Origin of the sequence: Streptomyces sp. MS06, assembly GCF_047200655.1 — a bacterium.
Classification (GTDB): Bacteria; Actinomycetota; Actinomycetes; order Streptomycetales; family Streptomycetaceae; genus Streptomyces.
The window spans coordinates 1-56,547 of sequence record NZ_JBJZOJ010000036.1; the positions used below are offsets into that span (position 1 = coordinate 1).

At 72.1% G+C, this 56,547-nt stretch carries 49 protein-coding genes and 1 pseudogene (1 of these 50 only partly in view); 23 read left to right on the forward strand and 27 right to left on the reverse strand.

What is annotated here, in order from left to right; genetic code table 11:
- Positions 1–154: 154 nt before the first annotated feature.
- The 3 genes from ACL02U_RS20005 to ACL02U_RS20015 are packed head-to-tail and all read right to left on the reverse strand — an operon-like array spanning position 155 to position 1,351.
- Positions 155–475: a hypothetical protein gene (locus tag ACL02U_RS20005; RefSeq protein WP_412792225.1), complete on the reverse strand. Its 321-nt coding sequence runs from the start codon at positions 473–475 to the stop codon at positions 155–157.
- Positions 476–479: 4 nt separating this feature from the next.
- Positions 480–800 carry a hypothetical protein gene (locus tag ACL02U_RS20010; RefSeq protein ID WP_412792226.1) on the reverse strand — a complete coding sequence of 107 codons (321 nt, stop codon included), beginning with the start codon at positions 798–800 and terminating at the stop codon, positions 480–482.
- Positions 800–1,351, reverse strand: coding sequence for a bifunctional DNA primase/polymerase (locus ACL02U_RS20015; protein WP_412792227.1), 552 nt, complete (start codon positions 1,349–1,351; stop codon positions 800–802). Before ACL02U_RS20015 ends, ACL02U_RS20010 begins: the two co-directional genes overlap by 1 nt.
- 390 nt (positions 1,352–1,741) lie before the next feature.
- Here ACL02U_RS20015 and ACL02U_RS20020 point away from each other — a divergent pair, with 390 nt between their 5' ends.
- Positions 1,742–2,977, forward strand: a complete 1,236-nt coding sequence (locus ACL02U_RS20020) for a hypothetical protein (protein WP_412792228.1) — start codon at positions 1,742–1,744, stop codon at positions 2,975–2,977.
- Positions 2,978–3,486: 509 nt separating this feature from the next.
- On the opposite strand, the gene ACL02U_RS20025 is transcribed toward ACL02U_RS20020, so the two are convergent.
- Positions 3,487–4,416 carry a phosphotransferase family protein gene (locus ACL02U_RS20025; protein ID WP_412792229.1) on the reverse strand — a complete coding sequence of 310 codons (930 nt, stop codon included), beginning with the start codon at positions 4,414–4,416 and terminating at the stop codon, positions 3,487–3,489.
- A gap of 450 nt (positions 4,417–4,866) precedes the next feature.
- Here ACL02U_RS20025 and ACL02U_RS20030 point away from each other — a divergent pair, with 450 nt between their 5' ends.
- The 5 genes and pseudogenes from ACL02U_RS20030 to ACL02U_RS20050 all read left to right on the forward strand — a co-directional run bounded on the left by ACL02U_RS20030 (position 4,867) and on the right by ACL02U_RS20050 (position 8,473).
- Positions 4,867–6,114, forward strand: coding sequence for a hypothetical protein (locus ACL02U_RS20030; RefSeq protein WP_412792230.1), 1,248 nt, complete (start codon positions 4,867–4,869; stop codon positions 6,112–6,114).
- A gap of 542 nt (positions 6,115–6,656) precedes the next feature.
- Positions 6,657–7,001, forward strand: coding sequence for a hypothetical protein (locus tag ACL02U_RS20035; protein ID WP_412792231.1), 345 nt, complete (start codon positions 6,657–6,659; stop codon positions 6,999–7,001).
- 125 nt (positions 7,002–7,126) lie between these two features.
- Positions 7,127–7,533, forward strand: a pseudogene (locus ACL02U_RS20040) (DNA-binding protein).
- Between the two features lie 341 nt (positions 7,534–7,874).
- The gene (locus ACL02U_RS20045; RefSeq protein WP_412792232.1) at positions 7,875–8,039 is read left to right on the forward strand and encodes a hypothetical protein; all 165 of its coding nucleotides are present in this window, start codon (positions 7,875–7,877) and stop codon (positions 8,037–8,039) included.
- Between the two features lie 176 nt (positions 8,040–8,215).
- Positions 8,216–8,473, forward strand: a complete 258-nt coding sequence (locus tag ACL02U_RS20050; RefSeq protein WP_412792233.1) for a hypothetical protein — start codon at positions 8,216–8,218, stop codon at positions 8,471–8,473.
- A gap of 160 nt (positions 8,474–8,633) precedes the next feature.
- Here ACL02U_RS20050 and ACL02U_RS20055 read toward each other — a convergent pair whose 3' ends face one another.
- The 3 genes from ACL02U_RS20055 to ACL02U_RS20065 form a co-directional block, all read right to left on the reverse strand.
- Complete coding sequence (locus tag ACL02U_RS20055; RefSeq protein WP_412792234.1) at positions 8,634–8,783, reverse strand: hypothetical protein; 150 nt, start codon at positions 8,781–8,783, stop codon at positions 8,634–8,636.
- Between the two features lie 79 nt (positions 8,784–8,862).
- Positions 8,863–11,391, reverse strand: coding sequence for a helicase-associated domain-containing protein (locus ACL02U_RS20060; protein ID WP_412792235.1), 2,529 nt, complete (start codon positions 11,389–11,391; stop codon positions 8,863–8,865).
- Between the two features lie 70 nt (positions 11,392–11,461).
- The gene (locus ACL02U_RS20065; RefSeq protein WP_412792236.1) at positions 11,462–12,067 is read right to left on the reverse strand and encodes a TetR/AcrR family transcriptional regulator; all 606 of its coding nucleotides are present in this window, start codon (positions 12,065–12,067) and stop codon (positions 11,462–11,464) included.
- A 113-nt stretch (positions 12,068–12,180) separates the two neighbouring features.
- Here ACL02U_RS20065 and ACL02U_RS20070 point away from each other — a divergent pair, with 113 nt between their 5' ends.
- A complete protein-coding gene (locus ACL02U_RS20070; protein ID WP_412792237.1) occupies positions 12,181–13,098 on the forward strand; it encodes an alpha/beta fold hydrolase in 918 nt (305 codons plus the stop codon).
- A gap of 173 nt (positions 13,099–13,271) precedes the next feature.
- On the opposite strand, the gene ACL02U_RS20075 is transcribed toward ACL02U_RS20070, so the two are convergent.
- From ACL02U_RS20075 to ACL02U_RS20085, 3 genes are all read right to left on the reverse strand, one after another.
- On the reverse strand, positions 13,272–13,745 hold the full coding sequence (locus ACL02U_RS20075) for a DsrE/DsrF/DrsH-like family protein (RefSeq protein ID WP_412792238.1): 474 nt from the start codon (positions 13,743–13,745) through the stop codon (positions 13,272–13,274).
- 18 nt (positions 13,746–13,763) lie between these two features.
- The gene (locus tag ACL02U_RS20080; protein WP_412792239.1) at positions 13,764–14,081 is read right to left on the reverse strand and encodes a TusE/DsrC/DsvC family sulfur relay protein; all 318 of its coding nucleotides are present in this window, start codon (positions 14,079–14,081) and stop codon (positions 13,764–13,766) included.
- Between the two features lie 160 nt (positions 14,082–14,241).
- Complete coding sequence (locus ACL02U_RS20085; RefSeq protein WP_412792240.1) at positions 14,242–15,483, reverse strand: NAD(P)/FAD-dependent oxidoreductase; 1,242 nt, start codon at positions 15,481–15,483, stop codon at positions 14,242–14,244.
- Positions 15,484–15,766: 283 nt separating this feature from the next.
- On the opposite strand from ACL02U_RS20085, the gene ACL02U_RS20090 reads away from it, so the two are divergent.
- A complete protein-coding gene (locus ACL02U_RS20090) occupies positions 15,767–16,219 on the forward strand; it encodes an OsmC family protein (RefSeq protein WP_412792241.1) in 453 nt (150 codons plus the stop codon).
- Between the two features lie 218 nt (positions 16,220–16,437).
- On the opposite strand, the gene ACL02U_RS20095 is transcribed toward ACL02U_RS20090, so the two are convergent.
- The 7 genes from ACL02U_RS20095 to ACL02U_RS20125 all read right to left on the reverse strand — a co-directional run bounded on the left by ACL02U_RS20095 (position 16,438) and on the right by ACL02U_RS20125 (position 24,047).
- Positions 16,438–17,169, reverse strand: coding sequence for a CBS domain-containing protein (locus ACL02U_RS20095; RefSeq protein ID WP_412792242.1), 732 nt, complete (start codon positions 17,167–17,169; stop codon positions 16,438–16,440).
- Positions 17,170–17,327: 158 nt separating this feature from the next.
- Entirely contained in the window at positions 17,328–18,236 is a 909-nt protein-coding gene (locus ACL02U_RS20100; protein ID WP_412792243.1) for a universal stress protein, read from the reverse strand.
- Positions 18,237–18,542: 306 nt separating this feature from the next.
- Positions 18,543–19,163 carry a hypothetical protein gene (locus ACL02U_RS20105; RefSeq protein ID WP_412792285.1) on the reverse strand — a complete coding sequence of 207 codons (621 nt, stop codon included), beginning with the start codon at positions 19,161–19,163 and terminating at the stop codon, positions 18,543–18,545.
- A 182-nt stretch (positions 19,164–19,345) separates the two neighbouring features.
- Positions 19,346–20,269, reverse strand: a complete 924-nt coding sequence (locus ACL02U_RS20110; RefSeq protein ID WP_412792244.1) for a carbamate kinase — start codon at positions 20,267–20,269, stop codon at positions 19,346–19,348.
- 3 nt (positions 20,270–20,272) lie between these two features.
- The gene (gene argF / locus ACL02U_RS20115) at positions 20,273–21,274 is read right to left on the reverse strand and encodes an ornithine carbamoyltransferase (protein WP_412792245.1); all 1,002 of its coding nucleotides are present in this window, start codon (positions 21,272–21,274) and stop codon (positions 20,273–20,275) included.
- Between the two features lie 17 nt (positions 21,275–21,291).
- Entirely contained in the window at positions 21,292–22,506 is a 1,215-nt protein-coding gene (locus ACL02U_RS20120) for an arginine deiminase (RefSeq protein WP_412792246.1), read from the reverse strand.
- Between the two features lie 29 nt (positions 22,507–22,535).
- Positions 22,536–24,047, reverse strand: a complete 1,512-nt coding sequence (locus tag ACL02U_RS20125) for an APC family permease (protein ID WP_412792247.1) — start codon at positions 24,045–24,047, stop codon at positions 22,536–22,538.
- A gap of 441 nt (positions 24,048–24,488) precedes the next feature.
- Between ACL02U_RS20125 and adhE the strand changes: the two genes are divergently transcribed.
- Positions 24,489–27,179 carry a bifunctional acetaldehyde-CoA/alcohol dehydrogenase gene (gene adhE / locus ACL02U_RS20130; protein ID WP_412792248.1) on the forward strand — a complete coding sequence of 897 codons (2,691 nt, stop codon included), beginning with the start codon at positions 24,489–24,491 and terminating at the stop codon, positions 27,177–27,179.
- A gap of 575 nt (positions 27,180–27,754) precedes the next feature.
- Here adhE and pflA read toward each other — a convergent pair.
- Positions 27,755–28,504, reverse strand: a complete 750-nt coding sequence (gene pflA / locus ACL02U_RS20135; RefSeq protein WP_412792249.1) for a pyruvate formate-lyase-activating protein — start codon at positions 28,502–28,504, stop codon at positions 27,755–27,757.
- Positions 28,501–30,762, reverse strand: coding sequence for a formate C-acetyltransferase (gene pflB / locus ACL02U_RS20140; RefSeq protein ID WP_412792250.1), 2,262 nt, complete (start codon positions 30,760–30,762; stop codon positions 28,501–28,503). The genes pflA and pflB overlap by 4 nt, the downstream gene beginning before the upstream one ends.
- A 556-nt stretch (positions 30,763–31,318) precedes the next feature.
- Between pflB and ACL02U_RS20145 the strand changes: the two genes are divergently transcribed.
- The 3 genes from ACL02U_RS20145 (at position 31,319) to ACL02U_RS20155 (ending at position 33,187) form a co-directional block, all read left to right on the forward strand.
- On the forward strand, positions 31,319–31,708 hold the full coding sequence (locus ACL02U_RS20145; RefSeq protein ID WP_412792251.1) for an STAS domain-containing protein: 390 nt from the start codon (positions 31,319–31,321) through the stop codon (positions 31,706–31,708).
- A gap of 297 nt (positions 31,709–32,005) precedes the next feature.
- Positions 32,006–32,215 carry a hypothetical protein gene (locus ACL02U_RS20150; RefSeq protein WP_412792252.1) on the forward strand — a complete coding sequence of 70 codons (210 nt, stop codon included), beginning with the start codon at positions 32,006–32,008 and terminating at the stop codon, positions 32,213–32,215.
- Between the two features lie 90 nt (positions 32,216–32,305).
- A complete protein-coding gene (locus ACL02U_RS20155) occupies positions 32,306–33,187 on the forward strand; it encodes a universal stress protein (protein WP_412792253.1) in 882 nt (293 codons plus the stop codon).
- Positions 33,188–33,443: 256 nt separating this feature from the next.
- Here ACL02U_RS20155 and ACL02U_RS20160 read toward each other — a convergent pair whose 3' ends face one another.
- From ACL02U_RS20160 to ACL02U_RS20190, 7 genes are all read right to left on the reverse strand, one after another.
- Entirely contained in the window at positions 33,444–34,583 is a 1,140-nt protein-coding gene (locus tag ACL02U_RS20160) for a site-2 protease family protein (RefSeq protein ID WP_412792254.1), read from the reverse strand.
- Between the two features lie 304 nt (positions 34,584–34,887).
- Complete coding sequence (locus tag ACL02U_RS20165; protein ID WP_412792255.1) at positions 34,888–36,072, reverse strand: ABC transporter ATP-binding protein; 1,185 nt, start codon at positions 36,070–36,072, stop codon at positions 34,888–34,890.
- A gap of 170 nt (positions 36,073–36,242) precedes the next feature.
- Positions 36,243–37,076, reverse strand: a complete 834-nt coding sequence (locus tag ACL02U_RS20170; RefSeq protein ID WP_412792256.1) for a carbohydrate ABC transporter permease — start codon at positions 37,074–37,076, stop codon at positions 36,243–36,245.
- Complete coding sequence (locus tag ACL02U_RS20175; RefSeq protein WP_412792257.1) at positions 37,076–38,029, reverse strand: carbohydrate ABC transporter permease; 954 nt, start codon at positions 38,027–38,029, stop codon at positions 37,076–37,078. Before ACL02U_RS20175 ends, ACL02U_RS20170 begins: the two co-directional genes overlap by 1 nt.
- A 70-nt stretch (positions 38,030–38,099) precedes the next feature.
- Positions 38,100–39,359, reverse strand: a complete 1,260-nt coding sequence (locus ACL02U_RS20180; protein WP_412792258.1) for an ABC transporter substrate-binding protein — start codon at positions 39,357–39,359, stop codon at positions 38,100–38,102.
- Positions 39,360–39,891: 532 nt separating this feature from the next.
- Positions 39,892–40,311 (reverse strand): SPW repeat protein, encoded by a 420-nt coding sequence (locus ACL02U_RS20185; RefSeq protein ID WP_412792259.1) that lies wholly within the window; start codon positions 40,309–40,311, stop codon positions 39,892–39,894.
- A 291-nt stretch (positions 40,312–40,602) separates the two neighbouring features.
- Positions 40,603–41,343 carry a GntR family transcriptional regulator gene (locus tag ACL02U_RS20190; RefSeq protein WP_412792260.1) on the reverse strand — a complete coding sequence of 247 codons (741 nt, stop codon included), beginning with the start codon at positions 41,341–41,343 and terminating at the stop codon, positions 40,603–40,605.
- A gap of 214 nt (positions 41,344–41,557) precedes the next feature.
- Here ACL02U_RS20190 and ACL02U_RS20195 point away from each other — a divergent pair, with 214 nt between their 5' ends.
- The 9 genes from ACL02U_RS20195 (at position 41,558) to ACL02U_RS20235 (ending at position 52,892) form a co-directional block, all read left to right on the forward strand.
- On the forward strand, positions 41,558–42,715 hold the full coding sequence (locus tag ACL02U_RS20195; protein WP_412792261.1) for an ABC transporter substrate-binding protein: 1,158 nt from the start codon (positions 41,558–41,560) through the stop codon (positions 42,713–42,715).
- The gene (locus ACL02U_RS20200) at positions 42,712–43,608 is read left to right on the forward strand and encodes an ABC transporter permease (RefSeq protein ID WP_412792262.1); all 897 of its coding nucleotides are present in this window, start codon (positions 42,712–42,714) and stop codon (positions 43,606–43,608) included. The genes ACL02U_RS20195 and ACL02U_RS20200 overlap by 4 nt, the downstream gene beginning before the upstream one ends.
- Positions 43,596–44,417 (forward strand): ABC transporter permease, encoded by an 822-nt coding sequence (locus tag ACL02U_RS20205; RefSeq protein ID WP_412792263.1) that lies wholly within the window; start codon positions 43,596–43,598, stop codon positions 44,415–44,417. The genes ACL02U_RS20200 and ACL02U_RS20205 overlap by 13 nt, the downstream gene beginning before the upstream one ends.
- Positions 44,414–45,502, forward strand: a complete 1,089-nt coding sequence (locus ACL02U_RS20210) for an ABC transporter ATP-binding protein (protein WP_412792264.1) — start codon at positions 44,414–44,416, stop codon at positions 45,500–45,502. The genes ACL02U_RS20205 and ACL02U_RS20210 overlap by 4 nt, the downstream gene beginning before the upstream one ends.
- A 55-nt stretch (positions 45,503–45,557) precedes the next feature.
- The gene (locus ACL02U_RS20215; protein ID WP_412792265.1) at positions 45,558–47,018 is read left to right on the forward strand and encodes an HAD-IA family hydrolase; all 1,461 of its coding nucleotides are present in this window, start codon (positions 45,558–45,560) and stop codon (positions 47,016–47,018) included.
- A gap of 234 nt (positions 47,019–47,252) precedes the next feature.
- Complete coding sequence (locus ACL02U_RS20220; RefSeq protein WP_412792266.1) at positions 47,253–47,978, forward strand: ABC transporter ATP-binding protein; 726 nt, start codon at positions 47,253–47,255, stop codon at positions 47,976–47,978.
- A 34-nt stretch (positions 47,979–48,012) separates the two neighbouring features.
- A complete protein-coding gene (locus ACL02U_RS20225; protein ID WP_412792267.1) occupies positions 48,013–50,373 on the forward strand; it encodes an FtsX-like permease family protein in 2,361 nt (786 codons plus the stop codon).
- Positions 50,374–50,545: 172 nt separating this feature from the next.
- Positions 50,546–51,373, forward strand: coding sequence for an alpha/beta fold hydrolase (locus ACL02U_RS20230; protein WP_412792268.1), 828 nt, complete (start codon positions 50,546–50,548; stop codon positions 51,371–51,373).
- Positions 51,374–51,545: 172 nt separating this feature from the next.
- Positions 51,546–52,892 carry a transposase gene (locus tag ACL02U_RS20235; protein ID WP_412792269.1) on the forward strand — a complete coding sequence of 449 codons (1,347 nt, stop codon included), beginning with the start codon at positions 51,546–51,548 and terminating at the stop codon, positions 52,890–52,892.
- Here the strand turns inward: ACL02U_RS20235 and ACL02U_RS20240 are convergent.
- Positions 52,841–54,859 (reverse strand): helix-turn-helix domain-containing protein, encoded by a 2,019-nt coding sequence (locus ACL02U_RS20240; protein WP_412792270.1) that lies wholly within the window; start codon positions 54,857–54,859, stop codon positions 52,841–52,843. The genes ACL02U_RS20235 and ACL02U_RS20240 overlap by 52 nt on opposite strands.
- A 258-nt stretch (positions 54,860–55,117) precedes the next feature.
- On the opposite strand from ACL02U_RS20240, the gene ACL02U_RS20245 reads away from it, so the two are divergent.
- Together ACL02U_RS20245 and pabB are read left to right on the forward strand one after the other, a co-directional pair.
- Positions 55,118–55,873 (forward strand): methyltransferase domain-containing protein, encoded by a 756-nt coding sequence (locus ACL02U_RS20245; protein WP_412792271.1) that lies wholly within the window; start codon positions 55,118–55,120, stop codon positions 55,871–55,873.
- 32 nt (positions 55,874–55,905) lie between these two features.
- Positions 55,906–56,547: the 5' end (the start) of an aminodeoxychorismate synthase component I gene (pabB, locus tag ACL02U_RS20250; protein WP_412792272.1), read on the forward strand. Its footprint extends 1,476 nt past the window's final position; the window shows 642 of its 2,118 coding nt (coding positions 1–642); it begins with the start codon at positions 55,906–55,908; the stop codon falls past the right edge of the window.

Consider the following 56,547-nt stretch of genomic DNA (forward strand, 5'->3'; position numbering starts at 1 on the left):
GCGCCGGTCCCGGCCGATCGGCAGACCAGCCAAATGCACCAGGACAGCAAGCAGCCCCGTACGACAGCGCTGGGGGAACGCTGTCGTACGGGGTCAGGCCAGTCGATCGCAGGAGCGCGCTCGGACCGCGGCCAACTGGCGTTCGAGAAACGGTTCAGACAGCGGGTGCTGCCCGCCGAGCGGTCGCAGGTGACTCAGCCGTAACGCCTTGCTGCTCCGCTCGCAGTCCTGCCGTGATCAGCTTCGCCAGCAGTTCGGCCGCCTCAGGTCGAACGGTCCCGAGGTGCACCACCCCGTCACCCACGACGTTCACATCGGCCACAAGGCTGGGGAAGTCGCAGTCCAGGCCGAGTAGCACAAGCTGATTGGCCAAGGTGCCGGCACTTCGCCGTGCGCGGTTCCAGCCGCGGACGTAGGGCACGCCGGGTGCCAAGTCCTCCGCCCGTTTGGCCACCACTCCTCGCCGGTCGGTCATGGCGTCAGATCCTTCCCTCGTGTTCTTCGACGGTGGTCCGTGCGTGCTCGACGCCCTCACTGTCTCGGCGAAGTCCGCTCGCCAGAGCCAGTCGAAGGAGTTCCGCCAGGCGCTCGGCCGTGTCGGGCGACACCCGGCCCAGCTCGACAAGGCCGTGCCCGAAGGCGTTCAAGTCCGCGCGCAGGTAGGGGAAGTCCTTCTCCAGGCCCGCGCGCACGAGGGCGTCTCTCAGTGCCGTGGTCGCGTTTCGGGCCGCGTACCAGCCCTCGCTGTCGAGAGGCGACCACGCGGCAGCGTCGCGTCCGTCGGTCGGCTCATTCGGCATCAGTGGTCTGTCTCCTCGGGAAGGGCAGCGACCGCCGCGTACGGGGTCGGGTACCTCTCGTCGAAGCGGGCGATCCTGGCCAGGAGTTCTGCGGAGGCGACCAGCGCGGTCGCGAGTGCGACCGGGCGGAGCGGGTTGGCCTCCGGTCGGCGCACCGGGGCGCGAAGCCACTGGTAGCGGTCGTCGGACAGCGGGATGGGGCCCGGTACGACGACCGCGCAGCCCTCTCCGAGGTACCGGTACGGCGGTGGGGATGACGTCTCGCGTCCCAGATAGAACAGGAACGTCTCACGCGTCTCCGAGCCGAGGAAGAATCCGACTCGTTGCGCCTTGCGGTCAGCGATTGCCGGCCCGAACGGCATTCCGCTGCGCTGGAGGCGGTCGAACATTTCCATCCCGAGGCGCTGTTCCACGCTCAGCACGTCGAAAAATCGGCCGGTCGGCAGCAGGCTGGGCCTCCGCGGGTCGTCCGCCCAGACTTGTCGGCACTCAGCCGGGTTGTCCGCCGCCGCGGACAGCCATTCGATGCCCCGCCTCGTCATCCTCTGCACGTCGTCTCACCCTCAGTCGGAGTACCGAGCGGCCACGATGCCGCTGTGAACCCAGACTCACGGCCCGGTACCTGGCCAGGGCAGATGACGAGGGGTGACGGGGGATGACGCGTCCACGCGCGCCACGTCATCCCCCGTCACCCACTATGCGTGGACGATCTCCGATTACTGCCTGCAAGAAGCAATCACCAGCGCGTACATTCGATCGGACAGGCCGAGTTGCCACGCCGGCGCATGCGCACGGGAGTGAAGGGTCACGTCTTCATGAAGCCGACCAGTGTCCGCTTACGCGAGGCTCGTACCAGCCGGGGCTGGAGCCAGCCGCGGTTGGTAAGGGAGTTACGCCAAGCGGCCGCCCAGCGTGGACATCAGCTCCCGTCGGACACCAGCGTGAAGCGCCGCATTGCCAGTTGGGAGAATGACCACAGCACCCCCGACGACTTCTACGGCCCGCTGCTCTGCGATGCCTTCGCCGTAAGTGCGGCAGAACTCGGACTCAGTCACGGGGAGGCGAAGGACGCTCCCGTGCTCGACGCCGCATACCCCGCCAGTCCCGATGACGCCATTCAGACGGTCAGCCAGCTGTGGCGCGCGGATCTGAATCAGTACGACCCGCTACTCAGGGCAGAGCCGTCCGAGCCTGCGTGGAACGAAGCGTCCCTTCGTTGGCTGGTCGCGCCGGAGCCAGGCATCCCCCGCCCGCGCACCGAGGGCATGCGAGTCGGTCTCGGTGACGTGGCTGCGATCAAGACCACGGCAGACATGTTCGCCCAGCTCGACGACCAATTCGGCGGAGACCACGCACGTCACTCCGTCATCCAGTACCTCAACAACGACGTGACCCCGATGCTCCGCGGCCAGTACACCGAGCAGGTGGGCCGGGTTCTCTTCTCCACCGTCGCGGAAGCCACACTCCTTGCCGGCTGGATGTCGTACGACGCCTGTCACCACGGCCTCGCCCAGCGATACTTCCTCCAGGCCCTCCGCCTCGCTCAGGACGCCAACGACCGACGGTTAGCGGGCAGCATCCTGTCAGCGATGAGTCACCAAGCAACCTTCCTCGGCCGATACACCCAGGCCGCCACTCTTGCCCGCGCAGCGCTCATGGGCATTTCCCCCGTAGCCACGCCAACGTTGCGGGCCCAGTTCCACGCGATGGATGCCCGCGCCCTTGCCCGCACCGGGGATGTTGCAGCCTGCGAGGCCGCCCTGAGCGCGGCGACCAAGGCGCTTGAGGGTCGGAACAGCGAGGACGAGCCCGAGTGGATCAGCTACTTCGATGAGGCAGAGCTTGCCGCAGAAGCCGCCCACTGCTTCCGAGACGTCAACAGGGCCCGCCAGGCGGTAGCTCATGCCGAGAACGCCATGAGCGGCAGCCACGTACGAAGCGACTTCTTCGCGACCATGGTCCTCGCTGATGCTCACTTGCGCGCGTGCGACGTCGAGGAAGCATGCCGCGTAGCCCTCGACGCCATGGATCTCGGCGAGCAGCTCAAGTCTGCGCGATGCGTCAGCTACCTCGCCGAGTTCCGCCAGAACCTGACAGCGGCCGGCCCCAATGCGGCAGCGCGTGACCTTGCAGAAGAGGCGCGAGAACACCGGTTGTGGGTTGCCGCGGGAGCGTAGTTCTTCCAGCAGGCCCCTGGGAGCCCATTGGTGCAGTGCTGAGGGTTGCACTACCCGCCGCGCCTACGGCTTCTCTGACGGTCTATGCCGTCACCATTCCAGTGGCTACAGTGGATTTTCCTGTTACGTCCGTAGTCCTCGTAGTCGAGGGCTCTCGGGGGCGTCGGAAGGCTCCGGTCTTCCGGCCCGTCATCACGACACCCTCGGAGGGCATATGGAAGTAGCGGGTTGGGCGGCAGTGGCTGTCGGCTCGATCGCGGGAGGTGTGACCGTTCTCGGCTACCTCGCCGATCAAGTCCCAGGACTGGCGAACAAAATGATCAAAGCTGTGCGCTCGGTTCGTGCCGTTAAGGACGAGGTGAGGCGCAAGCGCTGATCAGGGGCGGTTCCCTGGTGCGTCCCCCGTCGCCAGGGACCCCTTCCCCTGCTCATAGACACCCAGCGCCTCCTTAGCCTGTGACAGCGAGGGAGCATGCGCGGCTCGGATCACCCTCTGTCACGAGGAACCGCTAGAAGGCACCCCATGTGTCGCGGCCCTCGCCCGTTCGCAGAGACCGCATGCGGCGCGTGAACTCCGCCGCGAAACGCTCACTCGTGCCCACCTGGTGGCCGATCCACGCGACCATCATCAGCTCCCTCAGATCGGCCAACGTCTCGTATCCGGGCCAGTTCATGAGGTCGAAGCCGTACCGATGGACGAACTCGGCGTACTGCGCCTTGGTGTGCCAGCCGTATCGGTCGTAGTAGATCGCGGTCAGGATCAGGTCCCATTCACGCGGGGCGAGAGTGAGGCCGTCGAGGTCGATCAGGACCGCATGACCGTCCCGGTGGCGGAGGACGTTCCCGATGTTTGCGTCCCCGTGGGTCAGGCCGAAAGGAAGGACGAAGTCCAGTCGGTCGTACTCCTTCGCGAGCTTGGCCGCCCGCTCCTCGAGGAAGGACCGGTCTTCCTCGGAGACATCGTTCAGACCGTCCAGCGAGGCTGACAACTTGGCCAGGGGATCGAAGTACGGGAGACGCAGCGACTCGGGTTCTTCGAGCCAGTGGAATCGGCGGAGCAGGTCGGCCAGTTCGCCGATCGTCGCGTACTCCTCGCGCTCCTGGACGCTCTCCCAGAAGGTCACCACCAGTCCGCGCACGGCGATGGGCTGAGCGACGCCGGCCAGGACACGCGTCGCCGGGAAGTCGACCGTCTCCAGCCAACGGGCAACGCCCACAGCGCGTTCCATCTCGGCGAGAACGGCCGGGTCACGTGCGATGCGGACGATGACCGGTAAGGACGCCAGCCGGTAGACCGCGTTGGATCCCAGGCGCAGCAGCTCTGCCCCGGTCGCGTCCAGGCCAGCCGCCTCGCACGCTTCACGGAGGACGACTTCCATTCCCTCCGCCGTGAACTCCGTACCGCCGCCGTGCACTTCCCCGCCGCTGCCCGAGATCATGTCTCCGACCATACGGCGCAGCCCCACCGCCGGACAGGGCGCCCACGTAATAGGGGCGTAATGATCTTCGTCCGAGACGCCTCCCTGCACCGCTCCCCCGCAGGTCAGAGGCCTCGGCGTCCCTCGCTCTCACCTGGGCTCCGGAGCCGTGTGCGCAGGTTCGAATCCTGCCGGGGGCACTCGCCAGTCAGCCAGCAAGAATCAAGCTCTGACCAGCGCGAATGCCGATATGAGGGAGCGGGAGTCAGTCTCACTGACTTCCGCTCTTTCTCGTTATCTCTCAGCGTTCACGACATACCTCCGACACACTGCCTGAGCAGTCTTGGGAAGTCCCAGTGCACTGATCTGTGAAGCTCAGACCACTCAGCCACCCCGGTCCAGGAACTCTGGGCTTGAACCTCCTGTGTCTGCTCGGTGCGCAGCGTCAGCAGAGCCGCTTAGCGTGACCGCATGCCACTCGATGAAGCACTGGCGGCCCGTATGGCCGAGCCGGATTTCTGGCCCGTGTTCCTCTTCGACGACAACGCACCCGACGTCTACGACGAGGACGCCGAGGACCAGGAATCGCATGTCACCCGGTTTCAACTGGGTGGCGGTTTCGCGCTAGTCCTCGACCTGACGCTTGCGCTGGAGTACGTCGATCTCGCCCTGGCTGCCCCTGGTCTTCCGGAGCCGGTGACGGTGGGCTGGGACGACCAGGCCCACTTCCACCCGCATGTGATGCCCTGGCCGGAGCTGGACCTTCTGTGCCGCGCGGTCGCCCTGCACGACCCGAAACTGCGGCATCCCGGGCCGATGCTGGCGCTGCTGTGCCGCTTCGCGTTCCTGGCGGAAGGGGACGACCTGGACGCCGTCACGCCGCTGGTGGACACGGCCTTCGGGCTGATGCGGCCCGGGGACGGGAAAGGCGGGGTGCGGGCGGAGACACGCGACTGGTTCGACCTGCGGGATCTGCGCGGCACAGGTGTCGTATGGAGCAGCCGGGCCGACGGCCACCGGGCGGTCGACCAGCACCGCGACGACGGTCTGCCGCTGTACTCCCTCCGTGTGCCGGACTCGGAGGACTTCCCGTTCGTCGAGTGGTCGGCGCTGCTCGCCCAGGCCCGGGAGCGCATCGGTGTGACGGTCCGGGACCGCGCACTCAGGGATCCGGCAGTACGGCAGGCCCTCGACCGCTGCTCCGCGCCCGACGGATACGAACACCTGGCCGCGCTGGCCGACGCACTGTCCGACGTCGGGTACGCCCATCCCGTCCTGATGCGCGCGGTCACGCACCCCAGTCACCGAGCAGAGGCCTGCTGGGCCGTGGAAACCCTGAGCGGCCTGCCGCAAGGCGAGCTTGTGGCCCGCTGGTTCGGCCCGAGCCCGCTGGCCGGCAGCGAATCCTGGCGGCTGTCGCTCACCCTTCCCGGGGCGGAACGTCCGTGGCGCTTCGGCCAGCAGGTCGCCGAAGAGCTCGACACCGCTCTTCAGGAAGCCGGTCTCGGCCGGGCAGAGGTCGGCGTGAGCACATCACGCCAAGAGGGTGGCGCCTACGTCCACGTGGAAGACCGCCTCGACCTACTGATCCGCGACGACCTCTCCCGCGGCGTGACGATCACCGCCCGCATCCTGCACAGCCATCGTGCCGCGGAAACTGCCACCCTCCGGCATGCCGGAGAGAAGGACGAGGTCATACCCCTCCGGCTGCCGACCTGACGGCCTCCCGGTCGGCAAAAGAAGGCTGGATCCTGCCGGGGGCACTCGCCAGTGATCAGCGGAGATCGAGCGCTGACCAGTGCGGATGCCGACAGAAGCGGGCGGGAGTCAGTCTCACTGACTCCCGCCCTCTCTCACTGTCTCTCAGCGTTCGCGACACAACTCCGACACGCCAGGCGTATGGAGCGGCGGCTGGCCGCGACCGGGGGCACTGTTGGCCGGAGGCCCTGGACGTGTGGGCGCTTTGGCGGCGACTGGCTCAGCCACCGCGCTTCGCCATCCAATGATCTTTGATGACGGGCCCTATTGATCAGAAACTCATGGGGTTCTCGTCCAGGACTGATCACCGTGCCCCCCACATGTAGTGAGACGGCGTCCCGCTCCGAGGGGGCCCTTGTCTCGGTGCAGGTAGCTTGTCTCATTCCTGTGGACACTGTCCTGGGTGTGGATGATCGCGGAGAGTCGCAGAGCGGCGGGGGCAGGGCAGAAGGGGCGGCGATCTCGCTCCCCGCCTGTCAGTGTCGATCGCCATCATGGGCGACATGGCCAACGCGAACCTGACCACCGGCAGTATCTGGCGACTCCACCACGGCGAGCAGGAGATCGCCCGACTGGTTGTGACCGGCAACGACATGCCCTGGACGCATGCCGAAGTCGAGACGCTTCCTGGTTTCGAAGAGTTCCGCCCCCTCTTCAGTGAGCAGGAGCGGGCCGTCGACGAGGAGGACTGGGAGCGGGCCGACGCCTGCTACACCCGGATCCGCAGTGCGCTCACCCTGACGTTTCCCGACGGCCGCCCGGTCGCCGAGTTCATGCTGCACATCCATTCCGACGGCACCGCCGGCTGGCGCTGGCACGCCGAGCCCTTCGACGTGGTGAGACCGTGAGGACCTGACGTGAGCGTCCACACCCGTCACGGACGAGGAGGTCCAGGCCCTGCGCGAGCACCGGCACCAGACCCGCGACACCCAGGGACGGGCGGAGCGAGCGCCGCGCAAACCGCTCCCTCGCCGTGCCCGGCGACACCCTCGTGCTGGACAGCGCAGGACTGACCAGGCCCGTCCTCCGCGACCGCGCGGTCACCGCTTGGCCCGCCCTGGCCCGCCCTGGCCCGCACCGACGATCTGCGGGTGATCGCCTCCGCGGCCACTCTGGGTGGAGGTCGTCCAGCCGCGGATCAACCGCCCGGCCCTGGAGTGGCCCCTCTCCCGCCTCGTGGTCGAGCCGGTCACGGAACCTGTCGCCCGCCACGCCGCGGCCCTCCTGGCCGACGCCGGCCTGCACGGCCACAAGTACGCCATCGACGCCGTACTCAGCGCCACCACACTCCTCGCCCCGGGCCCTGTCACGATCCTGACCTCCGATCCGAAGGACGTCACCATGCTGTGCGGCGGGCGCGCCACCGTCATCAGGATCTGATGGGCCCGCCGGTTTCCGGTTGCGACCGGAGTATCAGCTCGCATCGGCAGCCGCCCTGTGGTGTGCCTTACATGTAGTGGGCGTAGCGGGTGGCAACGGCTGGTCGGGCGGGCAGGAGCGCAGGACGGACTTGACCTGGGTGGCGGTGCGCAGGGTGGCAGGGAGCCGTCCGTCCAGGCGGGTCTGGTTCCATTTCATCTTGGTCAGGTCGAAGTCTTCGGCCGGTCCACCGACCTGGTGGATATGGATACGCCACTCAGTGGACGTGGCGCGTCTCCGTCGCAAGTTGTGCAATTCCTTCTCTTATCTTGAGGCCCGGCCGAGGTAAGGGAGGACGCGATGTGGCGGCCAGTCAAGCGAGGGCTGGCGATCCCAGCGGGGCCTTCCTCGACTCGGTCGTTCCCTCGAGCTACTGCGACGGCGGCATCGGCGGCACCGGGGTCCTGCGCCTGGACACGCCCTGCTGGGCCGGCTACCGGCCACTCGGTGAGATCAGGGCCGCCTGACCACGACCTCGACCGGGTGGTTGCTCCACCGGGCAGCCGGCGCAACCACCCGGTTGCGCGATCAGCCCAGCCGTACGGCCGACCGTGCCGATGACGCGCTGAAACGCACCGGGCCCGCCGGGTCCGTGCACCAGTCCCATCCCATCTCGATTCGAGTGATCCGAGGAGGTCACAACATGAAGAAGGCGACAACGAACGCGCTTCGCGCGCTGATCGTCGGCGGAGTCATGCTCGCGGCGACGGGTTCTTCCTTGGCCTATGCCCACGGCCGAGGGGACGACGGCGGTCCGACCAGCATCAGTCACATCAACAACGGCAACACGTACAGTTATCAGGGCGTCGGTACCATCACCCTGGACAATCTCCTGGGAGGCGGCACCGATTCCCTGCTGCTCACGCCGATCCGCGCCGCGTCCGGCCGTCTGAACTTCTGACCCCCCGGCCTCGCACAACGGCCCGCTGGTTCTTCCAGCGGGCCGTTTCGGCCGTTCCGGGTGCTGACACAGCCGAAACAGGCGCCCCGTCCGGGTGCGGGCCTTCGAAGGGTACGGTGTGAGCTGGGCTTGGGCCGGGTTCCTCGCCCCTGTGTCGGGTTCACGCCGCCGATGCCTCCCGGAACGCGGCAGCGGCGGTGCGCACGTCCTGCGGGGTGTGGGCGGCGGTCGGCTGGAACCGGATGCGATCGGTGCCGCGGGGCACGACGGGGAACGAGAGGGGTACGACGTACACGCCGTCGTCGCGCATCCGGCGTGCGCGCGTTCTGGGATCAGCGATGAGTACGAGTGTTCGCGCCGGCCGCCGCCTCGTCCTGTCGTGCCGCGCCTCACCGATCAGGCCCCCCGGCGAGTTGCTCGGCCAGCTGCTGTGCGGAGGAGGGAATTCCGCGTACCGGCTCGCCGTACTGGGGGTGGGCCAGGTCCAGGGTGGGGACCCGACCGGGCGCCCGCTCGGTGGGGAGGCGCCGGAGGACGGTGCTGCCGGTCTCGGCCTCGAGTGCCGGGGCGTAGCCCGCGGTGCGCAGCGCGTCCAGGGTCTGGTCGGGTGGGGCGGTGGAGATGAGGACCGTGGGTGCGATGCGCCGCAGCCCGAGCTTCGCCAGGCCGCGCGCCTGGGCGACTTCGGCGATCAACGCGGTGTCGTCGGAGCGTACGCAGCACGCCGAGCGGACCACCCGCAGGCGCCCGTGGGTGCGGGCGGTGTCCTTGACGGTGTAGGCGAGGGGTTGCGGAAGCCCGGTGCCGGGCTCGCAGGCGGCGGTGAGGCGGTCGAGGATCTCGTCCGCGGTCCAGCCCGCGTCCAGGGCGCGGCGCAGCGAGGCGGGGGTGATGCGCCAGACCACGGCGTGGCCCTCGGATTCGATGTCGGCGACGGCGGAGAGCAGTTCGGCCAGTTCGGGGGACGGGGCTCCGGTGACCGTCGCGGTCGCGTCCGCCTGGAAGCGGGCCGTGGTGCGGGGAGCGGGAAGCATCGTGTGCAGCGCCGTACGCAGCTCGGCCACCGCTCGGGCGAGGACGGGGCGGGTGCGAAGGTCGGGGCCGAGCCCCTGGGTGCCGTGGCCCGCAGGATCTGCGCCGGCCCCGGGGACCGCGGGGTAGTGCCGGGCCGCGCCCGCCTCCAGGAGCGCGTCGACCGCGCGGCCCGCTGCCGTGAGTGCGCCGTGCGCGACCAGGCCGAGCAGTTCGGCCTCGGTCAGCGTGGCCTCCAGGCGTCCCCTCAGGTCCTCCAGGTCACCCAGGTCCTCCAGGTCCTCCAGGTCCACCTGCAGGATGTCGGCCTCCTCGGCCTCCTCGGCCTCCTCGGCCTCCGCGATCAGAGGGGCGCGCAGCACCGGCTGGAACCAGGCGGCGGCCTCCAGGAGTTCCTCGCGTGCCTCGTCCGTGTCGGCCAGGCCCTGGCCCTCGGGCAGCGTGGCCAGCGCCCGCAGGACGCCCTGCCGCACGGGCACCGCGTACGGGTCCTGGGGGCTGGTCAGCGCGACCGGCGTCTCGTCCTCGTCCGGCCAGAAGGTGAACACCTCCGGCACCACCGTCCAGGCGGCCACCAGCGGCAGCAGCTTGGCCGCGGGCGAGGCCGCCGCCCACGCGTCGTAGGCCTCGCAGGGCAGCAGCCGCGACTGCGGCTTGGGCGCGCTGCCGCGCGGACGGCCGCGCCCGCGCGCGGGCGGTTCGGTCTCGTCCGCCTTCGGTGCGGCGAGCCCGGCGGTCACCGCCAGGTCCAGCCACAGCCGGGCGTCCTGCTCGCTCGCTCCGGCCGCCCGGGCCAGGCGGCGCGTCTCACGCACCGCGATCCCGCCCGCCCTGCGCACCGCGAGCGGATGCGCGGCCAGTTCCCGCAGCACCAGCTCCGCCCGCCACGCGGCGGCGCCCGCCGCCACGCCTCCCTGCCCCTCCCAGCCGGGCGGCAGCCCCGCTGTCGCGGTCAGCGCCTCCGGGGTGAGGAGCACGGTGGGAGCCGGCTGGTCCGCGCGGAGGGCGCGGCCCGCCTCGAAGGCCAGCTCCACCAGGTCGGGGCCGACGGGCACCACCAGGCCGTGCGCCGCGAGCCAGTCCGTGCCCTCGTCCCCGCTGCCGCCCTGCCGGAAGACGAACTTGCCGTCCGGGCCCGCGTAGTCGCCGAACCGGGGGACGAAGCAGTGCGTACGCAGCAGCGGCGGCCCCGGCACCAGGTGCTCCAGCAGTTCGCGCGCCCGCTCCGGGGCCCCGGCCACCAGGTCCCGCACCCGCTCCGCGTCGGCGAGGAAGGCGACGATCCGCTCCTGTGCCGCACCCCGCGTGAGCTTCTCGCCGAACCCCAGCCGTGCGGCGATCCGCTTGACCTCCGGGGCGTTGTAGGCGGCGGTGAGGAGTTGTTCGGCGGGACTGCCGTAGCCGTCGAGCCGCGCCGCCGCCGCGTGCAGCAGCGGTGGCAGCGCCAAGTGCCCGCGCGGTTCCGGGAGCAGCAGCCCGCGCGCCCGCAGCCGCTCGAACGCCGCCAGCGCCTGCTCCCTGGACGTCCCGCCCGACGCCAGCCATGCGACGGCGTCCGGCTCCGGCACCAGCCGCTCGAAGGGCTCCACCGCCGGGGGTACCTCCGGCGCCCAGCCGTACCGGGGCCGCTCGGGAGCGGGAAGCGCGCCGTGGCGCTCCAGGGCCAGCGCCGCCACAGCGGCGAGCAGTTCCGCCTCCCCGGCCGTCGAGGTGCGCAGTGCGCACTCCACCGACGCGTCGGACAGCAGATGCTCCGCGAGCTGCCCGTAGGTGGTGATCCGCGTGTACCCCGCGGCCCGCGGCAGCCCACGCTCCTCCAGCAACTCCACCAGCCGCTCGCTCGGCAGCCCGGCCAGCCAACTCTCCACAGCAGTGCGCGCATTCACCCGGCCGACCCTAGAGCAGCGGCCCCCTGCCGGAGGAATCAAGGCGGCCGGGCCGGGGGCGGACACCCCGTCAACCGACGCGGAAGATCCGGTCCAGGTGACGATTCAGGATCCCGGCCGCGGACTCCGGGCTGCGCTGGCCGACGAGGACGCCGGTGCCGAGGCCGGCCGACATGGCCAGCAGGCTCGCCGCCTCGTCTCTCGCGTCGATTCCGGGCCCGGTGAGGTCGGCCTCCTGCGCCTGCCGGAGGAGGCCGGTGAGGGTGTCCTCGGCGGCGTCGGAGGCGGCGAAGAAGGGCTGGGCGCCGAGCGCCTGGTCGGTCACGGCCAGGACGGCGTACGAGGTGTAGAGGAAGTGGAACGTGCGGCTCTCGTCATCGGTCGGCAGTGCCGCCGTCAGGATCGCCTCGATCGCGGCGCGCGGGCCGGGACTGCTCCCGGCGGCTCGGACCCGGTCGGCGACCCGCTCCCCGAACCTCTCCGTCAGCCGGTGCAGACCGAAGAGCAGCAGCTTCTCCTTGGTCTCGAAGTAGTACTGGACCAGCCGCAGGGACACGCCGGCCTCCGCCGCCACATCGCGCATCCCCGCGGCGTGCAGTCCGCGCCGCCCCGCGACCCTGACGAGTGCCTCGGCGATCTCCGTTCGTCGTTGTGCGTGGTCCACGCGTTTCGGCATCGGTGCGCTCCTCGTCGGTCCGGCCTGCTGCTCACCTTTTCATGATACGGCTGTATCAATTTGATGGTACGGTCGTACCACGATCGAGTTGTTGCCTCTGGAGGTGGCCTTCCGTGCCCGAGACCACGACCCGCGAACGCGTCCGCCCCGACGTGGGACGGTACGTGAGCGACGCTCTTCGTGAGCGGTACTTCTCCGCGTGCGACGCCGTCTACGCCATGGGCGCGCCGGCTGTCGCGCAGGAGGAGGTGGAGACCGGCTTCGGGACGACGCACGTCTACCGGTACGGCCCCGACGACCCGGCCGGCGCCGCCCGCATCCCGGTGGTCCTGGTGCACGGCGCGGGGAGCTGCTCCGCGATGTGGTACCCGAACACCGCGGCACTGAGCGCGGAACGCCCCGTCTACGCGATCGACACACCCGGCGACCCCGGGCGCAGTGTGCAGCGCGAACCCATTCACCGACCCGAGCGTGCCGCCCAGTGGCTGGACGAGACACTCGCCGGCCTCGGCCTCGACCGCGTCCACCTGGTGGGGTCCTCCTACGGAGGATGGCTCGCCCTGAACCAGGCGCACCGCAGGCCCGCACGCCTCGCCTCGGTCACCCTGCTCGACCCGGGCGGCCTGGAGAAGGTCGGACTGCGCTTCTTCGCCTGGATCTTCGTCAGCCTCTTCGCGACCTCCGCACCCGAGAGGTTCCGCCCTCGCCTGGCGGCCTGGCTGGAGCAGCCGGTCCTCGCCGTGCCGCAACTGCGCGCCATGATCAGAGCGGGCGTCCGCGCCTACCGGATTCGACGCCCGGCTCCGCTGCCCCTGTCCGATGAGGAACTGTCCACCGTCCGCACCCCGCTCTATCTGGTGCTCGGCAGGCGAAGCCTCCTCGTGCATCCGGCGCGGCAGGTGGAGCGCGTGCCGCGGCTGGTACGGGGCGCCCGGGCCGAGATCGTCTCCAACACCGGTCACGGACCGCAGATCGACCACGCGGACGAGGTCAACCGCCGGATGTCGGCCTTCATGGACTCCATCGGCTGACGGGTGCGCGCCCGGACGGGTCCCGGCCGCGCCCCGTCCGGCTACCGTTCCCGCCGAAGAGGTTCGGGGGGTCCCACCGGACACGGGCCGGTACGCGCCCGAGTGCACGCGCCCGGGGCCCGGTATCGGCGCCTGCGGGCCGATCGGACCGCAGGCGGTTCTCTCAGGTGCTCTCAGGTGTAGATGATCTGGCCGCCGGCTGCGAGCTCGTAGAACTCGCCGACGGTGATGACGCCCTGGACCTGCTCGACCAGGTCGTCCTTGTCGAGTTCGAAGAGGTCCACCGACGCCTTGCAGGCGTAGATGCCCGCGCCGGTGTCGGAGATCATCTCGATGAACTCGGGGATCGGCGGGATGTCGAGCTTGTCCATCTTGCGTTCCATGTACTGGGTGACCAGGTCCGGGACGCCCGGCAGGCCGCCCAGCAGGGTCGGCAGGTGCAGGCCGGGGTTGCCGACCGTGGCGAGCTTGATGTGGTCCCAGCGCTTCCTGGTGATGGCGTCGAGACCGAAGAAGGTGAAGAACAGGTCGGCCTCGATGCCCTCGGCGCGGGCGCCGTTGGCCATGATCAGGGCCGGGTAGATCCCTTCCAGGGATCCCTTGGAGACGATGATCGAGACCTTCTGGATGGTGGCGGTGTCGGCCATGGCAGCTTGTGCTCCTTCTCAGATGCAGCCGCGGGGCTTGGGGATACCGGCGATCTTCGCGGCCGTCTTCGCCGGGCCCTTGGGGAACAGCTGGTAGAGCTCCTTGACGCTCACGCCGGAGGACTTGCCGAGGACGCGCACGGTGGGGCCGGTGCCCTTGGCCGCGTACTGGTCGCGCATGAAGCGGATGACGGTCCAGTGCCGGTCGGTCAGCGTGTCGATGCCGGCTTCCTTGGCGATCTGCCGGGCCATCGGCTCGGTCCAGCGGGTGGGTTCGGTGAAGAAGCCCTCGTCGTCGACGGGGACGGCGGTGTTGTCGTAGGTGGCGCTGGGCATGACGGGGTCCTCCCCTGGACGGGCGCGCGGCCTCGGACGGATACGTGGCCGGCGGATGCGTGGCCTCGTACGGGCGCATGGCTCGTACGGGCGCATGGCTCGTACGGGCGCGTGTACATAGCTCGTACGGGTGCGTGGTGAGCGGGTGGATACGCCTTGGTCAGGCGGGTACGCGGTCCTTGCCGTGCTCGGGCATCGCCGAGCCGATGCCGGGCAGTTCCCGGCCGGGCAGCAGGCTGTGCCAGTACAGCCACTCGAAGGCGAGCTTGCCGAGATGGGCGGCGTGCGACTCCTTCAGCAGCGGCAGTCCGACCGGACCCGGGAAGTGGCCCGGCAGCGGTTCGGTGTCGTAGTTGAAGTCGATCAGCAGCGCCTTGTGGAAGCCGGTCTCCACGAAGCAGTTGGCGTGCCCGTCGAAGGAGGCGTCCAGCGGCTCACCGGCCAGGAAGCGGCCGATGTTGTGCACCAGCACCTCTCCCTCGAAGTGGGCCACCGATCCGGCCTTGGAGGCCGGCAGTCCCGCCGCGTCCCCGATCGCGAACACCTCGGGCCGATCCGGGAGTTGCAGCGTGTGCGGGTCGACGGGGACGAAGCCGAGTTCGTCGCCCAGCCCGTCGGAGCGCTCCACGTACTCGGCGCCGCCGTGCAGGGGCACCACGACCGCCAGGTCGAACGGCAGCGCCCGCTCGTCGTAGGACACCAGCCGCCCGCCTTCGCCGTCGACCTCTCCGAGCGTGAACTCGGTGACCAGGTCGACCCCCTTCTCCTTGAGCAGCCCGCCCAGCGCCTTGGCGGCGACCGGCTTGGTGAACGCGCCGTCGAGCGGGGTGGCGTACGTCAGCTCGACCCGGTCCCGGATGCCTCGCCGCCGGAGGTACCAGTCGGCGAGGAAGGCGAACTCCAACGGAGCGACAGGGCACTTGAGGGGCAGGTCGGCGACGTCGATCACCAGTCGGCCTCCCTCGAAGCGTTCCAGCGCCTCGTGCAGGCCCACGGCTCCGGGAAGGTCGTAGAAGGTGAAGACCTTCTCGCCCCAGCCGGGACCCGTCAGCCCCTCGGTCTCCTCCGGCAGCAGCCGGGCCCCGGTGGCGACCACGAGGACGTCGTAGCCCAGGCGGCTGGCGCCGTCGAGGTGCACGGTCCGCGCGTCCAGGTCCACCCGATCGATCCTTGCGCGCTTGTAGTCGACCTCCGGGTTCAACTGCCGGGGCCGCGGGCGCACGAGGTGGCCGGGCTGGGCCAGCCCGAACGGCACGAACAGCAGGCCCGGTTGGTAGAGGTGGTCGTCGTTCTGGTCGACGACCGTGATCCGCACATCACGCCCGTGGTACTTGCGGCACAGGCGATTGGCCGTCATGGTGCCGGCGGTTCCGGCGCCGAGAATCACAATGTGTTTGCCCATGACCCCACTGTCGTACGGGAGATGAGGGGCCGGCATGGGCCACTCGCCCCCACTCGACTACCCACCCGGGTATACCTTCCCCGCCCTACCGGCCCTCCCCACCACCCCGTCGGCCACGGCAGACGCCTGGAGAATGCCGGAAGGTACCGCAAGGCATGTCGCCGCAGCGGGCGCGCGAGGTCCGGAAGGCCCCTTCCTCACCCCTTCGGCCTCTTCATCGGGCCGCGCCCCGTGCGGTCGACTGGGATCCAGAGCAGCCGACTCCAGCGAGAAGGACCAGACCATGACCGGCAGCACACCGCAGACCCTCGCCACGCACCGACCGCAGGTCGTGGACGTGCACACCCTCGAGGTCGCCCACGTCGACCAGGACGCCTACACGGTGGACGTCCGCAGCCACCACTTCCAGGTCGACCAGCCGCTGGAGGCGGGCGGCGCGGACAGCGCGCCCACCCCGACAGAACTCTTCGCGGCCTCGCTGGCCACCTGCGTCGCGTTCTATGCGGGCCGCTACCTGGACCGTCACGGCCTGCCCCGCACCGGGCTGCGCGTCCGTACGGAGTTCACCATGGCCACCGACCGCCCGGCGCGTGTGGCCTCCCTGCGCCTGGTGATCGTTCCACCGCCGGAGCTGCCCGAGCAGCGCCGCGCGGCCCTGCTGGCCGTGGCCTCGCACTGCACGATCCACAACACCCTGCGTCAGCCGCCGGAGATCGGCGTCGAGTTGGAGTCCTGAGTACGGCCTCGGCACCGACGGCGCCGGCCGTGCCGGACGTGCCGGCCGTGCCGGAGCCCGTCCGCGGTGACCCGATGGTCCGGGTTCCGGCTCCGGCGGATTCCGGCTGGGCGCAGGGTTTCGGCTCCGGCCGGCTCCGGCCGGCCCGCGTTCCGGCCCCGGCCGGTCCGGCCGGGCCGGGTTCCGGCGCCGCCGGTCACCTCACGTTCCACGCACTCTCACAGGTTGCGCAGCCAGTCCTCGGTGATTCCGCGGGGTCCTTGCCGCTCGGGCTGCTGGTGGGAGTCGTCGAGCCGGTAGGTGAGCCGATCCACGACGGCCACCACGCCGTCGATGCGCCCGGTCCTCGACACGGCGACCTCCGTGTCGCTCTTGCGCTCCAGCCGACCGGTGAGGGTCACGACGCCCTCCGTCACCGAGACGTCCACGCTCCGCGGCGTCAGCCACAGCGTGCGTTCCAGCACTTCCCGGCACACCTCGTCGCGGATCTCCGAGTCGGGCCGCAGGAACACCCGGAGCAGGTCGCGGCGGGTGACGATGCCGGCGAGCCGGTCATGCTCGTCGACGACGGGAAGCCGCTCCACGCCGTGCTCGGCCATGGTCCGAGCGGCCTCGGCGACGGTGTCGTCGGCGTGCACCGTGACGGGCGGCTCGGTCATGAGCTGACCGGCGGTGCGGGCACGGGCCTTCGCGGCGTCACGCCTGGCGGACTTCGTCAGCGTCACGGCGGGAAGGCGGTGCCGCCTCCGGTAGGGATCGGGGGCCTGCGCCTGACGGGACAGCAGATCGCTCTCGGACAGGACGCCGATCACCCTCTCGTCCTCGTCGACGACCGGCAGTCCGCTGATCCGGTGTTCGGCGAGCAGTCGTGCCACCTCCTTGAAGGGGGTGCCGTCCCCGGCCCGGACGACGTCCGTGGTCATCACCGAGCCGACCTTCTCGTGCCTCATGGCGGTTCTCTCCTTCAGTGAGTACAGCGCGTACAGCGTGTTCAGCCCGGATACGGGTCCTGGGGCCTGCGGGGCAGCGGTCGTATTCGTGCGTCGCGCGCGTCGCGCGCGTCGCGTGCGGTGCCGCCGGTGCCGCCGGTGCCGCCGGTGCCGGGCGCTCAGTCGTGGGCGACGACGGCGACCGGCGCGGTGGAGTGGTGGAGGACGGCGTGGGTGACCGGACCGATGTGGACCCCGACGGTGGAGCGGCGGACGCGCCGGCCGACGACCACCAGGGAGGCGTCGTGGGACGCCTCGGCCAGGCGGACCGACGGGCTGCCGGGACTGGACCGGGTGACGACCTCGACGTCGGGGTACTTCTGGCACCAGGGCTGCAGTGCTTCGCTCAGGGCGGCGGCGTCGCTCTGCGCCACCATCCGGGTGACCTTCGGGTCGGGGGCCGTGCCGTAGAGGTAGTGGTACGGCTCGTGCCAGCCGTGCAGCGCCCGCAGTTGCACACCTCGGTGCGCGGCTGCCTCGAACGCGAAGTCGATCGGCGCCGCGTGCGGGTGGCGGGTGTCCAGCCCGAGCACGACGGGCCCGGACGGGGTGGCGGCCGTTTCGGGGGTTCCCGTACGGTCCGTCGTGCGCTCCTCGGGGGTCTGCTCGGCCGCCCGTACCAGCACCACGGGCCGTTGGGTGGAGGCGACGACCTCGAGGCCGACCGAGCCGACCAGGAAGCCGCCGATCCCGCCGAGCCCGCGCGAGCCCAGCACCAGCAGTTCGGCGTCCCGGGCGGCACGGACGAGGGCCTCGGCCGGCCGGCCGACGAGTTGTTCGGCGGTCACCTCCAGGGCGGGGTGGCGCAGCCGCAGGTCCCCGGCGTCCTCCCGGAGGATCTGCTCGGTCCGGTGCTGGTAGGTCTCGGTGCCGACGAGCGGGGCCACGGCCGCGTATTCCGGCACCGGTTCCCAGACCTGGATGAGCCGGACGGGCAGTCCGCGGGACTCCGCCTCGCGGGCCGCCCACTCGGCGGCGGTTCGGCTCTCGGCGGATCCGTCGAGGCCGACGGTGACAGCGCGGGGCATGATCTCCACTTCCTGAATCGGTGCTCCCGATTCGAGCGTCGTGTCCGGGGGCTTCGCGGCGGGTGCCGCCGGTCGTCCTCCGGGCGGGGCGATGGGCACGGGTCACCGGCGGCCGGGGCGGGGGCGATGAACTCCGGTCACCCGTAGTCGAGGCGGGGCGGGGCGGGGGCGATGAACACCCGTCACCCGTACCCGTACCCGGGGCCGGGGCGATGGCGGGGCGGGGCGGGGCGGATCGGGGCGATGAACTCCCGTCACCGGTGGCCGTGGCGGCTCGGATGCCGCCGCGGCGCGGTGTGGGAGGGGTCAGCGCAGCCAGGCGTGGTCGCGGACGACGGGCAGTCCCGCCCACCACCGGCCCAGGCCCCAGGTGGTGCCGGCGGCGGCGACGGCGACGGCGATCAGCACCAGTGCGTACACCAGGTGGTAGTCGGCGAACGGGTTCGTCGACATGCTCGGTGAGCCGTCGGCCAGGTGCTTGGCCGGCGGCCACTCGGCCGTCCACATCAGCGCCATCAGGGCCGTGCCGGCGAGCGCGGCCGGCCGCAGTGCCACACCGGTCACGGCGGCGACGCCGATGCCCAGCAGGCCGAGCATGAACAGCCAGTCGGCCCAGGTGGCGCCGGCCCATGCGTGGAACGTGGACTGCAGGGGCCCGGCGGCGACGTGGCTGAGGAAGCCCTTGGTCGGGGAGCCGCCGTCGATCCAGCCCTTGCCGGACGCCGTGGCGTATCCGAGGCCGAAGGTCTTGTCCAGGAAGGCCCACAGGAAGACGAACCCGGTGAGGACGCGCAGGGTCGCGAGGACGCGGGCCTGCGCGGGGTGGATGACGGTGTCTGCCGCCGCGGCGACCGCGGAACCGGTCCGGTTGCGGCGGAACGACAGGTGGAAGCCGGGAGTGCGGTGGGGGTGCTCGTGCACGGCCATGACGGTGGTCCCTTCTGGCATGTTCAGATCGCGTTCTGCTGATGCCCCACACTCTCGTGGCGTGCCCTGCGCGGCGCCGGATGCCGAAGGGCTCCGGCGGTGGGGCCCAACGTCCCCTCCTCGCCCTCCTCGAGGCCGGCTCGCGGTGGGCCGGTCGGCGCCGGAGGCCGGGGCGGTGCCGTTCAGCCGCCGGTGAGATCCGGGCGGACCAGGGTGCCGGACCGGCCGTGAACGATCTCGTGGGCGGCGTCCAGCGCGCCGATCCCGGCGAGGCCCCCGGTGCGTTCCACGAAGCGGGCGGCGGCCTCGGCCTTGGGCCCCATCGAGCCGTCCGGGTAGCCGCCGCGACGCAGTTCGGCGGGTGTGGCGTCGAGGACGGGCCGCTGGTCGGACGTGCCGTAACCCTCGTACACGCAGGGCACGTCGGTCAGGACGAGGAGGAAGTCCGCCTTCAGGTCCTCGGCGAGCAGGGCGGCGGTCAGGTCCTTGTCGACGACGGCCTCGACGCCGGTCAGGGCGCCGGAGTCGCGGTCTGCGGTGACGGGGACGCCTCCTCCGCCGGCGCAGACCACCAGGGTACCGAGGCCGAGCAGGTCGTGGATGGTGTCGGTCTCCAGGATCCGCTCGGGCGAGGGGGAGGCCACGACACGGCGCCAGCCGGTGGTGTCCCGGCCGGTGCGCCAGCCGCGTTCACGGGCCAGCTTGTCGGCCGTGGCGCGGGGGTAGACCTGGCCGACGAACTTCGTGGGCCGCGCGAACGCGGGATCGTCGGCCCGCACGAGGGTGTGGGTGACGAGTGCGGCGACCCGGCGCCCCGGCAGGGTGTCGTGCAGGGTGCGGACCAGCAGGGAGCCGATCATGCCCTGGGTCTGCGCCCCGAGCAGGTCGAGCGGGTACGGGGCGCTGAGGGCGCGGTCGGCCTCGCTCTCCATGGCGAGCAGCCCGATCTGCGGGCCGTTGCCGTGCGTGACGACCAGTTCGTGCTCCTGGGCGAGGGCGGCCAGGGCGGTGGCGACGTGGTCGATGTTGGCTTGCTGGACGGCCGCGTCGGGGCGTTCGCCGCGGTGCAGCAGGGCGTTGCCGCCGAGGGCGACGACGATGCGCATGGTTCAGTCCTCCAGGGTGGCGACGAGGACGGCCTTGATGGTGTGCAGGCGGTTCTCGGCCTGGTCGAACACGAGGGAGGCGGGCGAGGAGAAGACCTCGTCGGTGACTTCGAGCCCGTTCAGGTCGTAGCCGGCGAGCAGGTCACGGCCGAGTGCGGTGCCCGCGTCGTGCAGGGACGGCAGGCAGTGCATGAACCTGACGTCGGGGTTTCCGGTGGCCGCGAGCGTCTTGGCGTTGACCTGGTAGGGCAGGAGCAGGTCGATGCGCTCGCCCCAGGTGTCGGCCGGCTCCCCCATGGAGACCCAGACGTCGGTGTGCAGGAAGTCGGCGCCGTGCACGGCGGTCTCGACATCCTCGGTGACGGTGATGCGGGCTCCGGTGCGGGCGGCGAGCAGGCGGCAGGTGGCGACCAGTTGGTCGTCCGGCCACAGTGTGCGAGGGGCCGCGATGCGCACGTCCATCCCGAGCAGAGCACCCATCGACAGCAGGGAGTTGCCCATGTTGTTGCGGGCGTCACCGAGGTAGCAGAAGCTGATGTCGGTGAGCGGCTTGGCGCTGTGCTCGCGCATGGTGAACACGTCGCACAGGCTCTGGGTGGGGTGGGCGGTGCCGGTCAGCCCGTTGTAGACGGGGACACCGGAGTGGGCCGCCAGTTCCGTGACGGTCGACTGGGCGGAGCCCCGGTACTCGATGCCGTCGAACATGCGGCCGAGGACGCGGGCGGTGTCGGCGACGGACTCCTTGTGGCCGACATGGGTGTCTCCGGGGCCGAGGTAGGTGGTGGTGGCGCCCTGGTCGGCGGCGGCGACCTCGAAGGCGCAGCGGGTGCGGGTGGAGGCCTTCTCGAAGAGCAGCACGATGTGCCTGCCGGTGAGCCGGGGTTCCTCGGTGCCGGCGCGGCGGGCCGCCTTGAGGGCGGCGGCGAGGTCGAGGAGGTGGTGGATCTCCGGGGTGGTGAAGTCGAGTTCGCTCAGGTAGGAGCGGCCTCGCAGGTCGACGGTCATGGTGGGCCCCTCGGGTGTCAGGCGGCAGGGTCGCGTTCGATGGGGCAGCTCATGCAGCGGGGGCCGCCCCGGCCCCGGCCGAGTTCGGCACCGGCGATGGTGACGACCTCGATGCCCTGCTTGCGCAGATGGGTGTTGGTGGTGACGTTGCGCTCGTAGCCGACGACGACACCGGGGGCCACGGCGAGGAAGTTGCTCCCGTCGTCCCACTGTTCGCGCTCGGCGCCCCGGAGGTCCTGCGGCGCGGAGAGCATCCGGACCTTGTCCAGGTCCAGGGCCTCGGCGAGCGCGGTGGCCAGGTCGGAGTTCGGGGCGACGTCGAAGCCCGCCTCGCAGGTGTCGCTGGGGGTGAGGGTCCAGGAACGCAGGGAGTCGGCGAGGCCCGGGTAGATCGCGAAGGCGTCGCGGTCGAGCATGGTCAGCACCGTGTCGAGGTGCATGTAGGCGCGGGCGGTCGGCAGCCGGACCGCGATCAGGCGGCCGACCGTGCCGCCCGCGAACAGCCGGACGGCCAGGTTCTCCACGGCCTGGGCCGTGGTGCGTTCGCCCATGCCGACCATGACGGCGCCGTTGCCGAGGACGTGCACGTCTCCGCCCTCCAGGGTGCCCACGGCGCCGTCGAGCAGCGGCTTCGGCGCGGATTCCGCGAACATCGGGTGGAAGCGGTAGACGGCCTCCGCGTGGAGGCTCTCGCGGCGCCGGGCCGGCTTGGCCATGGGGTTCACGGAGAGCCGGTCGTACATCCAGCACGAGTTGTCGCGCGGGAAGAGGTGGTTGGGCAGCGGTGTGAGCGCGAAGTCGTCGGCGTCGAGCGAACTCCACACCAGGCTGTGCGGGTCGGTCAGCGGCAGGTCGCTCTTGAGCAGGCCGCCGATGAGGTAGCCCGCGAGGGTCTCGCCGTCCAGTTCGGCGCACAGTTCCCGGACGGAGTCGGTGAGGGCGGGGCCCACGACGGCCGGGGTGACGACCCGGTCGAGGAGCCACTCGCGGGCCTCGGGGAGGTCGAGGGTCCGGGCGAGCAGGTCGGTGAAGTAGTGGACGCGGGCGCCGTGGTCGCGCAGTACCTGGGCGAAGGCGTCGTGCTCCTCGCGGGCGCGCTTGGCCCACAGGATGTCGTCGAAGAGCAGGCCGCCCACGTTGCGGGGGGTGAGGCGGGAGAGTTCGAGGCCGGGGCGGTGCAGGATCACCTGGCGGAGGGGGCCGACCTCGGAGTCGACGTGGAAGGTGTTCATCGAGGGAGTTCCTTCGAACGTGTGCGTGGTCAGTCGTGATGGCGCAGTTCGCCCGGACCGCGCAGTGGGCCGATGCGGCCGGTGCGCGGGCCCCGGGCGGGCCGCCGGGCCTTCGGGGGCGACTCGGGCGCCCTCTCCCGCCGGGTCGGCGAGGGCGACTCGGGTGTCGGCTGCCGCTGGGCCGGGACGTCGGTTGCCGGGACGTCGGGCGCCTGGTCCCGCTTCAGCCAGACGTACACCGGAACACCCAGCAGCACGACGAACAGGCCGTAGTAGACGGTCTGGTAGCCGCTGCCCTGGATCGACCAGTACGAGAAGGCGAGGGCGAGCGCGGCGATCGCGACGTCACGTGCGAATCGCCGGGGGTTCGGCTTCTCCTCGCGCCGCACGAGCAGCCAGTACAGCTGGGCGGCCGCGGAGAACAGGTAGGGGATCACCGCGGTCAGCACGCTCAGCAGCACGATCTTGGTGAAGACGTCGTCGAAGCGCGTGTAGCTGACCACGGTGATGAGCGAGGCCAGCACCGTGGAGGCGATGATGCCGAAGGCCGGCACGTCGCTCCTGCCGCGCAGTCGTGCGAAGGCGCGCGGGAAGAGGCCGTCGTGAGCGGCGGCGTACGGCATCTCGGCGCACAGCATGGTCCAGCCGTTGAGGGCGCCGATCCCGGAGACGATCGCGGCGACGGCGACGACGTCACCGGCCCAGGTGCCGCCGAAGATGTTGTTCGCGGCGTCCGTGAAGGGCGCCGTCGAGCCGGCCAGCTCGCCGTGGGCGACGGTGCCGAAGACCGCGAGCGTACCCAGGATGTAGATCACCGCGCAGACGAGGGTGCCGTACACCGTGGCCCGCGGAACGTTGCGTCCCGGCTCCCGGACCCGGCCGGCGACCACCGAGGCGGCCTCCAGGCCGAGGTAGCTGAACAGGGCGATGGCACCCGCAGCGGATACGGCGCCGAGGACCGACTGCCCGCTGGCGTTGAAGGGGCCGAAGTTGTGGGAGTCGATGAAGAGCAGCCCGACGGTGGCCATGAAGACGAGGGGGACGAACTTCAGCACGGTCGTGATGACCTGGAAGGCGCCCGTGTTGCGCACGCCGGTGAGGTTGATCGCGGCGGGTATCCACAGTCCGACCAGCGCCAGGAGCACTGAAAGCCACTTGTCGTGACCGGTGTTGACGAACACCTCCACGTAGCCGACCCAGGCCACGACGATGGCGGCGTTGCCGGCCCAGGCGGTGATCCAGTACGACCAGGCGTTGAGGAAGCCGGCGAACTCGCCGAACGCCTCACGGGCGTAGACGTACGGGCCGCCGCTGGCCGGAACCCGCTTGGACAGGGCACCGAAGGTCAGCGCCAGCGCGAGCGCGCCGAGGGTGACCACGACGAACGCGACGAGGGAGACCGGCCCGTAGGGGGCGAGGGCGGAGGGGAGGGCGAAGACTCCGGTGCCGATGATGCTGCCGATCACGAGCGCGGAGGCGGCTGGCAGGCCGAGCGCCGCCGTCGGCGCCTTCCCCTCTCCCTCTCGTCTGGATCCGGACATGGCGTACTCCTTGCGCGGTTCGTCAGGGTGAATCGTTCTGCTGACGATCTTTCTGCGTCCCGCCGACCAAGATCAGTGTCCGCAAGGCCCCGCTCCCGGCCCGGTGGTCCCGACCGCCGGGGCCCGACCAGCCCCGCACACCGGCACGGTGCGGGCCGGACTCCGTCGGCGGGCGGCACGGCAGGGGCGGGACTCCGGCGGCGGCCGGCACGGTGCGGGCGGGACTCAGGCGGCGGCCGGCCGGGGGCGCCACCGGCCGACCGGCCGTCCGTCCCCGCGAGGCCATGCCGGTCAGGCCCCCGGCAGGGACCATCGGCACCTGGGAGGTGAGGGCGGACCGCGGAAAGGGTCGAGGGTGAGTGGCAACGGGCTGAACGGTGCCGCTCACCCCCGCCCGCGGCTGACCACGCCCGGCGGCTCCGTCAAAGGGAGGAACACCCCATGCCCCGTCACGACGCCGGAACCGAGGCTGCCACCAGCACCGGCGCCCCCTCCGACATCGCCGTCGCCGTGGACCGACTGGTCACGAACGGACTCAAGGCACTCGCCGACTACGACACCCTCACCCAGGAACAGGTCGACCACATCGTCAAGAAGGCCTCGGTCGCCGCCCTCGACCACCACACGGCGCTGGCGCGGCTGGCGGTGGAGGAGACGGGGCGCGGGGTCTTCGAGGACAAGGCGGCCAAGAACATGTTCGCGTGCGAGCACGTCACGCACAGCATGGGCCGGATGAAGACCGTCGGCGTCGTCGCCCGGGACGACATCGCGGACATGGTCGAGATCGCCGAACCGGTCGGTGTGGTCTGTGCGATCACGCCCGTCACCAACCCGACCTCCACCACCGTCTTCAAGGCCCTGATGGCGCTGAAGACGCGCAATCCCGTCGTGTTCGCCTTCCACCCCTCCGCCCAGCGGTGCAGCGCGGAGGCGGCCCGGATCGTCCGCGACGCGGCCGTCGCCGCCGGCGCCCCGGAGCACTGCGTGCAGTGGATCGAGACACCGTCCGTCGAGGCGACCGGCCTCCTGATGCACCACCCGGGTGTCTCGCTGATCCTCGCCACCGGCGGCAACGCCATGGTCAGGGCCGCCTATTCGGCGGGCAAGCCCGCCCTGGGGGTCGGCGCGGGCAACGTGCCGGCATACGTGCACAGGAGTGCCGGGCTGCGCCGGGCCGTCAACGACCTGGTGCTCTCGAAGTCCTTCGACAACGGCATGATCTGCGCCTCCGAGCAGGCGGTCGTCCTGGACGACGAGATCTACGACGCGGCCCTGGACGAGTTCCGTACCCTGCACGCCCACCGGGCGACCGCCGAGGAGAAGGCCAGGCTGGAGGCGTTCCTGTTCCCGGGTGACGCGACGAACGCGGGCTGCGAGCCCAAGGTGAACGCCGCGGCCGTCGGCCGCAGTCCCGCGTGGATCGCCGAGCAGGCGGGCTTCACCGTGCCCGAGGACACCTCGCTGATCCTGGTCGAGGTCGAACGGGTCGGTCCGGACGAGCCCCTGACCCGGGAGAAGCTCTGCCCGGTGCTCGCCGTGCTGCGCGCCCGCTCCGAGGAGCAGGCCTTCGACCTGGCCGCCGACATGGTCGCCTTCCACGGCCAGGGGCACAGCGCCGTCATCCACACCGAGGATGCGGCCCTGGCGGAGGCGTACGGCAGGCGCATGAAGACCGTCCGGATCATCGTCAACTCCCCCTCCTCGCAGGGGGCGATCGGCGGAATCTACAACAGCCTGCTGCCGTCCCTCACCCTCGGCTGCGGCTCCTGGGGAAGCACCTCGGTGTCCAACAACGTCTCCGCGGCCCAACTGCTGAACATCAAGCGGGTCTCCGGTCGCCGCAACAACCTGCAGTGGTTCAAGGTGCCGCCGAAGATCTACTTCGAGCCGCAGTCCATCCGCTACCTGACCTCCATGCCGGAGGTCCACCGCATCACGATCGTCACCGACGCCACCATGACCCGCCTCGGCTTCGTCGACCGCGTCAGCCGCGTCCTGCAGCGCCGCAGCGAGCCGGTGACCCTGCAGATCATCGACAACGTCCAGCCCGAGCCGAGCATCGACTCCGTCCAGCGGGGAGCCCGGCTCATGCGGGACTTCCGCCCCGACACCATCATCGCGCTCGGCGGCGGCTCGCCGATGGACGCGGCCAAGGTGATGTGGCTGCTGTACGAGCACCCGGACGTCGACTTCGCCGACATGCGGCAGAAGTTCTCCGACATCCGCAAGCGCGCCTTCCGCTTCCCGCCGCTCGGTGCCCGCGCACGCCTGGTGTGCATTCCCACCACGTCCGGCACCGGAGCCGAGGTCACCCCCTTCGCCGTCATCTCCGACCCGGAGACCGGCAAGAAGTACCCGCTCGCGGACTACGCGCTCACCCCCAGCGTGGCGATCGTCGACCCGCTGCTCACCGCCGACCTGCCTCCGGCGCTGGCCGCCGACAGCGGCTTCGACGCCCTCACCCACGCCATCGAGGCGTATGTGTCGGTGTACGCCAACGACTTCACCGACGGCCCGGCCCTGCACGCGATCCGGCTGATCTTCGCCAACATCGAGGCCGCGGTCAACGAGCGCGCCGCCCGACCCGACGCGCGGGAGAAGATGCACAACGCGGCCACCATCGCCGGCATGGCCTTCGGCAGCGCCTTCCTCGGGATCGTGCACGCCATGTCCCACACGCTCGGCGCCACCTTCCACATCGCGCACGGCCGTACCAACGCGGTCCTGCTGCCGCACGTCATCCGCTACAACGGCAGTGTGCCGACGAAGTTGACGGGGTGGCCGAAGTACGAGAACTACCGGGCCCCGGAGCGCTTCCAGGAGATAGCGCGTGCGCTCGGTCTGCCGGCCGGCACCCCGGAGGAGGGCGTGGAGTCCCTCGCAGTTGCGGTGGAGGAACTGCGCGACCGCGTCGGTATCGAGCGGTCCTTCCGGGAACTCGGCGTCGACGAGCGGTGCTTCCTCGACGCGCTGCCCCAGCAGGCGCTGAACGCCTACGAGGACCAGTGCGCGCCAGCCAATCCGCGGATGCCGATGCTCGACGACATGCAGGAGATCATGCGTGCCGCCTACTACTCGGGTGGCGCGGAGGGCCGACCGGACGCCGGACGGCGCCGGACGACCTCGGAGTGAGGGACCCGGCCCGGTTCCCCCGGACCGGGCCCACCGCGTCCGTCCGCGGCGTGCGCTTCGGCGCCCCGCCGCGGGCGGGCGCCCGGGCGTCTCCGCGGCGCCGCACCTCCGCGCCTCCGCACCTCCGCACCTCCGCACCTCCGACGGTCGCCCGCGCCTCCCGGCACATCGGGCGGGGACGCAAGGCGGTCATGAGGGAGTGACGGAACCGTGCGAAGCGGCGACGGGACCGTGCGAAGTGCTGTGCCACGGCCCGGGTGGGCCGGGGCGCGTCGCCGGAGGCGCCGGAGGTGATGGCCCGGTGCGTCCCGGACGCGGCTGCGCCGGGGGCGTTTCAGCTCCCCGCTCCGGCCGTGGACGACGCACCGCCCCACCAGGCGGCGTGAGGCCGCGTCGAAGGCGGGCTCAAGGCAACGCGCTTCGGGCAAGGTACGGCTCGACGCCCGGAGGGGTCCGGGCGTCGGGTCATGCACGGGGTGGCCGGCGCCCCGGTCCGGTCCGTTCTCCGCCCGGGGCCGGGTGGTCTCCACCCGGCCCCGGCACCGGGGCTGGACTACGACGGGCAGCCGGACGGTTCACAGCGCCCGCAGGCCGTGCTCCCGGAACTGCTCCCGCACCCGTTCCACCAGCTCCCGGTCGGGCACCGGGGTGTCGCGCAGCGGGAAGTCGATGCCCAGGGCGTCGTACTTGTGGGCGCCGAGCTTGTGGAAGGGCAGGACGTCCACGCGGTCGACGTTGTCGAGCCCGGCCAGGAAGGCGCCGAGTCCGTCCACTGCGGACGGGTCGTCGGTCTGGCCGGGGACCAGGACGTAGCGGATGTGCACGGGCACGCCGAGCCGGTCCAGGCGGGTGGCGAAGGTGAGTGTGGGGGCCAGCCTGCCACCGGTGAGCCGGCGATAGGTGGGGACGTCGAATGACTTGACGTCCAGCAGCACCAGGTCGGTGTCGTCGAGGAGTTCGTCGGAGGCGCGCTCGCCCAGGAAGCCGGAGGTGTCCAGCGCCGTGTGCAGCCCGGCCTCCTTGCAGCGGCGCAGGACGGCGCCGGTGAACGCGGGCTGGAGCAGTGGTTCCCCTCCGGTGATCGTCACCCCTCCGCGCGCCGTGGTCACGAACCCCCGGTACTTGTCGATCTCCGCCATGACCTCGTCCACCGAGGCCTCCCGGCCGTCGCGCATGTGCCAGGTGTCGGGGTTGGCGCAGTAGAGGCAGCGCAGCGGGCAGCCGCTGACGAAGAGGACGAACCGGGTCCCGGGACCGTCCACGCCGGTGGACAGGTCCCAGGAGTGGATCCGGCCGGTCGCCGCCCGCGCCGCGGGTCCCTTCACAGCGATCCGTGGAAGGTGCGGCTGATCACGTCGAGCTGCTGCTCGCGGGTCAGGCGGACGAAGTTGACGGCGTACCCGGAGACCCGGATGGTCAACTCCGGGTAGTTCTCCGGGTGCTCCATGGCGTCCTCGAGGGTGGCCCGGTTCAGCACGTTGACGTTCATGTGGAAGCCTCCCGCGGCCACGTAGCCGTCGAGGATGCCCACGAGGTTGTCGGCGCGTTCCGCGGGATCGTGGCCGAGGCCCTCGGGCGTGATGGTCGTGGTCAGCGAGATCCCGTCCCGGGCCTCCTCGTACGGCAGCTTCGCCACCGACAGCGCCGACGCGACGACCCCGTGGCGGTCCCGGCCGTTCATCGGGTTGGCGCCGGGCGCGAAGGGCTGTCCGGCGCGCCTGCCGTCGGGGGTGTTGCCGGTGTGCTTGCCGTACACCACGTTGGAGGTGATGGTCAGCACGGACTGGGTGTGCTCCGCTCCCCGGTAGGCGGGGTGCTTGCGGACCTTCGCCATGAAGGACCCGACCAGGTCGACGGCGAGGGCGTCGGCGCGGTCGTCGTTGTTGCCGTACGTGGGGAACTCGCCCTCGGTCTCGTAGTCCACGGCGAGTCCCGTCTCGTCGCGGATGACCTTCACCCGGCCGTACTTGACGGCGGACAGGCTGTCCGCGGCGACCGACAGGCCGGCGATGCCGCAGGCCATGAAGCGGTGCACGGGGTGGTCGTGCAGCGCCATCTCGAGGCGCTCGTAGGAGTACTTGTCGTGCATGTAGTGGATGACGTTGAGCGCGTCGACGTACGTCCCGGCCAGCCAGTCGAGCATCCGGTCGTACGCCGCCGACAGTTCGCCGTAGTCCAGGTGGTCGCCGGTGAGCGCGGGCAGCTCGGGTGCGATCTGCTCGCCGGTCATCTCGTCCCGGCCGCCGTTGATCGCGTACAGCAGGGCCTTGGCGAGGTTGACCCGGGCGCCGAAGAACTGCATCTGCCTGCCCACCGCCATCGCCGACACGCAGCAGGCTATGGCGGTGTCGTCTCCGCTGCGCGGACGCATCAGGTCGTCGGACTCGTACTGGATCGAACTGGTGTCGATGGAGACCTGGGCGCAGAACCGCTTGAACCCCTCCGGCAGCCGCGGCGACCACAGCACCGTCAGATTCGGCTCCGGTGCGGGCCCCAGGTTGTAGAGGGTCTGCAGGAAGCGGAAGGAGGTCCGGGTGACCAGTGGGCGGCCGTCGGCGCCGACGCCTCCGATGCACTCCGTCACCCAGGTCGGGTCGCCCGAGAACAGGGCGTCGTACTCGGGGGTGCGCAGGAACCGGACGATCCGCAGCTTGATCACGAAGTCGTCGACCAGTTCCTGCGCCCGGGTCTCGTCGATGCGGCCCTCGTCCAGGTCGCGCTGGAGGTAGACGTCCAGGAAGGTCGAGGTGCGGCCCAGCGACATCGCGGCGCCGTTCTGCTCCTTCACCGCGGCCAGGAAGCCGAGGTAGAGCCACTGCACGGCCTCCCGTGCGGTGGCGGCCGGCCGGGAGACGTCGCAGCCGTAGGACGCCGCCATCCGGGTCAGCTCGCCCAGCGCGCGTATCTGCTCCGCCAGTTCCTCGCGGTCGCGGATCACGTCCGGTGTGGAGGGCTGCCCGTCGAGGAGCGCCCGCTCGGCGCGCTTGGCCTCGATGAGCCGGTCGGTGCCGTAGAGCGCCACCCGCCGGTAGTCGCCGATGATGCGGCCCCGGCCGTAGGCGTCCGGCAGTCCGGTGATGATGCCGGCCCTGCGGGCGGCACGCATCTCGGGGGTGTACGCGTCGAAGACGCCGTCGTTGTGGGTCTTGCGGTAGGTGCCGAAGACCTTGGTGACGAAGGGGTCGGGCTCCCGGCCGTACGCCTTCAGCCCGTTCTCCACCATCCGCAGGCCGCCGTTCGGCATGATCGCCCGCTTCAGCGGGGCATCGGTCTGCAGCCCGACGATCAGCTCGCGTTCCCGGTCGATGTAGCCGGGCGCGTGCGAGGTGATCGTCGAGGGGGTGGCGGCGTCCACGTCGAGGATGCCCTTGCGGCGTTCCTCGGGGAACAGGTCGCTGACCTTGCGCCATACGGCGAGCGTGCGGTCAGTCGGGCCGGCCAGGAACTCGGGACCGCCCTCGTAGGGCGTGCGGTTGGCCTGAATGAAGTCACGTACGTCGACACTCTCGCGCCACCGCGGTCCGGAGAAGCCCCGCCAGGCCTCGGTGGGTGCGGCCACGTCCGGGTGGGGTGCCAGCGTCATCTCTGCCTCCGCATCGTTCGCGACACCGCTCGGGGTCGGTCCCCTGGCGGCTCCGTCGACGATGCTCCTCGGCCGCCGCCGCGGGAGGCAGGGCCGGCGGGAGCCCGCCGCCGCGCCATCCGGCCCCACCTCCCTCCGCCTCCGTAGGGACGTTCGGCGCCGGCGGGGAGAGGCGGTGCACGGGTGACAGGTCGGCAGCGGCACGCCGTACGGGGCCCGGCGGCCGACGAGTTCACGCCCGGTGACCGTTTCGGCGTCGGCTCGGACGAGGGCGCCGTCGGACGACGGCACCCGGGGCTGCAGCGCCGGGCTTGCGGCACCGGGCTTGCGGGTCCATCCGCTGAAGGCGTCTCAGTTCCGCCTGGTCGGCGACGGTCCGCGCCCGGTCGGCGACGACGGCGCTTCAGCCGGCCCGCCTTGCCTGCTCGTGGGCGACGGGCACCACCGCGGACAGGGCCGGCCGCCAGTGGACGGGGCGGCCCTGCGGAAGACAGGCCCCGGCACCGGGGTCGAACGGCCCTTCCGGAAGGACCCCGGGCCCGGCTCTCCTATGATCATGGTCGAAACCCTGATCGGACCCGAAGGGACCCACCGTGCACGCGCCGTCGGTGGCACGAGCGTCGTCGAGCTGAGCGGCGAGATCGACATACTCACGGCGCCTCGGGTGATGTCGTGCCTGGACGACCTGACCGCCCGGGCCCGCCCGGACCTGGTGGTGGACCTGCGCGGCGTGTCCTTCATCGACTGCGCCGGACTGGGGCTGCTGTGCCGGGCTCGGAGCCGGGTGCTGGAACGCCACGGCCGGCTGCGCCTCGTGTCCGGCGGCGTTCGGCTTCTGCGCCTCCTGAACGCGGCGGGACTCGGCGGCGTCTTCGAGATGTGCGGCCCGCTACCCGAAGCCGTCTCCGCAGAACCCGGGAGAGCACACTGCCCCGCAGTCGGCTGACGCGGCCCCGGAGCGGTCCGAGGCCGTGGGTGCGGCCCCTCCCGGGCGTGCCGGCGCGGTCGTGCCCCGGAAGCCGGCGACAGACCGTGCGGCGGGTCGAAAGCGGGTCGAGGACGGCGCGAAGACGGGGCGGAGGCCGGAACCACCGCGGCGGTCGGCGCGGTCGGCCCGGTGGTCGATTCGCGGGGTGCGATGCGGGCGCGCAGCATGGAGGGTGACGCGACTGCCGTCGTTCGCGGACCCGGAGAGTCGCGTGGACCCCGCGGTCCCGTCACCGCCTCGGAAGGAGGCACGATCATGACGCAGCCCCGTCCCGACGAATCCCCTGCCGTGCCCGGACCGGAGGCCCGGTTGCGCCGGCTGGAGGAACAGGTGGCGACCCTCGCCGAGGCCGTCCGGGCCCTCGCCCGCGGGCTGGAGAGCGTCCCGTCGCAGGACGTTCCCCCCGAGGAAGCGGCACGTGGTGCACGCCTCGCCCACGAACTCCTGCTCTCGCAGGGCCTGTAGGCACTCCCCGGCGCCGGACGGGGCCGACTCGGCCGCGGCGACCCGGACCGGGTCCGACGTACCGGTCGAGGAGGGCACAGGGAGTCGGCGATGAACCACGCACAGGGACCTGAACCGATCGTGGTCGGCATCGACCCCGATCCCGCCAGGCGCACCGCGCTCGCCTGGGCCGCCGACGAGGCGGCCCGGCGCCGCCGGCCCCTGAGGGTGGTCCTCGCGCAGAACGTGCCGACCCCCGGATACCGGCCGACCGGCGGCCGGCCGTCCTGGGAGGAGTGGAACGAGGCACTGCACGCCACGGGCAACGGCGTGCTGGCGGAGGCGGTCGCCTTCGCCGAGTCCCGGTATCCGCGGCTACCGGTGTCCGGGCTGCTGGCCGAGGGGCATCCGGCGTGGGTGCTGCGGGAGCAGGCCCAGGGCGCCGCCATGGTGGTGCTCGGATCCTGGCACCTGAGTCGTCTCCAGGAGCTCTTCACCTCCGCCGCGATCGCCCTGCCGCTGATCGCTCACGCACCCTGCCCCGTGGTGGCCGTGCCCGAGTCCGAGCACACCGCGCAGGACCCCCCGTACTTCGTGGTCGGGGTCGACGGCAGCCCCCAGTCCGCCGCCGCCGTCGACTTCGCCTTCGAGGAGGCCGCCCTGCGCGGCGCGGTGCTGCGGGCCCTGTACGTGTGGCACCCGCCGCGGCGCGGCGCCCCGGACGAGGACGCGGCCGTCCAGGAGTGCCGCCGGCTGCTGTCGGAGACCGTCGCCGGGCGAACCGCCGCCCATCCCGATGTGGCACTGCACCACGAGGTCGTCACGGGCCACCCGGTGGAGGTCCTGGCCACGGCGTCCGAACACGCCCTCGGTCTGGTCGTGGGCACGCACGGGCGCGGCGGCTTCGCCGGGATGCTGCTGGGCTCCGTCAGCCAGGGTGTACTGCACCACGCCCGCTGCCCGGTCATCACCCTGCCGCGCGTCGCCCGGTAGCACGCGTCCGGCGGGGCGGCCTTCGCCGGTCGCCCGCCGGTCGCCCCGCCGCACGGCGGCCGCCCCCGGTCGCCCCTCCCCTCCGCGCGCTCCGGCCCGCTCCGGTGCCCCGACCGGCCCCGTCAGCGCGCTCCGGACCGCCCGGCGGTGTTGTGCCGCGGCCGCGGACCGGTGCGCCGTCCAGTGGTGCCGTGCCGCGGCGGACCGTCCGCCGCCCGGCGGTGCCGTGCCGTGGTCACGGACCGGTGCGCCGCGGTCACGGACCGGTGCCCCGCCCGGCGGTGTTCATCAGCCAGTTCACCGTTCGGCTGACGTCCGAGAGCGAGACGATCCCGACGAGCCTGCCGTGGTCCATGACCAGGACCCGGTTCTCGGCGCCCGGCTCCATGCGCGGCAGCAGGTCCGCCAGCGGGCTGTCCTGCTCGACCACGGTGGTCTGCGACAGCGGCACCATGACGTCCCGCACCGTCACGGCACGGGCCTCGGCCTGCGGCACCCGTCGGGCGTTGTCGAGGGTCACCAGCCCGGCCGGGGACCCGTCCTCGGTCACCGGGAACGCCGAGTGCCGGTAGCGGTAGCGCGCATCGGTGAGGAGACCCGCGACCGTGGTGTCCGCGGGAACCGTCAGCGGGTCGGGCGTCATGGCGTCCCGCACGGGGACACCGGCGAGCACGCCCCGGAGCTGGGCCTGCCGTCCCTCGGCGGTGGCGGCCGTGATGAGGAACCAGCCGATCAGCGCCAGCCACACACCGCCGAACGTGCCGGTCCTCAGGAACGCGACCAGGCCGACGACGACCAGCAGCCATCCGAAGGCCCGCCCCGCCGCGGTGGCACCGGCGGTCGCCCGCAGCCGGTCCCCCGTGCGCCACCACAGGAACGCGCGCAGCAGCCTGCCGCCGTCGAGCGGGGCGGCGGGCAGCGCGTTGAAGACGGCGAGCAGCACGTTGATGCCCGCGAGCCAGGCGGCCATCTCCACCACGACCCCGGACGCGGACGCCAGGTCGAGCAGCCAGGCGGCGAGGGTGAACAGCCCGCCGAGCAGGAGGCTGACCAGGGGGCCGACGCCGGCGATCCTCAGCTCCCTGCCGGGGCTGGACGCCTCGGACCTGAGGCGGGCCGCTCCGCCCAGCAGCCACAGCACGATGTCGTCCACCTCGACCCCGTTGCGGCGGGCCACGACGGCGTGCGCCAACTCGTGTGCGAGGAGGGAGGCGAAGAAGACCACCGCGGTGCACAGGCCGGCCGCCCAGTACTCGGCCCAGGTCCGCCCCGGATACACCTCCGGGAGGCGGCCCTGGGACAGGCCGAAGGCGATGAAGCCGAAGATGAGCAGGACGCTCCAGTGCACGCCGATTCTGACCCCGGCGATCCGGCCCAGCACGAACGTCGCACGCACAGCGCTCTCCCCCCTGTCGGTGCCACGGGTCGGCCGCGCCCTCCTCTGGCCGCCGCCGAGCCGACCCTTCTGATCGGGTGGTCCTCCCGACCCTCACGATCCTCCTGATCCCAGTACACCCTCGGCCCGGAGACTCCGCGCGCCGGGGCGGCGGGACCGGGTGCGCGCCGGGGCGGCGGGACCGGGTGCGCGCCGGGGCGGCGGGACCGGGTGCGCGCCGGGGCGGCGGGACCGGGTGCGCGCCGGGGCGAGCGGCTCCTCGCCGCCGCCACCGCACGGCGGACCGCAGGTGACGGGGGCGCCCTCAGTCAGCGGGGTGCGGATGCGTGAGGTTGTCGCCGGTCACCGGGTGGAAGACGTGCGCCCTGCTCATGTCGACCCGCATCTCCAGGGGCTGGCCCTCGCGGGCCCGGGTGGCCGCGTCCAGCCGGGCCACGATCTGCTGGACGCTCCCGGCGCCGGCCTCGCGCAGACCGGAGTCCGCGGCGAGCTCCTCCAGTTCGGCGGACCGCGCGGGCCCGCCCTCCGCGGTGAAGTGCACGTACACGTCGGAGCCGAGGGACTCCAGTACGTCCACGACGGCGGTGAGGACCGGACCCTGCCGGTCGCGCGCCAGGGCCGCGTCCTCGAACGCCTCGGGTCTCAGGCCGACGATGACCTCGCGGGGTGCCTTCCGCCGCTCCAGTTCCTGCCTCATGCGGTCGTCCAGGGGCAGGTCCCCGAGTGCGGAGTGCAGGACTCCGCCTTCCACGGTGGCGTTGAGGAAGTTCATCGCGGGAGAGCCGATGAAGCCGGCGACGAAGAGGTTGCGCGGCAGGTCGTAGAGGTGCGCGGGCGTACCGACCTGCTGGACCACTCCCAGCCGCATGACCACGACGCGGTCGCCGAGCGTCATCGCCTCGGTCTGGTCGTGGGTGACGTACACCGTGGTGGTGCCCAGGCGCCGTTGCAGCCGGGCGATCTGGGTGCGCATCTGCACGCGGAGCTTCGCGTCCAGGTTGGACAGCGGCTCGTCCATCAGGAACGCCTTGGGCTCGCGGACGATGGCCCGCCCCATGGCCACGCGCTGTCGCTGGCCGCCGGAGAGGGCGGCCGGCCTGCGGTCCAGGAAGTCGGTCAGGTCCAGGATGCGGGCGGCCTCCTCGACCATGCTGGCGGTGGTCGCCTTGTCCACCTTGGCCAGGCGCAGCGGGAACGCCATGTTCTCCCGGACGGTCAGGTGCGGGTACAGGGCGTAGCTCTGGAACACCATCGCGACGTCCCGGTCCTTGGGCGGGAGGTCGTTCACGACCTGCTCGCCGATGCGCAGGGTGCCCGCGGTGATGTCCTCCAGGCCGGCGATCATGTTCAGGGTGGTCGACTTGCCGCATCCGGACGGTCCGACCAGGATCACGAACTCGCCGTCGGCGATGTCGAGGTCCACGTGCTGTACGGCGAGGGATCCGTCGGGGAAACGCTTGGTGACTCCCTCGAGGACGATCTCGGCCATGGGTGGTGCCTCCTTGCCTCTTGCCTCAGACCTCGTACCTCAGGCCTCGTGCCTCGTGCCTCGTGCCTCATCGGGCCTCGTGCCTCAGACCTCGCACCTCGTGCCTCAGGCGTTCACGTCCTCCGGGGCCGCCGCCTGGGCGCCCGCCGGGGCGCCCGCCGGGGCGCCGGTCATCCCTTGACCGCCCCGGAGGTCAGTCCGGCGACGATCCGCCGCTGGAAGAACAGGACGAAGACGATGATGGGGATGGTGATCACCACGGCTGCGGCGGCGATCGAACCGGTGGGCTGCTCGAACTGCGAGCTCCCCGTGAAGAACGCGAGTGCGGCCGGCACGGTGCGGGCGGCGTTGGTGGAGGTCAGTGAGATGGCGAAGAGGAAGTCGTTCCAGCAGAAGATGAACACCAGGATGGCCGTGGTGAACACGCCCGGCGCCGCGAGAGGCGCGATGACCAGCCGGAACGCCTGCGCCGGTGTGGCGCCGTCGACCTTGGCGGCCTTCTCCAGGTCCCAGGGGATCTCCCGGAAGAACGCCGACAGGGTGTAGATGGCCAGCGGCAGCGAGAAGGTCGTGTACGGGATGATCAGCCCGATCCAGGTGTCGAAGATCCCCAGGATCCGCTCGATGTTGAACAGCGGCGACACCAGGGAGATCGGCGGGAACATGGCGATGAGCAGGGACAGGCCGACGAGGAGCCGTTTGCCCGGGAACCTGAGTCGGGCGACCGCGTAGGCGGCCATGGTTCCCAGTACGACGGCGATCGCCGTGGCGATCAGGGCGATACCGATCGAGTTGATCAGCGCCCGGGTGAACTCGCTGGTCTGGAAGATGCCCCGGTAGTTCTCCCAGGTCCACTGCCGGGGGATGTAGTCGCCGTCGGTGAGGGTGCGGGGATCCTTGAACGACAGCGCGACGATCCACCAGACCGGGAACAGCGCGTAGAGCACCACCACCACGTTCACCACGCCCCATCGGACGGCGTGCGTCCTTCCCGCCGCGGCCATCAGCGCTTCACCTCCGCGCCGGGTGCGGCCGCGCCGAACAGCTTGACGAAGGTGAAGGCGATGATCGCGACGCAGATGAAGATCAGCACGGAGATCGTCGACCCGATGCCCAGGTTCAGTGCGGTGAACAGGTTGTCGTAGCCGAGGATCGACACGGAACCGGTGTTGTGTGCGCCGGAGGTCAGGATGTAGATGTTGTCGAAGATCCTGAACGCGTCGAGCGTGCGGAAGAGCAGAGCCACCAGGATGGCCGGTTTCATCATGGGCACGATGACCTTGGTGAAGCGCTGCAGGGGAGTGGCGCCGTCCACCATGGCCGCCCGCAGCGTCTCCTCCGGGACCAGGGCGAGGCCCGCGAGCAGCAGCAGCGCCATGAACGGTGTCGTCTTCCAGACCTCGGCGAGGACGATCAGCCACAGGGCCGGCCACTGCTCGGTCAGCGGGGCGCTTCCGCTGGGCAGCAGCGCGGCGAGGTACCCGAGTCGCGGGGTCCAGGCGTACTGCCAGGAGAAGGCGGCGACCACGGTGACGATTCCGTAGGGGATGAGCACCGAGGTGCGCACGACCCCGCGCCAGAGGAGGGTCCGGTGCATGACCATGGCGAGCGCCATGCCCAGGACCAGTTCGATGGCCACGGAGACCACGGTGATGAACACCGTCACCCAGAGGGCGTCCCACCAGTACGAGGAGGACAGCACCGCGCCGTAGTTGCTCAGTCCGACGAACTCGGCCTGCCCCGGGAAGCGCAGGTCGTACCGCTGGAGGGACAGGTAGACGGCGTACCCGATGGGGTAGGCGGTCACGGCGACCATGACGATGACGGCCGGGGCGCAGAGCAGCCAGCCGAGCCGCCGTTCCTGCCGGGCGCCGGCCGAGGGTGCCGCCCGGCCGTCGGCTCCCGCCTGCGGTCCGGTCGGCGGCGGCGGCCCGGCCGGCCGGGTCGGTGCACTCATCTGTGACCACCCGGGCCGAGGTGCCGAGCCCGCGGGCGCCGGCCGACGGGGGGATGCGGGCTGTGGCGGTTCACGGGATCACACCCTTGGATTGCAGGGCATCGTCGATCTGCCCCTTCATCGTGGCGACCGTGCTCTCCGGCTTGATCGCGGACGGCGGGGACAGCGCGTGGGAGATCACGATCGACACGTTCTGGTAGGCCGGTGTCTGCGGGCGCACGCTCGCCATCTGCAGGGCGTCGAGGACTTCCTTCGCGAAGGGGTACTGCTTGACGAACGAGGGGTCGTCGTACAGGGCGCGCAGGGTGGGCGGCAGGCCGCCGACGGTGGCGGCGGTGAGCTGGTTCTCGCGGTCGCGCAGGCACAGGGCCGCGCGGAAGGCCGGGTCGGGGTGGCGCGAGTAGGCGCTGATCGCCAGGTCGATCCCGCCGATGGTGGGCCGTGAGGGGCGGTCGGCGTCGACCCGGGGGTACGGGGCCCAGCGGAAGTTCTTGAACAACTGCGGGTTGTTCGCCTTCATCGACGGATAGACGAACGGGTAGTTGAGTTCGAACGCCGCCGATCCCGACTCCATGGCCAGGCGGTTCTGGTCCTCCATCTGGTTCGACAGCGAGGGGTCGGCTGCCGGGGAGTGCGCCAGATCGCGCATGACGCCGGCGGCCCGGACCGCGGGCGGGCCGAGGGAGGGTGCGGTCGCGTCCGGGTTGAGGATCGACCCGCCCGCGCTGGAGATCAGCGTGTTGAACCAGACGGTCAGCCCCTCGTACTGGGCCCCCTGGATCTCCACGTAGTGGGGTTTGCCCTCCTGGGCGAGTCGGCGCGCCATGTCCAGCATCTCGGCCCAGGTCGTGGGCGGTGTGGGCACCAGGTCCTTGCGGTACCACAGGAGCTGGGTGTTGGTGTTGTACGGAACGGCGTACAGCTTGCCCTTCCAGGTCGCGGTCTGCAGCGGGACGTCCAGCGTGCCCTCGGTGGCCTGTTGCTTCGCCCGTCCCGTCCATTCCCGGATCCAGCCGGCTTCGGCGAACTCCGGCGCCCAGGTGACGTCCAGTCCGAGGATGTCGATCGAGTCGTCCTCGGCGGCGAGCCTGCGGACGAGCTGCTGACGCTGGCCGTCGGCGGCCCGCGGGAGTTTGCGGTAGACGATCCGGTAGCCGCCCCCGGACGCCCGGCTGCACCGGTCCGCGGCCTGCTGCAGTGCACCGGAGTCGTCGGGGAAGTTGTACCAGTTGATGCTGACCGGGCCGGAGCCCTCTCCCCCGCCGCACGCGGCGAGCGGGCACACCAGCAGCGGCAGTACGGCAAGGGTTGCCGGCCGCCGCCACCGCACCGTACGCGTCCTCCCGCCTGGGACCCGCTGGATTCCGCGCCCGCGCACGCGGCAACACCTCGATTCCGGGTGGCGCGGGGCCGGGCCCCCGCAGCGTCTCGTTGGCGCTTCACGCTAGGCACCGCAGAGCCCGGCGCACGCCAGGCGCAGCCGGGAACTCACCCGTATCGAGCAACGCGGCGGTCTTCTCCGTCCGGCGCCCGGAGTTCACCGCGAGCAGATGTGACGACCGGAACCGACCTCCGTCGGGTCACGATCCGCGAGGTGGAGCGGTCCGCCCGCCGCCGCCGTCAGCCGCGTGACCGGCGGCCGGGCTGAGCCGGGCCGCCGAAGCCCGGGACCGCCCCGGCGGCGGCAGGCGCTCTCCCGCGGACCGGCGGTGTGGAAGAGCGGAGGCAGGCTGCCGTGAGGCCGGCCGGCCGGGCCCGTCGTCCGCGCCCCCGGAGAGCGCCGTGTCGGCGGTGTGCGAATTCCCGTCCGGGGAACGGCATGGCGGGGCCCGGCGTCCGCTACGTGATGCCCGCCTCCGGTCTCACCTTCGCGCCTGGTGGTTGACCCGCACGGTCAGGCCCATGGCCACCAGCCCCAGCACGGCCGTGACCGCACCGACCCAGCAGTTGTTCCAGACGATGCCGGCGCGTGCGCCGTGGGTGGCGGTGACCACCCAGGGGGCGAGGACGAGCCAGAAGCCCAGGGGCACGAGCATCCAGGCCAGGCGGAACATCCGCTCCGGGGCGAGAGCCAATCCGAGTCCCACGAGGCCGACGGTGATACCGATGATCAGGTTGTTGACGGCGATCTCGGAGTTTCCCGAGAAGTTCACCACCCAGGGCGAGATCGCGGTGTACACGCCGGCGAGCATGATCAGCCCCTCGAGGGCGATCGCGCCTCCTCCGGCGGCCGCGCGGTCGAGCCGCTCCCGCATCTCCGCCACCTCGGGGTGCGAGGTCATTCCAGTGGAGTCCTGCGGATACGACACAATTGTCGCCTCCTCTCCATGGCGAGAGTCCGTTATGTTTCCTTTATCCAGTATGCACCCACCTGGGTGTCTCAGTACTGCCGAAGTCACAGGCGCCCCGGGGGAACCCGCCGCTTCAGAGGCACACGGCACCCCTCGCACGCGGCACCCCTCGCGGGCGGCACCGCTCCGGTACCGGCCGGGACCGCCCCTCCACGCCCCGGCCGCCGCCGGCGCGGGGCGGCCACGCACTCCGGGTACGCCGGCGGCCCGGGGACGCGCGCCCTAGCCGGCCGTGTTGCGCGCCAGCGCGTTGTTCGCGGTCGAGTTGTGCACGCTGAAGCTCACGGCGTCCGAGCGGTAGCGGTCGTCCGACCACTCCACCGGGCGCCCCTCGCGCGTGGTGGTGACCCGGCGGACCCGGAGCAACGGGCTCGTACGGCGGATGCCGAGCAGTGCGGCGTCCCGGGCACCGGCGGCGACCGCGTCGATGACGTGCTCGCCGTAGGCGAAGACCAGCCCCGTCTCGTCGTAGAGGCGTTGGGTGACGGAGGGGCAGTCGGGTTCGATCGCCTCGACCGCCGGGGAGATCCAGTCCGCGTAGACGGTGCGTTCCAGCAGGACCGGTTCGCCGTCCAGACCGCGCACCCGCAGGATGTGCAGCACCGGTGTGCCTGCGCGCAGTTGCAGGCGCACGGCGTCCTCCTCGGTTGCCGGGCGGTAGTCCTGCGCGACCACCTGCCCGGTCGCCTCGCGGCCCATCGCGTGCGCCCACTGGGCGAAGCTGCGCAGTTCGGCGAAGCTCTGGCTGCGGCGGGTGGCGAGCACCACGCGGCGGGCGCCCTGGCGGGAGCCGATGAGGCCCTCCGCGGTCAGGGCGCTCACGGCCTGACGGATCGTGCCGCGCGAGACGCCGTACTGGGCGGCGAGCTCGGCCTCGGAGGGCAGCCGGCTGCCGACCGTGTACTCCTCGCGGTCGATCGCCCGCCGCAGTTGGTCGGCGATGTGCTCGTGTCGCGCCGTCATGCTCCCCCTCTGATTCAGCTGCTGTGCACAGCGTGAGCAGCCTAGTCGAGACCGGTCAGGCCTCCGCCCCGAAGATGATTGCACGGGAAATCGAAGGACGGACGTTCGCCGGAGTTCACGGGGAGGACACCTGAGGCGGGCCTACTGAGGGTCAACTTGTTCAGACAAGTTACCCACTCCCCTTCTCATCGTCGTACGTCCCCCTGGAGCAGCCGTGTCCGTGTCCCTGCCGAGAACAGCCGTCCTTGGCGGTTCCCTCGCCGTCGTCGCCGCACTCGCCCTGAGCGCCTGCGGCGCCGCCCCCGACAACACATCGACCACCGCCGACGGCAAGAACGCCGCGACCGCCGCCTCCGCCGCCGACTTCGGCGGGATGGACGAACTGGTCGCCGCGGCGAAGAAGGAGGGCACGCTGCACGCCATCGCGCTGCCCCGCGACTGGGCCAACTACGGAGCCCTGATCGACGGCTTCCAGAAGAAGTACGGCATCAAGGTCGAGGTGGAGAACCCGGACGGATCCAGCCAGGACGAGATCAACGCCGTCACCTCCCGCAAGGGCCAGGACCGCGCGCCGGACGTGCTCGACCTCGGCAGCTCCTTCGCGCTCAGCGCCGCCCAGCAGGGACTGCTCGCCCCGTACAAGGTGTCCTCGTTCGCCGGCATCCCCGAGGCGCAGAAGGACGCCCAGGCCCGCTGGTACAACGACTACGGCGGCTACGTGTCCATCGGCTGCGACGCCAAGCGGGTCAAGGACTGCCCGACCACCTTCGCCGACCTGCTCAAGCCGCAGTACAAGGGGCAGGTCGCACTCAACGGCAACCCGACCAAGTCGGGTTCGGCCTACGCCGGCGTCTTCGCGGCCGCCCTCGCGAGCGGCGGCTCCTTCGACGACATCCAGCCCGGCCTCGACTTCTTCACCAAGCTGAAGAAGAACGGCAACTACACCCCCGTGGAGGCCACCCCCGCCACCGTCGAGAAGGGCGAGACGCCCATCACCATCGACTGGGACTACCTCAACGCCGGATACGCCGACGAGTTCAAGTCGAAGGGCGTCGACTGGACCGTCTCGGTCCCCAGCGACGGCAAGTTCTCCCAGTACTACTCCCAGGCCGTCAACAAGGACGCCCCGCACCCGGCGGCCGCGCGCCTGTGGGAGGAGTACGTCTACAGCGCCGAGGGGCAGAACCTGTGGCTCAAGGGCTACGCCCGCCCGGCCCTGATGCCCGCCATGGAGAAGGCCGGCACCCTGGACAAGACCGCCGCCGCCAAGCTGCCCGAGGTGTCCGGCACCCCCGAGTTCCCGACCGAGAAGCAGCAGAGCCAGGCCAAGAAGGCCCTCGCGGAGGGCTGGGGGAAGGCCATCTCCGGATGAACACCGCCCTCCCCGCGGCCGGTGCGGTGCCCGTCGCTTCGGCGAAGCGGCGGCACCGCGCCCCCGGCCTGCTCGCCGTCCTGCCGCTACTGGCCTTCACCGCGGTCGCCTTCGGACTGCCCGCCCTGGCCATGCTGAACGGCGCGTTCACGGCGCGGGACCAGGCCACCGGCGCCACGTCCTACACCCTGGACAACATGACGACCTCGCTGCGCGGGCCGTACCTCACGGCCCTGCTCGGCAGCGTGAAACTGTCCGCGGTGTCCGCCGGCATCGCCACCGTGTGCGGGCTGCCGCTCGCCCAGGCCGTGGTCTCCTCCCGCCTGCGCGTGCTGCGCGAGGCGGTACTCACCGCGTCCGGCGTACTCGCCAACTTCGGCGGCGTCCCGCTCGCCTTCGCCTTCGTCGCCACCCTCGGCAACGCGGGCGTGCTGACCCGGCACCTCGGCCTGACGGACAAGGGCTGGGACCTCTACAGCTTCTGGGGGCTGGTGATCGTCTACCTGTACTTCCTGATCCCGCTGATGGTCCTCACCGTCACCCCGGCACTGGAGGGACTGCGCACGCAGTGGCGCGAGGCCGCGCAGAACAACGGCGCCACCACCGTGCAGTACTGGCTCCACGTCGCGCTGCCGGTCCTCGCGCCCACCCTGCTCGGCGGGTTCGTCCTGCTGTTCGGCAGCGCGTTCGCCGCGTACGCCACCGCGGCCGCCATGGTGGGCAGTTCGGTCCCGCTGGTGACCCTGCAGATCGCCGACGCCATCTCCGGCAACGTGCTGGTCGGCCAGGAGCACGTGGCGCTCGCCCTCAGCCTCGACATGGTGCTCATCGCCGGCCTGGTGATGGCCGTGTACCTGCCCCTGCAGCGGAGGAGCGCGCGATGGCTCGCCTGAACCCCTGGCGCTGGGGCGTCCTGGTGTGCGCCGGACTGTACTTCCTGGTGCCGCTGGCCGCGTCCGTCGTCTTCACCGTCGACGTGCCGAACCGGGGCATCACCTTCGACGCCTACACGCGCATCCTCTCCACCGCCGGCTTCGGCTCCAGCCTGCTGCTGTCGCTGGAGCTGGCCGCCGCCACCATCACCCTCGTCCTGCTGCTCATGGTCCCCGCCATGGTCGCGCTGCGGCTCGGCGCGTCCGGGCTGCGGCCGGTCGTCGAGGCGGTCTGCTCGCTGCCGCTGGTCGTGCCGCCGATCGCGTTCGTGGCGGGCATCGGCACGGTCCTGAAGTGGGGGCCCGACCACCTCTCGCACACCCCGCTCTTCCAGACCTTCGTGGCGATCCAGAACCCGGACTTCCCGTTCGTACTGGTCCTCGCCTACGTCGTGATGGCGCTGCCCTTCGTGTACCGGGCCCTGGACGCCGGGCTGCGCGCCGTCGACGTGCGCACCCTCGTCGAGGCCGCCCGGAGCTGCGGCGCGAGCTGGCCGCAGGCGCTCGTCCGGGCCGTGCTGCCGAACCTGCGCGGGGCGCTGCTGAACGCCTCCTTCCTCACCCTGGCGCTGGTGCTCGGCGAGTTCGCCGTCGCCCAGTTGCTCGGCTTCCAGCCGTTCGCCGTGTGGATCGTGAACATCAGCGGCTCGCAGGCCCAGCTGTCCGTCGCCGTCTCCGTGCTCAGCCTGCTCGTCACCTGGGCACTGCTCCTCGTGCTCGCCGGTGCCGGCGGGCGCACCCGAACCGCTGCCTCCCGGGAACGAACATGACCACCACCACCGCCGGCACGCCCGAGAAGGCGGCCGCCACCGATCAGGCCGCCACCGTCGAGTTCCGCGCGCTGCGCCGCGCGTTCGGTACCAGCGTCGCCCTCGACGGACTCGACCTGACCGTACGGCCAGGCGAACTGCTCGCACTGCTCGGTCCGTCCGGCTGCGGCAAGACCACGGCCCTGCGCATGCTCGCCGGTTTCGAGCAGCCCGACGCCGGTGAGGTGCTGGTCGACGGCCGGGACGTCACGCAGGTTCCGGCCCACCGCCGCGACGCCGGGATGGTCTTCCAGTCGTACAGCCTCTTCCCGCACCTCACCGCTCTCGACAACGTGGCCTTCGGACTGCGCATGCGCAGGGTACGGACGCCCGAACGGCGCTCCCGCGCAGCCGAGTTGCTCGAACTGGTGGGCCTCGGCGACAAGGGCGACCGGTTCCCGCACCAGCTCTCCGGCGGGCAGCAGCAGCGCGTCGCGCTCGCCCGCGCGCTCGCCCTGCGCCCGCGCGTCCTGCTGCTCGACGAGCCGCTGTCGGCGCTCGACGCCAAGGTGCGGCTGACGCTGCGCGAGGAGATCCGCCGCCTCCAGCAGGAACTCGGCATCACCACCCTGTTCGTCACGCACGACCAGGAAGAGGCCCTGTCGATGGCCGACCGGGTCGCGGTCATGCGCGCCGGGAGACTCGAACAGTGCGCGGTCCCGGCCGAGTTGTACGGGCGGCCGGCCACCGCCTTCGTCGCCGAGTTCGTCGGCACGATGAGCCGGATCCCCGGACGGCTGCACGGCACCTCGGTCGAGGTCCTCGGGCAGCGGCTCCCCTCCGACGGGGAGGTGCCCGCGACGGCCGAGGTGGACGTGCTGGTACGGCCGGAAGCCGTCCGGGTGGCGGCGGACGCGCAGGGCGGCGCCCGGGTGGTCGCCACCGCGTTCCTCGGTGCGGCCACCCGGCTCACCGTACGGCTCGCGGACGGCACCGACGTCAAGGCCGACCTGCCCACCCACGAGGCCGCACCCCTCGCCGCCGGGGCCGCCGTACGGGTGTCGCTGCCCGACCGGCCGGTACTGGTGGCCGCACGCACCCGCTGACTCCGCTTCCCCGGCCCGCAGACGACGGCCCTCCCCCCACGTGAAAGAGACAACCATGCAACGACTCCCCCTCCAGGCCGTCCTGTTCGACATGGACGGCACGCTCGTCGACACCGAGCGGCTGTGGTGGGAGGCGGTGGAGGAGGTCGCCGGTCGGGCACTGACCGAGGCGGACCAGCCGATGGTGCTCGGCCGGCCCGTCGAGCACACCGCCGCCTGGCTGTCCGCGGCCACCGGCGCCCCGGCCGCCGACCTCGCCGACACGCTCCACCGGGCGTTCGCCGACCGGGTCCGCGCCGGCATCGTGCCGCGGCCCGGCGCGCTCGACCTGCTCGACGCCCTGGCCCGGGAGGGCGTGCCCGCGGCCCTGGTGACCGCGTCCCCCAGGGCCGTCGCCGACAACGTCCTCGAACTGCTCGGCCCGGGCCGCTTCGCCGTCACCGTCACCGCCGACGACACCGAGCACACCAAGCCCGCCCCCGACCCCTACCTCGCCGCCTGCCGCGCTCTCGCCGCCGACCCCGCCCGCTGCGTGGCCGTCGAGGACACCCGGGCCGGCGTCGCCTCCGCCGAGGCCGCCGGCTGCACGGTGCTCGCGGTGCCTTCCCTGGCGCCGATCGCCGCGGCACCCGGGCGGACGGTACTGGACAGCCTCGAAGGGGTCGCCCCGGAACGGCTGCGCGCCATGCTGCCCGGCGAGCTGCGCGTGCTGAGCTGGAACCTCTGGCTCGGCGGGGCGGAGGTGGACGACCACCGCGCCAAGCAACTCAAGGTCGTCCTGGACACCGGCGCCGACGTCGTGGGCCTGCAGGAAACGGGCGGTACGGCGGCCCGGGAACTCGCCGAGGCGCTCGGCTGGCACCACCACACGGCGGGCCGGAACCTCGGCGTCATCAGCCGCCACCCGATCACCGACCACCTCGGCGACCCCGAGGTCGGCTTCTACGGCGCGGCCGGCGTCCGCATCCGCGTCGACGGGGCGCACGAGGTCGACGTCTGGACGGCCCACCTCCACTGCGCGCCGTACGGCCCCTACGAGGCCGCCTTCGACGGACTCCCCCCGGCCGAACTGGTCGCCCACGAAGAGGTCCGGCTCGCACAGATGCGGGACACCCTGCAGCGGATCGCGCGGTCCGCCGGCCCCACCCCGGTGGTGCTCACCGGGGACTTCAACACCCCCTCCCACCTGGACTGGCCGGACGTCGCCTGGCCGGTGACGAAGGCCGCCGAGGAGGCGGGCCTGCGCGACTCCTACCGCGAGGCCCACCCGGACCCGGCCGCCGACCCCGGCCACACCTGGTCCCCCCTCCACCCCGAGCACGAGGACGGCAGCGGCCGCCCCGAACCCCAGGACCGCATCGACTACGTCCTCCACAACGGACGGGGCCTGACCGTCCTCGACTCCCGCACCGTCGTCAGCGGCACCCCTCGGGCGTGGCCCGACGTCGCCGGGAACGACTGGCCGTCCGACCACGCGGCGGTGCTCACCACGTTCGCGCTGCGCCGCACGGAGTGACCCGCGCCGTGCCGCCCCCGCACCCCGGGTGGCGGAAGCCCGGCGCGGCCCGCGGGCCGCGCCGGGCTTCGCCGCGTCCGCGGCGCCCTCGGCGGACGGCTCCCGGGCCGTTCGGCCGGCACCGCGGGCCCGATGCGGGCTGACCGGCCCTGGCCCCCCGGACCGGATGCTCCCGACAATCGCAGTCGGGCGGAGAACCGGTGCGGGACGGGAAGGGATGGTGCAGGAGGGCCTATGACGACGACGGCGAAACTGCGGGGCGGCGTTCTGCTGCGCGGGGTGGGCAAGAGCTACGGGACGGGAGACGCGACCGTCCACGCGCTGCGCGACGTGGACCTGGACGTCGAGCCGGGAGAGCTGGCGGTCGTGCTCGGACCCAGCGGTTCCGGCAAGACGACCCTGCTCAACGTGATCGGGGGCATCGAGGCGGCCGACCACGGGCGGATCCGGGTGGCCGGGCGGGAACTGACCGGGCAGGCGCCGGGCTCGCTGTCCGGTTTCCGGCGGCGGCACGTCGGCTTCGTCTTCCAGTTCTTCAACCTGATCGCGACCCTGACCGCCCGGGAGAACATCGAGGTCGTCGCCGAACTGACCGGCCGGGGCGACCGGGGGCGGGCCTCGGAACTGCTCGCGGCGGTCGGGCTCGCCGACCGGGCGGACGCCTTCCCCGCCCAGCTCTCCGGCGGCGAGCAGCAGCGGGTGGCCCTGGCCCGCGCTCTCGTCACCGACCCAGACCTGCTGCTCGCCGACGAGCCGACCGGCTCCCTCGACATGGCCACCGGCCGGACGATCCTGCGCCTGCTCCAGGACACCAACCGGGAGGGCCTCGGAGTGCTGATGGTGACCCACAACGCCGCCGTGGCGGCGATGGCGCACCGGGTGGTGACGATGCGCGACGGGCGCGTGCAGTCCGTGGTGCGCCAGGAGGCGCCCGTGGACGCCGAACGGGTGAACTGGTGACGGGGCGCGGGCGCGCGGGAGAGGCGGGGACGCCGTGAAGCGGGTACTGCTCACCAAGACCCGGCGCGATCTGCGCCGCCGGCTGGCCCAGTTCGCCGCGGTCGCGGTGACGGTGATGCTCGGCGTCACCCTCTTCACCGCCAGCTACGACGCCTACCGCAACCTCAGCGCCTCCTACGACCGCACCTACCAACGGCTGCACTTCGCCGATCTCACGGCGCGCGGCGACGACGCCGGACGGCTCGCGGCGGCGGTGCGCGGCCTGGACGGGGTCGCGGCCGTGGCGAGCCGCACGCAGGACGACCTGCCGGTCGCGATCGGCGGCGACCGGCTGCGCGGGCGGGTGGTCGGGCTTCCCGCGGACGGCCGGCAGCCGGCGGTGAACGGCGTCGACGTGGTCGCGGGCGCCCGGCCGGCCCCGGGCGACCTGACGGGCGTGCTCGTGGAGAAGCACGCCGCACGCACCTTCGGTTTGGCGCCCGGCGACCGGCTGCGGGTGTACGACGGCAGCGGCTGGCGGTCGCTGACCGTCCGCGGGATCGCCGTGTCCCCCGAGTACCTGTGGCCCGCTCCCAGCCGCCAGGAACTGATCGTGGACCCGCACTCCTTCGCCGTGCTCTTCGTCCCGGAGCCGACCGCGCTCTCCCTCGCCGGGCAGCGCTCTCCCGACCAGGCCCTGGTCGAGCTGACCGGTCCGGCACGCCGATCGGACGGCACCGCGCGAGTGGCGACGGCGCTCCGGGAGGCGGGCGCCGTCGACGTGGTCACCCGGTCCGAGCAGCCCTCCCACGCCGCCCTGGCCGAGGACCTGCGGGGCTTCTCCGAACTGGCCGTCGCCTTCCCGCTGCTCTTCCTGTCGGCCGCCGCGGTGGCCGCCTACGTCCTGCTCACCCGCATCGTGCTCGCCGAGCGCGCGGTGATCGGCACCCTGCTGGCTGCCGGCGCCCGCCGAGGGGCCCTGGTGCGCCACTACCTCGGGCACGCGGTGCTCACCGGGACGGCCGGCGCGGTGGCCGGGGCCGTGCTGGGCGTGTTCGCCACGGCCGCGGTGACCCGCGCCTACACCTCCGCCCTGGACGTGCCCGACACGGTGCTCGGCCGCCACCCGGGCACCGCCGCCGCCGGGCTGGTGTTCGGTGTGCTGGTCGGGCTGGTCGCGGGCGGGGCGCCGGCGCTGTCCGTCGCCCGTACCCCACCCGCCGAGGCGATGCGCGGGCGTGCCGTGCCGCTGATGCGCCCACGGCACTGGGGGCGGCTGCTCGCCCGGTTCCGCCGGCTCCCGCTCACCTGGCGGATGGCGCTGCGCGACCTGGGCCGCAGCCGCCGGCGGACCCTCGCGACGATGACCGGCAGCGTGCTGGCGCTCGTGCTGGTGCTGTCGTCGGTGGGGATGATCACGTCGATGCGGGCGGTGCTCGCCGAGCACTTCGACCGGGTGCAGCGGCAGGACGCCACGGTGATCTCCGACCCCGGGGCCGCGGACCTGGCCCGGCGGCTGGGCGCGGTCGAGGGGGTGCGTGCGGTGGAGCCGGTGGCCACGGTCCGGGTGACCGCCGCCCGCGACGGCCGCTCGTACGCGACGACCCTGACGGGCTTTCAGCCGGGCACCACCATGCACGGTTTCCGCACCCCGTCCGGGCGGTGGCGGCACCTTCCGGACGACGGAGAGCTCGCCGGGGCCGCGCTGGCCGGCCGCCTGCACGTGCACACCGGCGACCTGCTCACCGTCACGGTGCCCGGGCAGCCGGGCCGTCAGGTGAGGCTCGCCGGGCTGGTCGAGGAGCCGATGGGCACCTCGCTGTACGGCACCCGGAGCACGGTCCGGGCGGCCACCGGCACCGCCCTGACCGGGTACCTGCTGCAATTCGCCGACGGCACCTCCGGGGCCGGCCGCGACGAGGTGCGCGGCGCGGTGCTGCGGCTGCCCGGGGTGCTCGCCTACACCGACGAGCAGGCGCTGCGCGACGAGGCCAACCGGTACCTGGGCCTGTTCTGGGTGTTCATCGGCGGCATGCTGGCGCTCGGCGGAGCGCTCGCCTTCACCGTGATCTACGTGACGATGACGGTGAACGTCGCGGAACGCACCGTGGAGCTGGCCACCCTCCGCGCGGCCGGTGTGCCGCTGCGCCGCGTGGCCGGAGTGCTGGCCGCCGAGAACCTGACCGCCGTGCTGCTGGCGGTGCCCGCCGGACTGGCCGCGGGCACCGCGGCCGCCTGGGCCTTCCTGCAGTCGTTCAACAGCGACCTCTTCTCCCTGCGGCTGTCGCTGGGCTGGCCCGCGCTGCTGATCAGCGCGGCGGCGGTGCTGGCGGCGGCGGCGCTCTCCCAGCTCCCGGCGGCACGCGCGGTGCGCCGGCTGGACCTGGCGCGGGTGGTGCGGGAACGCGCGCGCTGACGGCCCGGTGAGGTGCGGGACGGGCCGGCGGCGCCGGAGGGGCGGGGGGGACCGGCCGGGGGGACTGCGGGCCGTACACGGCAGGTGCCCGGGTGAGAGGCTTTCCGCGGGGCGTCGGCAGCGGGGCTCCGGACCGCATCCAGGGCCCGATGAGGGCGGGAAGGAAAGAGCTTTGGACACCTGGGAGTTGAACAGGGTCTTCGGCAGCAGCGCGGGGAAGGTCCGGTGGGACCGGTTGGGGCCGGCCGACGGGGAGCCCGTCGTGCTGCTGCACGGCACACCGTTCTCCTCGTACGTGTGGGCGGAGATCGCCTCCACGCTCGCTGCCGGGGGCCGCCAGGTCTTCGTCTGGGACATGCCGGGCTACGGCGCCTCCGAGATGGCCGAGGGCCAGGACGTGTCGCTCGCCGCGCAGGGCCGGGTCTTCGCAGAGCTGATGGAGCACTGGCGGCTGCCCGAGCCCTCCGTCGTCGCCCACGACTTCGGGGGCTGTGTCGCGCTCCGGGCCCACCTGCTGCACCGGGTCCCCTACCGGCGGCTGGCCCTGGTCGACCCGGTGGCGCTCGCGCCGTGGGGCTCGCCGTTCTTCCGGCTGGTCGGTGAGAACACCTCCGTCTTCGAGCAGTTGCCGCCCTCGCTGCACCGCGCGCTCGTGCGGGAGTACATCGGCTCCGCGAGCCACCGGGGGCTGCGCCCGGGCGCAGCCGAGGCGCTCGCCGCGCCGTGGGCGGACCGGACGGGGCAGGCGGCGTTCTACCGGCAGATCGCGCAGGCCGACCAGCGCTACACCGACGAGGTGCAGCCGCTGTACCCCGACATCTCCCTCCCCGTGACGGTGTGCTGGGGTGAGGAGGACTCCTGGATTCCGGTGGCCAAGGCACACGAGCTGGCGTCGTTGATCCCCGGGGCCCGTCTGCGGCTCGTCCCCGGCGCCGGGCACCTGGTACCGCTGGACGCGCCCGCGCAACTGCTCGCCGCGCTGCTGGACTTCCTCGGCTGACGGGGCCGGCCGGGTGGGGCGGTGGTGGCCGGGCCACCACCGCGGTACCCCTTTCGGGTGGTTTCGGGTCCGCGGGCGGGCCGGGGTGGTGGCCGGGCCACCACCGGCGGGCGGCAGCGGTGTGCCCCCTGCACCTCGTGCCGGGCGGCGGGGGCGAGAAGCCTGGTGTGTCATGGAGGACATCGCCACTCGGCTCTGCGCCGACCTGTTCGCCGAGTTCCGCCGCTACGACCAGCGCATCCGGGCACGGCAGTACGTGGAGGGGCTGCTGAGAGCCGAGGGGCGGAGGTCGATCGCGAACATCGCGGCGGCCGTCGGCGTCCCCGGCGACGCACAGCGGCTGCACCACTTCGTCAGCCGCTCGCAGTGGGAGTGGCTGCCGTTGCGCCGGTCGCTGACGCGTTTCCTGGAGAGCTCGGTCCCGGCGTCCGCGTGGGTGCTGGTGCCGGTGTCGATACCCAAGGCGGGGCGGCACAGTGTGGGGGTGGGGCGGCACTTCTCGCCCGATGCCCACCAGGTGGTCAACGGCCAGCAGGCGTACGGCGCCTGGTTGGCCTCCGCGCGGGTGTGCGCGCCGGTGAGCTGGCGGCTCCGGCTGTCCGGGCGCCGGCCGGACGGAGGTGCGGGCCCGGTCGGCGGTCCTGCCGACCCCGGCGGTCCTGCCGACCCCGGCGCCCGTGCCTCCTCTGCCACCGGTGCGGCGGCCGCCCCTGAAGCCGCCTCTCCCGCCGCCTCCGCGCCTGCGGTCGCCACCGTCCCTCCTGCTCGTCCCCCCGCCCCCGTCGGTGCCGTCGCCTCCGTCGGTTCCGTCGCCCCCGTCGCCTCCGGGGACGGCATCGCCGAGCTGCTGGAGGACGTGCGCGGCTGGGGGGACCCGTCGCGGCCCGCGCTGCTCGACCTGCGCGGGGTGCCGGGGGAGGAGCACCTGGCCGCGCGCTACCTGGGGAGCGGTTTCCCGGTCGCCGTGCGGACCAGCGGGCGGGTGGAGGTGACGGCGGATCATCCCGTGCCGGGAGACCGGGTGCGGCGCTTCGTCCCGGCGCAGCGGATGCTCGACGGCGCGCTGCGGTTGGGCGGCCCGCTGCCGTCCCGCACCGCGTCCGGACCGGTGGGTCCGGCCGCGGCGGCGGGGCCGACCGGCCGGTCGGGGCCGGTCTTCGCGACCACCCGGGTGCGCCTCGCGGGCGGTGGGCCGGGCGCCGGGCCGCTCACCGCTCTGGGGGTGTGGCACGACGTCCGCCGCCCGCCGGGGGAGGTGTGGCTGACCAATGTGCGCGCCGCGTCCGCCCCGGCGCTGCTGGGCCTCACCCGCCTGCACGAAGAGGTGGTGCGGGGATGGCGCACCCACGGGGAGGCGGTCGGGCTGCGCGACTTCGAGGGCAGGTCGCTGCGGGGCTGGCACCGGCACATGACGCTGGCCTCGTGCGCGTACGCGATCTCGGCTCTGAGGTCCGCGGACCCGGCCGGCTACTCGCCGGGGGGCGTCGGGGGCGCGGAGGCGCTCGGGCGCTCCGCCTGAGCGGGGGTGTTCCCCGGTGCGCCGTCGTCGCCCTGCTGTCGGCGCAGTACGCGGTGGGTGCGGTGCAGCCGCAGGGCGAGCTGCACCTCGAGTGCCTTCTCCGGTGCCGACCAGTCCGCACCGAGGAGTTCGGCCACCCTCTCCAGGCGGCGCGAGACGGTGTTGGGGTGTACGTGCAGGAGTTGGGCGGCGTGCGTCTGGCTGCCGCCCGCGGCGAAGTAGGTGTCCAGCGTCCTGGTCAGTTCGGTGAGCCGCTGCGCGTCGTAGTGGAGCACGGGTCCGATGGTCGCCTCGATGAAGGCGGAGGCGTCCCGGTCGTCGGAGAGCAGGATGCCGAGGAACCCGAGGTCCTCCACGGACGCGCAGGCCCCGCCGTTGCCGAGGGCGACGAGCGTTTCGACGCAGCGCATGGCCTCCTGGTGGGCCCGGCGGACCAGTTCCAGGCTGTGCACGGGTCCGCTCACGCCCACGGTGACCGGATGGCCCAGCAGTGCGGAGAGCTGGTCGGACACCGAGCGGGCGAGGGAGCCGGCGCGCCCGCGGTTTCCCGGCCCGGTGTCGGCCGGCAGGGGCAGCAGCAGGGAGAGGCAGCCGTTCTGGATGCTGCGCAGACCGCCGGTGCGGCGGGTGTACGACGCGGCCCAGCTCGCGGCGCGCCCGGCGGTGCCGCCCTCGGGGCGCACCACCAGCACGACGAGGGGCTGGCCGGGTGAGATGCCCAGCCTGCCGGAGCGCAGTTCGAGTTGTTTGAGGGGGCGCCGCTCCACGGCCAGCAGGTCGTCGAAGAGCTCGTCGCGGAACGGGCCGGCGGCCGCCGCCTCGCTGCGGTGGACCCGGAGCGAGACGGCGACCGCCTGTGCCGTCAGCCGCATCCGGCGCAGGCCGGTGTCGCCCGGGGGTGTCCGCGGGTGCAGCAGCATCACCGCGAGTTCCTCCCCGCCGGCGGTGACGGGCGCGAGCCACACGCCGGTGCCGTCGCCGACGCCGACCGGTTCGCGGCGGGCGGCTGCGGCGCGGGCGGCGGCCAGTGCGGCCGCCTCGTCGATCGGGGGCAGCTCCCCGACGGCCGCGAGCTGCTGGTTCTCCACGTCCCGGACCAGTACCGCCCCGTCGAGCGCGGTGGCCACCTCGGCGGTCAGGGCCTGCAGGTCGCTGCCGGTCATGGCGAGGTCGACCAGCCTGCTGTGCAGTTCCCCGAACCGGCGGAACTCGGTGAGGTCGGCGACGTCCGAGTGGCTGCGTTCCAGGGAGCGGGTCTTCTCCAGGGCGACGGCGGCCAGTCCGCCGAGCGAACTCATCAGGGAGACGTCGCCGACGCTGAAGTGGCGGATGTTCCGGTCGGCCGCGTAGAGCACGCCGAAGGTGTCGGAGCCGACCACCAGCGGTGCGGCGATGATGGCCCGGATGCCCTCCGCGCGCACCACCTCGTCGAGCACGGCCGAGTGCCGGAAGCTGTCGTCCGAGAGGTAGTCGGGCGTCCAGATCGGGACGTTCTTCTCGGTCGACCTGTCGCCGAGCCCCCAGCTTCGCGGCACCCGGTAGCCGACGGTGAGCGCGGAGGCGTGCCCGTCCGACGTCCGCACGTAGCTGTCCCCGGAGGCGCCGTCCTGAATGGTGATGTAAGACATGTCCATGCCAAACAGATTGCGGGTACGCCGGGTGATGAGTTCCAGGAGCGCGTCCAGTCCGTAGGGGAGCGTCAGATCGCGCGCGGTGTCGACCAGGGCGGACAGCTCGGCCTCGCGCTGCCGGCGGCGGGCGAACTGCGAGTGCACCCTCAGCGCGAGCTGGCCGGCGCGCTCCAGGCGCACGGCCTCACCCCGGCGCGCGGCGCCGGAGAAGCTGCGGACCGCCTCCTCGATACGGCCCGACGGAGCCTCGCCCGCGAGGAGTTCCAGAACGAAGAGCATCGCCGCGGCCTCGTCCGGCCGCTCGTCACCGGACCCCGTTCCCCCCACTGACTCCACACGCTCCCCCCTGATCCGCATTCCGTGGTGGCGAGCCTTCAGCTCCCGAGAATACCCCATCCCCCTTCTGTCAAGTTTGACACGTGTGAAACATTTCACATCATTCCATGTAACTTGTCGCACCGTCACAGTGGCCGAGCCACCACTCGGGAGGGTCAGTTCTGTCACCCGAGCACCTTCCTGCCCGGACCACCGATCGAGAAAGCTGTGGGGCGTTCGGCACGACCGGAGCGATGCACGCACCCCTACGGAGGTTCGATGTCGCACATTCGCAGCCACGTCAAGTCGCTCGAGCGCAGCAACCACTCGCTGACCCGGCCGGACCGGCCCCGCGAGTTCCGCCTCCTCGACCGCGACTGGGACCTGCTCGACGAGGTCTTCGCTCCCCTCTACTCCCCCTCCACCCGCATCGGAGCCGAGTTCCTCGGCCTGACCGGCACCGGATCGGCCGCCCCCGCCCCGTCCCTGCTGGAGGTCGGCTGCGGCACCGGCCTCATCGCCGTCCAGGCCGCCCTCCGCGGCTGCGCCTCGGTCGTAGCCGCGGACATCAACGAGCACGCCGTCGAGAACACCCGGATGAACGCGCGGCGCCACCGGGTCGACGACCGCGTCACGGCACTGCGCAGCGACCTGTTCGCCGCGCTCGCCCCGGACGCCCGGTTCGACCAGGTCTTCTGGAGCTCCAACTACGTCCTGGCGCCCGCCGACTACGCGTACCGGAGCATCCACGAGCGGGCCTACGTGGACGCCGGCTACCGCACGCACCGCCGGTACCTGTCCGAGGTGGTGCACCACCTGACCGACGACGGTACCGCCCTGCTGCACTTCAGCGACCGGGGGAACCTGCACGCGCTCCGGGAGATCGCCGGGGAGTGCGACCGGGAACTGCACACCCTCGACCGCCGGACGGTCGAGGAGGGACCCGACCGGGTCGAGCACCTGCTGCTGGAGATATGCCCGGCCCGCGCCCGCCGGCGGCCGGCCGGGACCCGCCGCGACCTCGTCCGCGCCTGAGGGCACCGACCACAGGGAGGAGCCGCTGCCGGATGCGGACGCTGCTCGTGGACAACCATGACTCCTTCACCTACAACCTGTTCCACTACCTGACCGAGCTGTCGGGCCGGGAACCCACCGTCGTCGGCAACGACGACCCGCACTGGCGGATCGGCCACCTGTCCGCCTTCGACAACGTCGTGGTCTCCCCCGGCCCCGGGCACCCGGGCCGCCCGGGCGACTTCGGGATCTGCCGGGACCTCGTGGACCTCTCCCCCGTCCCGCTGCTGGGGGTGTGCCTGGGCCACCAGGGCATCGCGCTCGCGGCGGGCGGGGCGGTGGGCCGGGCACCGGAACCGCGCCACGGCCGCGTCTCGCCCGTTCACCACCGCGGAGAGGGGATCTTCGCCGGCCTGCCCAACCCCTTCGACGCGGTGCGGTACCACTCCCTCACCGTGCACGGTCTGCCCCCCGCCCTCGAGGCGACCGCCCGCACCCCGGACGGGACCCTCATGGGGCTGCGCCACCGCGAACGCCCCCTGTGGGGTGTCCAGTTCCACCCCGAGTCCATCGGCACCCGGCACGGGCACCGGATCCTGCACAACTTCCTGCGGCAGGGCCGGCCCCGGCGCGACGGGCCCGCACCCGGTCGGGCACCCCGTCCGGCACCCCGTCCGGCACTCCGGAGGAAGGCG

What these genes read in the sequence shown, in the direction of transcription:
- ACL02U_RS20050 (WP_412792233.1), top strand. Translation starts at nt 8,216, where the DNA reads ATGAAGAAGGCGACAACGAACGCGCTTCGCGCGCTGATCGTCGGCGGA.
- ACL02U_RS20065 (WP_412792236.1), bottom strand. Translation starts at nt 12,067, where the DNA reads ATGCCGAAACGCGTGGACCACGCACAACGACGAACGGAGATCGCCGAG.
- ACL02U_RS20100 (WP_412792243.1), bottom strand. Translation starts at nt 18,236, where the DNA reads ATGCCCCGCGCTGTCACCGTCGGCCTCGACGGATCCGCCGAGAGCCGA.
- ACL02U_RS20235 (WP_412792269.1), top strand. Translation starts at nt 51,546, where the DNA reads ATGGAGGACATCGCCACTCGGCTCTGCGCCGACCTGTTCGCCGAGTTC.
- ACL02U_RS20210 (WP_412792264.1), top strand. Translation starts at nt 44,414, where the DNA reads ATGACCACCACCACCGCCGGCACGCCCGAGAAGGCGGCCGCCACCGAT.
- ACL02U_RS20110 (WP_412792244.1), bottom strand. Translation starts at nt 20,269, where the DNA reads ATGCGCATCGTCGTCGCCCTCGGCGGCAACGCCCTGCTGCACCGCGGC.
- ACL02U_RS20155 (WP_412792253.1), top strand. Translation starts at nt 32,306, where the DNA reads ATGAACCACGCACAGGGACCTGAACCGATCGTGGTCGGCATCGACCCC.
- ACL02U_RS20075 (WP_412792238.1), bottom strand. Translation starts at nt 13,745, where the DNA reads ATGGCCGACACCGCCACCATCCAGAAGGTCTCGATCATCGTCTCCAAG.
- ACL02U_RS20185 (WP_412792259.1), bottom strand. Translation starts at nt 40,311, where the DNA reads ATGACCTCGCACCCCGAGGTGGCGGAGATGCGGGAGCGGCTCGACCGC.
- ACL02U_RS20190 (WP_412792260.1), bottom strand. Translation starts at nt 41,343, where the DNA reads ATGACGGCGCGACACGAGCACATCGCCGACCAACTGCGGCGGGCGATC.
- ACL02U_RS20175 (WP_412792257.1), bottom strand. Translation starts at nt 38,029, where the DNA reads ATGAGTGCACCGACCCGGCCGGCCGGGCCGCCGCCGCCGACCGGACCG.
- argF (WP_412792245.1), bottom strand. Translation starts at nt 21,274, where the DNA reads ATGACCGTCGACCTGCGAGGCCGCTCCTACCTGAGCGAACTCGACTTC.
- ACL02U_RS20205 (WP_412792263.1), top strand. Translation starts at nt 43,596, where the DNA reads ATGGCTCGCCTGAACCCCTGGCGCTGGGGCGTCCTGGTGTGCGCCGGA.
- ACL02U_RS20090 (WP_412792241.1), top strand. Translation starts at nt 15,767, where the DNA reads ATGACCGGCAGCACACCGCAGACCCTCGCCACGCACCGACCGCAGGTC.
- ACL02U_RS20215 (WP_412792265.1), top strand. Translation starts at nt 45,558, where the DNA reads ATGCAACGACTCCCCCTCCAGGCCGTCCTGTTCGACATGGACGGCACG.
- ACL02U_RS20170 (WP_412792256.1), bottom strand. Translation starts at nt 37,076, where the DNA reads ATGGCCGCGGCGGGAAGGACGCACGCCGTCCGATGGGGCGTGGTGAAC.
- ACL02U_RS20025 (WP_412792229.1), bottom strand. Translation starts at nt 4,416, where the DNA reads ATGATCTCGGGCAGCGGCGGGGAAGTGCACGGCGGCGGTACGGAGTTC.
- ACL02U_RS20220 (WP_412792266.1), top strand. Translation starts at nt 47,253, where the DNA reads ATGACGACGACGGCGAAACTGCGGGGCGGCGTTCTGCTGCGCGGGGTG.
- ACL02U_RS20005 (WP_412792225.1), bottom strand. Translation starts at nt 475, where the DNA reads ATGACCGACCGGCGAGGAGTGGTGGCCAAACGGGCGGAGGACTTGGCA.
- ACL02U_RS20125 (WP_412792247.1), bottom strand. Translation starts at nt 24,047, where the DNA reads ATGTCCGGATCCAGACGAGAGGGAGAGGGGAAGGCGCCGACGGCGGCG.
- ACL02U_RS20145 (WP_412792251.1), top strand. Translation starts at nt 31,319, where the DNA reads ATGGTCGAAACCCTGATCGGACCCGAAGGGACCCACCGTGCACGCGCC.
- ACL02U_RS20035 (WP_412792231.1), top strand. Translation starts at nt 6,657, where the DNA reads ATGGCCAACGCGAACCTGACCACCGGCAGTATCTGGCGACTCCACCAC.
- pflB (WP_412792250.1), bottom strand. Translation starts at nt 30,762, where the DNA reads ATGACGCTGGCACCCCACCCGGACGTGGCCGCACCCACCGAGGCCTGG.
- ACL02U_RS20055 (WP_412792234.1), bottom strand. Translation starts at nt 8,783, where the DNA reads ATGCGCGACGACGGCGTGTACGTCGTACCCCTCTCGTTCCCCGTCGTG.
- ACL02U_RS20120 (WP_412792246.1), bottom strand. Translation starts at nt 22,506, where the DNA reads ATGAACACCTTCCACGTCGACTCCGAGGTCGGCCCCCTCCGCCAGGTG.
- ACL02U_RS20030 (WP_412792230.1), top strand. Translation starts at nt 4,867, where the DNA reads ATGCCACTCGATGAAGCACTGGCGGCCCGTATGGCCGAGCCGGATTTC.
- ACL02U_RS20010 (WP_412792226.1), bottom strand. Translation starts at nt 800, where the DNA reads ATGCCGAATGAGCCGACCGACGGACGCGACGCTGCCGCGTGGTCGCCT.
- ACL02U_RS20095 (WP_412792242.1), bottom strand. Translation starts at nt 17,169, where the DNA reads ATGAGGCACGAGAAGGTCGGCTCGGTGATGACCACGGACGTCGTCCGG.
- ACL02U_RS20080 (WP_412792239.1), bottom strand. Translation starts at nt 14,081, where the DNA reads ATGCCCAGCGCCACCTACGACAACACCGCCGTCCCCGTCGACGACGAG.
- ACL02U_RS20105 (WP_412792285.1), bottom strand. Translation starts at nt 19,163, where the DNA reads ATGGCCGTGCACGAGCACCCCCACCGCACTCCCGGCTTCCACCTGTCG.
- ACL02U_RS20245 (WP_412792271.1), top strand. Translation starts at nt 55,118, where the DNA reads ATGTCGCACATTCGCAGCCACGTCAAGTCGCTCGAGCGCAGCAACCAC.
- ACL02U_RS20150 (WP_412792252.1), top strand. Translation starts at nt 32,006, where the DNA reads ATGACGCAGCCCCGTCCCGACGAATCCCCTGCCGTGCCCGGACCGGAG.
- ACL02U_RS20200 (WP_412792262.1), top strand. Translation starts at nt 42,712, where the DNA reads ATGAACACCGCCCTCCCCGCGGCCGGTGCGGTGCCCGTCGCTTCGGCG.
- adhE (WP_412792248.1), top strand. Translation starts at nt 24,489, where the DNA reads ATGCCCCGTCACGACGCCGGAACCGAGGCTGCCACCAGCACCGGCGCC.
- ACL02U_RS20085 (WP_412792240.1), bottom strand. Translation starts at nt 15,483, where the DNA reads ATGGGCAAACACATTGTGATTCTCGGCGCCGGAACCGCCGGCACCATG.
- ACL02U_RS20165 (WP_412792255.1), bottom strand. Translation starts at nt 36,072, where the DNA reads ATGGCCGAGATCGTCCTCGAGGGAGTCACCAAGCGTTTCCCCGACGGA.